The sequence below is a fragment of the Anaerolineaceae bacterium oral taxon 439 genome, from assembly GCA_001717545.1.
In the GTDB taxonomy this organism is placed as follows: Bacteria; Chloroflexota; Anaerolineae; order Anaerolineales; family Anaerolineaceae; genus Flexilinea.
Genome location: CP017039.1, coordinates 286,400 through 344,070 on the forward strand (window position 1 = coordinate 286,400; position 57,671 = coordinate 344,070).

The 57,671-nt window shown below is 55.8% G+C and carries 55 protein-coding genes (2 of these 55 running past the window's edge); 31 read left to right on the forward strand and 24 right to left on the reverse strand.

Annotation, left to right across the window (positions count from 1 at the left end; translation table 11 throughout):
* The 5 genes from BEQ56_01395 to BEQ56_01415 form a co-directional block, all read right to left on the reverse strand.
* A protein-coding gene (locus BEQ56_01395) for a hypothetical protein (protein AOH42251.1) crosses the window boundary here: on the reverse strand, positions 1-1,160 show its 5' portion. Its footprint begins 187 nt before the window's first position; only the first 1,160 of its 1,347 coding nucleotides appear in the window; it begins with the start codon at positions 1,158-1,160; the stop codon falls past the left edge of the window.
* Between the two features lie 81 nt (positions 1,161-1,241).
* Positions 1,242-1,757, reverse strand: a complete 516-nt coding sequence (locus BEQ56_01400; protein AOH42252.1) for a hypothetical protein — start codon at positions 1,755-1,757, stop codon at positions 1,242-1,244.
* Between the two features lie 460 nt (positions 1,758-2,217).
* Positions 2,218-3,531 carry a histidine kinase gene (locus tag BEQ56_01405; GenBank protein AOH42253.1) on the reverse strand — a complete coding sequence of 438 codons (1,314 nt, stop codon included), beginning with the start codon at positions 3,529-3,531 and terminating at the stop codon, positions 2,218-2,220.
* Positions 3,528-4,271 (reverse strand): hypothetical protein, encoded by a 744-nt coding sequence (locus tag BEQ56_01410; protein AOH42254.1) that lies wholly within the window; start codon positions 4,269-4,271, stop codon positions 3,528-3,530. Before BEQ56_01410 ends, BEQ56_01405 begins: the two co-directional genes overlap by 4 nt.
* Positions 4,272-4,367: 96 nt before the next feature.
* On the reverse strand, positions 4,368-4,568 hold the full coding sequence (locus tag BEQ56_01415; GenBank protein ID AOH42255.1) for a hypothetical protein: 201 nt from the start codon (positions 4,566-4,568) through the stop codon (positions 4,368-4,370).
* Between the two features lie 94 nt (positions 4,569-4,662).
* Between BEQ56_01415 and BEQ56_01420 the strand changes: the two genes are divergently transcribed.
* From BEQ56_01420 to BEQ56_01435, 4 genes are all read left to right on the forward strand, one after another.
* Complete coding sequence (locus BEQ56_01420; GenBank protein ID AOH42256.1) at positions 4,663-5,007, forward strand: hypothetical protein; 345 nt, start codon at positions 4,663-4,665, stop codon at positions 5,005-5,007.
* 129 nt (positions 5,008-5,136) lie between these two features.
* Positions 5,137-6,168, forward strand: coding sequence for a hypothetical protein (locus tag BEQ56_01425; GenBank protein AOH42257.1), 1,032 nt, complete (start codon positions 5,137-5,139; stop codon positions 6,166-6,168).
* A gap of 170 nt (positions 6,169-6,338) precedes the next feature.
* Entirely contained in the window at positions 6,339-7,358 is a 1,020-nt protein-coding gene (locus BEQ56_01430) for a hypothetical protein (protein ID AOH42258.1), read from the forward strand.
* Positions 7,359-7,425: 67 nt separating this feature from the next.
* Positions 7,426-8,451, forward strand: a complete 1,026-nt coding sequence (locus BEQ56_01435) for a hypothetical protein (protein ID AOH42259.1) — start codon at positions 7,426-7,428, stop codon at positions 8,449-8,451.
* A 584-nt stretch (positions 8,452-9,035) separates the two neighbouring features.
* Here the strand turns inward: BEQ56_01435 and BEQ56_01440 are convergent.
* On the reverse strand, positions 9,036-9,206 hold the full coding sequence (locus tag BEQ56_01440) for a ferredoxin (GenBank protein AOH42260.1): 171 nt from the start codon (positions 9,204-9,206) through the stop codon (positions 9,036-9,038).
* Positions 9,207-9,317: 111 nt separating this feature from the next.
* Positions 9,318-9,833: a peptidylprolyl isomerase gene (locus BEQ56_01445; protein ID AOH42261.1), complete on the reverse strand. Its 516-nt coding sequence runs from the start codon at positions 9,831-9,833 to the stop codon at positions 9,318-9,320.
* A 245-nt stretch (positions 9,834-10,078) separates the two neighbouring features.
* Between BEQ56_01445 and BEQ56_01450 the strand changes: the two genes are divergently transcribed.
* From BEQ56_01450 to BEQ56_01460, 3 genes are read left to right on the forward strand one after another with little or no spacing between them, the layout of a single operon-like run.
* Positions 10,079-11,983, forward strand: coding sequence for a hypothetical protein (locus BEQ56_01450; protein AOH44348.1), 1,905 nt, complete (start codon positions 10,079-10,081; stop codon positions 11,981-11,983).
* Positions 11,984-11,998: 15 nt separating this feature from the next.
* Positions 11,999-12,967, forward strand: a complete 969-nt coding sequence (locus BEQ56_01455) for a glycosyl transferase (protein AOH42262.1) — start codon at positions 11,999-12,001, stop codon at positions 12,965-12,967.
* Positions 12,964-14,121 (forward strand): hypothetical protein, encoded by a 1,158-nt coding sequence (locus tag BEQ56_01460; GenBank protein ID AOH42263.1) that lies wholly within the window; start codon positions 12,964-12,966, stop codon positions 14,119-14,121. The genes BEQ56_01455 and BEQ56_01460 overlap by 4 nt, the downstream gene beginning before the upstream one ends.
* Before the next feature lie 61 nt (positions 14,122-14,182).
* Here BEQ56_01460 and BEQ56_01465 read toward each other — a convergent pair whose 3' ends face one another.
* The 8 genes from BEQ56_01465 to BEQ56_01500 form a co-directional block, all read right to left on the reverse strand.
* The gene (locus tag BEQ56_01465; protein ID AOH42264.1) at positions 14,183-16,963 is read right to left on the reverse strand and encodes a hypothetical protein; all 2,781 of its coding nucleotides are present in this window, start codon (positions 16,961-16,963) and stop codon (positions 14,183-14,185) included.
* A complete protein-coding gene (locus tag BEQ56_01470) occupies positions 16,917-18,017 on the reverse strand; it encodes a hypothetical protein (GenBank protein AOH42265.1) in 1,101 nt (366 codons plus the stop codon). The genes BEQ56_01465 and BEQ56_01470 overlap by 47 nt, the downstream gene beginning before the upstream one ends.
* A 107-nt stretch (positions 18,018-18,124) precedes the next feature.
* Positions 18,125-19,246 carry a hypothetical protein gene (locus BEQ56_01475; protein ID AOH42266.1) on the reverse strand — a complete coding sequence of 374 codons (1,122 nt, stop codon included), beginning with the start codon at positions 19,244-19,246 and terminating at the stop codon, positions 18,125-18,127.
* A gap of 250 nt (positions 19,247-19,496) precedes the next feature.
* A complete protein-coding gene (locus BEQ56_01480; GenBank protein AOH42267.1) occupies positions 19,497-20,225 on the reverse strand; it encodes a hypothetical protein in 729 nt (242 codons plus the stop codon).
* Positions 20,222-20,710 carry a ribosomal-protein-alanine N-acetyltransferase gene (locus BEQ56_01485; protein ID AOH42268.1) on the reverse strand — a complete coding sequence of 163 codons (489 nt, stop codon included), beginning with the start codon at positions 20,708-20,710 and terminating at the stop codon, positions 20,222-20,224. Before BEQ56_01485 ends, BEQ56_01480 begins: the two co-directional genes overlap by 4 nt.
* A complete protein-coding gene (locus BEQ56_01490) occupies positions 20,707-21,387 on the reverse strand; it encodes a tRNA (adenosine(37)-N6)-threonylcarbamoyltransferase complex dimerization subunit type 1 TsaB (GenBank protein ID AOH42269.1) in 681 nt (226 codons plus the stop codon). The genes BEQ56_01485 and BEQ56_01490 overlap by 4 nt, the downstream gene beginning before the upstream one ends.
* 4 nt (positions 21,388-21,391) lie before the next feature.
* On the reverse strand, positions 21,392-21,886 hold the full coding sequence (locus BEQ56_01495) for a tRNA (adenosine(37)-N6)-threonylcarbamoyltransferase complex ATPase subunit type 1 TsaE (GenBank protein ID AOH42270.1): 495 nt from the start codon (positions 21,884-21,886) through the stop codon (positions 21,392-21,394).
* Between the two features lie 4 nt (positions 21,887-21,890).
* Entirely contained in the window at positions 21,891-22,118 is a 228-nt protein-coding gene (locus BEQ56_01500) for a hypothetical protein (GenBank protein AOH42271.1), read from the reverse strand.
* A 144-nt stretch (positions 22,119-22,262) separates the two neighbouring features.
* Between BEQ56_01500 and BEQ56_01505 the strand changes: the two genes are divergently transcribed.
* Complete coding sequence (locus BEQ56_01505; protein ID AOH42272.1) at positions 22,263-22,859, forward strand: hypothetical protein; 597 nt, start codon at positions 22,263-22,265, stop codon at positions 22,857-22,859.
* 104 nt (positions 22,860-22,963) lie between these two features.
* A complete protein-coding gene (locus BEQ56_01510) occupies positions 22,964-24,310 on the forward strand; it encodes an alpha-amylase (protein AOH42273.1) in 1,347 nt (448 codons plus the stop codon).
* A 121-nt stretch (positions 24,311-24,431) separates the two neighbouring features.
* On the opposite strand, the gene BEQ56_01515 is transcribed toward BEQ56_01510, so the two are convergent.
* Both BEQ56_01515 and BEQ56_01520 read right to left on the reverse strand, forming a co-directional pair.
* Positions 24,432-24,710 carry a hypothetical protein gene (locus BEQ56_01515; GenBank protein AOH42274.1) on the reverse strand — a complete coding sequence of 93 codons (279 nt, stop codon included), beginning with the start codon at positions 24,708-24,710 and terminating at the stop codon, positions 24,432-24,434.
* Positions 24,711-24,791: 81 nt separating this feature from the next.
* Positions 24,792-25,688, reverse strand: coding sequence for a hypothetical protein (locus tag BEQ56_01520; GenBank protein ID AOH42275.1), 897 nt, complete (start codon positions 25,686-25,688; stop codon positions 24,792-24,794).
* Positions 25,689-25,995: 307 nt separating this feature from the next.
* Between BEQ56_01520 and BEQ56_01525 the strand changes: the two genes are divergently transcribed.
* The 13 genes from BEQ56_01525 to BEQ56_01585 all read left to right on the forward strand — a co-directional run bounded on the left by BEQ56_01525 (position 25,996) and on the right by BEQ56_01585 (position 42,562).
* Positions 25,996-27,447, forward strand: coding sequence for a hypothetical protein (locus tag BEQ56_01525; GenBank protein ID AOH42276.1), 1,452 nt, complete (start codon positions 25,996-25,998; stop codon positions 27,445-27,447).
* Positions 27,448-27,474: 27 nt separating this feature from the next.
* Positions 27,475-29,268, forward strand: coding sequence for a hypothetical protein (locus BEQ56_01530; protein AOH42277.1), 1,794 nt, complete (start codon positions 27,475-27,477; stop codon positions 29,266-29,268).
* Positions 29,269-29,358: 90 nt separating this feature from the next.
* Positions 29,359-30,279 (forward strand): hypothetical protein, encoded by a 921-nt coding sequence (locus BEQ56_01535; protein AOH42278.1) that lies wholly within the window; start codon positions 29,359-29,361, stop codon positions 30,277-30,279.
* A 32-nt stretch (positions 30,280-30,311) separates the two neighbouring features.
* Positions 30,312-31,553, forward strand: coding sequence for a hypothetical protein (locus BEQ56_01540; GenBank protein ID AOH42279.1), 1,242 nt, complete (start codon positions 30,312-30,314; stop codon positions 31,551-31,553).
* Positions 31,554-31,595: 42 nt separating this feature from the next.
* Positions 31,596-32,840: a hypothetical protein gene (locus BEQ56_01545; protein ID AOH42280.1), complete on the forward strand. Its 1,245-nt coding sequence runs from the start codon at positions 31,596-31,598 to the stop codon at positions 32,838-32,840.
* 75 nt (positions 32,841-32,915) lie between these two features.
* A complete protein-coding gene (locus BEQ56_01550; protein AOH42281.1) occupies positions 32,916-34,145 on the forward strand; it encodes a hypothetical protein in 1,230 nt (409 codons plus the stop codon).
* 15 nt (positions 34,146-34,160) lie between these two features.
* Positions 34,161-35,654 (forward strand): hypothetical protein, encoded by a 1,494-nt coding sequence (locus tag BEQ56_01555; GenBank protein ID AOH42282.1) that lies wholly within the window; start codon positions 34,161-34,163, stop codon positions 35,652-35,654.
* Positions 35,655-35,720: 66 nt separating this feature from the next.
* Positions 35,721-37,208, forward strand: a complete 1,488-nt coding sequence (locus BEQ56_01560; GenBank protein ID AOH42283.1) for a hypothetical protein — start codon at positions 35,721-35,723, stop codon at positions 37,206-37,208.
* A 309-nt stretch (positions 37,209-37,517) separates the two neighbouring features.
* Positions 37,518-38,189 (forward strand): hypothetical protein, encoded by a 672-nt coding sequence (locus BEQ56_01565; protein ID AOH42284.1) that lies wholly within the window; start codon positions 37,518-37,520, stop codon positions 38,187-38,189.
* Between the two features lie 221 nt (positions 38,190-38,410).
* On the forward strand, positions 38,411-39,229 hold the full coding sequence (locus BEQ56_01570; protein ID AOH42285.1) for a hypothetical protein: 819 nt from the start codon (positions 38,411-38,413) through the stop codon (positions 39,227-39,229).
* A gap of 29 nt (positions 39,230-39,258) precedes the next feature.
* Positions 39,259-40,158, forward strand: coding sequence for a hypothetical protein (locus tag BEQ56_01575; GenBank protein ID AOH42286.1), 900 nt, complete (start codon positions 39,259-39,261; stop codon positions 40,156-40,158).
* A 70-nt stretch (positions 40,159-40,228) separates the two neighbouring features.
* On the forward strand, positions 40,229-40,666 hold the full coding sequence (locus tag BEQ56_01580; GenBank protein AOH44349.1) for a D-tyrosyl-tRNA(Tyr) deacylase: 438 nt from the start codon (positions 40,229-40,231) through the stop codon (positions 40,664-40,666).
* 27 nt (positions 40,667-40,693) lie between these two features.
* A complete protein-coding gene (locus BEQ56_01585) occupies positions 40,694-42,562 on the forward strand; it encodes an excinuclease ABC subunit C (GenBank protein ID AOH42287.1) in 1,869 nt (622 codons plus the stop codon).
* A 77-nt stretch (positions 42,563-42,639) separates the two neighbouring features.
* On the opposite strand, the gene BEQ56_01590 is transcribed toward BEQ56_01585, so the two are convergent.
* Genes BEQ56_01590 through BEQ56_01605 form a run of 4 tightly spaced genes read right to left on the reverse strand, consistent with a single transcriptional unit; the run spans position 42,640 to position 45,548 of the window.
* A complete protein-coding gene (locus BEQ56_01590; protein ID AOH42288.1) occupies positions 42,640-43,599 on the reverse strand; it encodes a GTPase Era in 960 nt (319 codons plus the stop codon).
* Entirely contained in the window at positions 43,568-43,864 is a 297-nt protein-coding gene (locus BEQ56_01595) for a hypothetical protein (protein AOH44350.1), read from the reverse strand. The genes BEQ56_01590 and BEQ56_01595 overlap by 32 nt, the downstream gene beginning before the upstream one ends.
* Before the next feature lie 53 nt (positions 43,865-43,917).
* Positions 43,918-44,910: a hypothetical protein gene (locus BEQ56_01600; protein ID AOH42289.1), complete on the reverse strand. Its 993-nt coding sequence runs from the start codon at positions 44,908-44,910 to the stop codon at positions 43,918-43,920.
* Positions 44,911-44,918: 8 nt separating this feature from the next.
* A complete protein-coding gene (locus BEQ56_01605) occupies positions 44,919-45,548 on the reverse strand; it encodes a hypothetical protein (GenBank protein ID AOH42290.1) in 630 nt (209 codons plus the stop codon).
* A 122-nt stretch (positions 45,549-45,670) separates the two neighbouring features.
* Here BEQ56_01605 and BEQ56_01610 point away from each other — a divergent pair, with 122 nt between their 5' ends.
* Positions 45,671-46,309, forward strand: coding sequence for a hypothetical protein (locus tag BEQ56_01610; GenBank protein ID AOH44351.1), 639 nt, complete (start codon positions 45,671-45,673; stop codon positions 46,307-46,309).
* 57 nt (positions 46,310-46,366) lie between these two features.
* On the opposite strand, the gene BEQ56_01615 is transcribed toward BEQ56_01610, so the two are convergent.
* Positions 46,367-46,732, reverse strand: a complete 366-nt coding sequence (locus BEQ56_01615; protein ID AOH42291.1) for a hypothetical protein — start codon at positions 46,730-46,732, stop codon at positions 46,367-46,369.
* A gap of 322 nt (positions 46,733-47,054) precedes the next feature.
* Positions 47,055-47,819 carry a hypothetical protein gene (locus tag BEQ56_01620; GenBank protein AOH42292.1) on the reverse strand — a complete coding sequence of 255 codons (765 nt, stop codon included), beginning with the start codon at positions 47,817-47,819 and terminating at the stop codon, positions 47,055-47,057.
* Between the two features lie 96 nt (positions 47,820-47,915).
* Between BEQ56_01620 and BEQ56_01625 the strand changes: the two genes are divergently transcribed.
* From BEQ56_01625 to BEQ56_01660, 8 genes are all read left to right on the forward strand, one after another.
* Complete coding sequence (locus BEQ56_01625) at positions 47,916-49,538, forward strand: hypothetical protein (protein ID AOH42293.1); 1,623 nt, start codon at positions 47,916-47,918, stop codon at positions 49,536-49,538.
* 137 nt (positions 49,539-49,675) lie between these two features.
* Entirely contained in the window at positions 49,676-51,445 is a 1,770-nt protein-coding gene (locus BEQ56_01630) for an oligoendopeptidase F (protein AOH42294.1), read from the forward strand.
* 231 nt (positions 51,446-51,676) lie between these two features.
* A complete protein-coding gene (locus BEQ56_01635; GenBank protein AOH42295.1) occupies positions 51,677-52,537 on the forward strand; it encodes a 30S ribosomal protein S2 in 861 nt (286 codons plus the stop codon).
* Between the two features lies 1 nt (position 52,538).
* The gene (locus tag BEQ56_01640) at positions 52,539-53,159 is read left to right on the forward strand and encodes a translation elongation factor Ts (protein AOH42296.1); all 621 of its coding nucleotides are present in this window, start codon (positions 52,539-52,541) and stop codon (positions 53,157-53,159) included.
* 175 nt (positions 53,160-53,334) lie between these two features.
* On the forward strand, positions 53,335-54,051 hold the full coding sequence (locus tag BEQ56_01645; GenBank protein AOH44352.1) for a UMP kinase: 717 nt from the start codon (positions 53,335-53,337) through the stop codon (positions 54,049-54,051).
* 10 nt (positions 54,052-54,061) lie between these two features.
* On the forward strand, positions 54,062-55,918 hold the full coding sequence (locus tag BEQ56_01650) for a hypothetical protein (protein ID AOH42297.1): 1,857 nt from the start codon (positions 54,062-54,064) through the stop codon (positions 55,916-55,918).
* Between the two features lie 26 nt (positions 55,919-55,944).
* A complete protein-coding gene (locus BEQ56_01655; protein AOH42298.1) occupies positions 55,945-56,628 on the forward strand; it encodes a methyltransferase type 11 in 684 nt (227 codons plus the stop codon).
* Between the two features lie 323 nt (positions 56,629-56,951).
* Positions 56,952-57,404, forward strand: coding sequence for a hypothetical protein (locus tag BEQ56_01660; GenBank protein AOH42299.1), 453 nt, complete (start codon positions 56,952-56,954; stop codon positions 57,402-57,404).
* Positions 57,405-57,470: 66 nt separating this feature from the next.
* Here BEQ56_01660 and BEQ56_01665 read toward each other — a convergent pair whose 3' ends face one another.
* On the reverse strand, positions 57,471-57,671 hold the 3' portion of the coding sequence (locus BEQ56_01665; GenBank protein AOH42300.1) for a hypothetical protein. The gene runs 1,533 nt beyond the window's last position; the window shows 201 of its 1,734 coding nt (coding positions 1,534-1,734); its start codon lies beyond the right edge, outside the window — the gene reads right to left on this strand; the stop codon is at positions 57,471-57,473.

Below are 57,671 nucleotides of genomic sequence, written 5' to 3' on the forward strand. Positions count from 1 at the left end.
ATGCGGAGTCTGATTCCGCCTGCTTTTCCAATGAGGAGCCCGTTTACCGCATCCTCGCGGCTAAAGAGGACGCGCGGCGTCAGGCGCAGCCTTGTATCCGCATGGATCCGGTCAATCGCCCACTTTTCGATTAGAAACGATGCCTTTTCACGGAAGTCCTCCGCCGAGCGGAAGCTAAGCGTTTCAAACGTCTGAACGCCCGTCGGGTACTCCGGGGAGGGATTGACCGGCTCCATGAAGGAGACCTCCCTGTCGGGAAGCCGAACCATGAGCCCGGCAATACAGGAAATCGGATACCGGATTCCCTCTTTCCCAACCATCCTTCCCGATGCGGAATATCGGTTGACAGATTCGGGATTGTTTGCGATAAGTTCGATATCCTCCAGCTCCTCAGCGGTATACATCCGCATCAACCGGTAAAACTCCTTCAGGGAACAGACCGATATTCGCATGCCCGCTTCACGCAGCCCATCTTCGCCAAGAAACGACAAAAGTGCCCTGAATCTTTCCGGCTCCCTTAGCGCAGCGGCGGTCGTTGTCTGGGGAACGGTCCCCAGGATCTCGCGGTAACCCGCCATGAAGCGCTCATAATCCGGGTTGTCGAACGGCTCCGTAGCAAAATAACAAGGTCCCATGCCGGCCGCAGGGCCTATAATTTCCAAAACCGCGGCAAGTATGCCGTGCCAAAGGAGGCGGTTTTCTTCATAACGGGCGACGCCAGCCAGCCGGGACGCGGCAAGGCCGCAAAAAGGACACTGAACACTGCAGCCTTTTGAAAGTTCGAAGGCCACGGGATAATACAGGACATTGTCGTGGCCGCAAAATTCCCGGTTCGTGAGGAAGATGCGGTTTCGCACAATGTTTATATAGCGGTACATCTTTTCCGAGGCAAATTGCTCACGGGAAGCCCTCTGCCGGATCAGTTTTTCCACCGCCAGTACCCGGTCCCGGTATAACGCAAGATACGGGTTCTTCTCCCAGCTCTGCGTACAAAGACCGTCCAGCATAACGAGAGCCTCATCGGTTCTCACCACATCCTCGCCGACTCCGATCTCCCGGAGGGTTTCAGAAGGATCATCCCGCAGCCTTGTCGGAAATTGCAACGGATCCGCACTGCAGCATTCATAAAGTCTTTTCAGGGCGCTGTACCTTCTATCCATGCCCTCCTCTACCCTTTTACATCTCAAGGTTTCCGGCTACCATACTTATCTCCTTACAATGACCGAATCTGTTCATTCTATTTATTCGTTTTTTATAGAATCTATCGCTGTTGCAAGCACGATCATATTCAGTCCGGTTTCAATCAAATAGATACCGATCAGCATGCCAATTGCAAATACAGATACCATAGGATGAGCAAACGAGTAGATACCAAGGATAAGACCCAGGATACCCAGTATCAGGCCCCAATACCATCCTTTCTTATATGGCTTTGCTTTAATAGAGACATAAATAGAGACGGCGCCCTGAGCCATAAACCATGCCGCAACAAGATAAAGGATCACAGCGTCAAAAGCCAGAGTTGTTCCCGGTCTGAAAAACGCAATGATTCCGATGATGATTGCAGGTATATGCACGACCAGTTCTATTGCCTGAGCCCTTTTACGTATCACATTAGCAATTCCAATAATTCCATATACAAATAGCAGGATCGCGATAAAATAACCGGTCTCCAGAAAAGCTGCGGCAGGATGAAACAGACACCGAAAGCCGCCAAACATCAACAAAATTCCCAAAATCACAGACAGAATCAACATTATTTTTATCTCCTTAGATTTAACTTTCTTAAATTTACACGTTCACGCCATCATAAAGAACAGGGTATCCCAATCCTCATGGAGGAACCCGATACATCAATGTCTGCTGCATTGACCCCTGTTTCTTCAATAGCCTGCTCTGCGGCTACTTCCGCTTTTTTCCTGTGCACCCTCATCAAATCCGCAGGCTGCCACAGGAAAAGAAATCGCCGTCATCGTCAGCAATCCCAGAGCTGTTCCGACGATATATTTTCTCCCTTTTTGTTCTCCTTTCCTGTAATTTCTTCACAGCAAAAAAGACAGCCGTAAAGAAAAGATATTATGTACGAAACAGTGATTTTTTGATTACCGCCAATCGTCATCCCAATACCAGTCATCTGCAACCCAGTTAATTAAACATAAAATCTCAGGCCGTTTCAATAAAACAGGCACGAGATGCAGTCAAAGCGGCACGAGATGCCTAGTATAACGGAATGGCTATATTCGCAAGAAACTCTTTCCCCTCATTGGAAAATTCGGCTGTTCCGCCATATGATGATACGATCGTCGCTATGGATGAAAGGCCGAGTCCGGTATGGTTTCTTCCGACGGAAAAATATGCCCCGTTTCTCATATCCACATGCCCGTCAAAACTGTTGGTCGAGACAATGTAAAGCCACCCGCCTCTCCCGGTTACGGTCAGCTGGATAAAGTGTTCCTTTGCATCGGATTTTTTGCATGCGTTTACCGCGTTTTCCATAAGGTTTCCTATGATACTGCACAGATCCACATCGGAAATATTCAGGTTTTCTGAAAGCGTAACAGCGAAATCAAAAACCGTTTCCGAAGCCCTCGCGCTTTCGGCGTAATAGTTAAGGATCGCATTTACCGCCCTGTTTTCACAGAAATCCCTTATTTCATTTTCGGGAAAAGACTCCATATAGGCCTTAAGGTAACCGCGTATTTCATCCGCATCGCCGCTCTTCGCCATATTATAAAGAGTACGGACAGTCTGTCTGAAATCATGGCGGGCCCTGGCAGTTTCATCCATATATTTTTGAACGGTCTGGTATTGTATTTCCTGCATTTCAAGAATTTTCAGCCGCTGCTCCGCTTTTGCCGCGTCCAGTATGCCTTTCGCGATCAGATAAAACGTAATGTTCGACAGCACCCATGCAAAAAACATCGCTGTAAGGGAAAACGCGGCCACCCAGCCTATCCGGTTCACGTGGAGCGTCTCATATTTCAATGGCCGGATGAACACATTTATAAGAAGGATGCACATGGAAAACGGAACCGTCATGCACCATACTTTAGGCAGATCCAGTTCATCCATGAGAGTGCTGCCATACTTGTAAAAAAATATCGCAAGCACCGCGGTCAAGATCACTCCCGCCGCCAGCTGAAAAAGGATATAGTCTGAAGTAGAGGAGTTGATTCCAAGCCGGGGATGACGCGCGGCGTCAAAGCACGCGGCAGAATTTGAAATTATGGCATACAGGGCGCACATATTCATGAACGCCGCAAGAGCCTTGCTGATATGGGCATTTATGCACATAACATAGATGACAAAGCATATCATAATGACAGCGAAAAACATGATGTTTCCATCTATGGCGAAACGGACGGTGATCCAGGAACCGATCATGCTCAACAGGGCATATGCCGGGAAAAACCTTAGAAAGACGGAGCCTTTAGGATATTTCATCTGATTTCTCATCGGGAGAATACAGAGCAATGCCGCGGGTATTATTATGATGTAGGAAAGCAGTTCATTTAAAAATAAATCCATCATCCGTGTTTTCTTCTTTCCCTCGCCTCGTTTCTCAGCGTGGTAAAAATATGGTTTTTCCATGTCTCAATCAGCTGCTCCTGTTTCATCAGGCTGCAGGGAAAGATCTTCCCATAGATCTTTACGGCTCCTCCCTCTATGCCCTGAATGTAATCCATGTTCACACATACTCCCCGAATGATGAGAAGAAACCGGCTGTCCTTAAAAAGTTCCCCGGATACAGAAGCAAAGGAACGGCGCTGTCTATATACATAATTATCCTTATCAAGGATTTCGATATTATGAGCCGAAGCTGTAACGGAAACAATATCAGCATAAGGCAGGAGCAATTCCTTCCTGCCGCAGGAAAGCTTAAGGCAGGGCGAAGGGACTGATATTTTCCGACATATGTCGTCCATCACCCTGTATATTTTATCCGGAGCAGCGGGCTTTTCAATATAATCAAAAGCATGGGTGTGAAAAGCCTTTAAATAATGTTCTCTGCTCGTGGTGAGAAAAACCATGAACGTATCCTTGTCCTTCCCCCTGATATTTTCTGCCGCCGTCACTCCATCCGTCCCATCCATATAGATGTCGAGAAAGATCACAGTGTAGCGCAGCGGCCAATAGCCTTTTAGCAGTTCCTGCGCACTTTCAAACGGATGGATGCGTATGTCCATCCCGTTTACCGCGGCGTATTCCTTTAATATAGATGACAATGCGTCCCTGTCGCCCACACTATCATCAGCTATGGCGATGTTCATTCTTATCACAAGTTCCTTTCAGATTTTAGCCGCCTTTTCGATTGGACTTGTATCATTAAAAACAGAGTCGATAAACGCACCCATCAGGCGCTGCAATTAAATGTATATGCTCTCATCTGATTGCAGAAGTATCGGAAGGACGGCTCCCACCGTTCCAAGCGCCGGACAAATACAGCCATTTACAACAAGTACGATCTTCTTAACTCTCATTTTCCTTTTCAAGTCTGCGTTTTCTTTTTCTACTTTATTATAAGATATCTCAAGAAATCCGACCGCCTTCCATAGACAGGAATTCATCTGCGATCCGCATTGTGGATTCTCTGTGAGATACCAACAGGACCGGCATTTGAAAGCCTTATATTTCAAGCCCTGATTTACTTCTACTTCGTAAATGGAGAATATTATTTTTAACGAGCTCCGATACCGTGGGTTTTCGGTCGACGTCGGCGTCGTCGAAGTCAGCGAGAAAAGCGAAAGCAGCGGCTATCGCAGGCAGCAGACGGAAATCGACTTCGTCGCGAACCGCGGGAACCAACGGTATTACCTGCAATCGGCGTTCACGCTCCGGACGGAAGAAAAAAAGAATCAGGAAAAACGACCGCTCCTGAACGTCAGGGACTCGTTCCGGAAAATCCTGATCGTACGGGACCCGATCCTGCTCCGGAGAGACGAAAACGGGCTGGTCACGATGGGGATTAAGGAATTCCTGAGCGACGAAGCCAGCCTCGATCGATAACCGCGCGATTTCCCTCCGCAGCCAGAAAAAGCCGGCCATTTCCCGGATTCAACGAAGTTTAACGCCCGACTCAGAAATCAAGCGCCTCATTTTATTTAAATCTAAGTAAAATAGGAATAGAGGAAACGCATGAGACTGACGCGGGAACGGCTGTTGAACCTGACGAATTCGTACCTGACGAAGATCGTTCGAAAAGATCCGAATATTATCTGTATTTATCTGACCGGGTCGATGCTGAACGAGGATCCGTTTATCGGCGGAACGACGGACGTCGATCTCGTCATCGTGCATAATCACCCGCGCGATATCCCGCGCCAGATCGTCCCGATTACCGAAGAGGCGACGCTGGATATTCATTTCTTCCAGCAGGCCTATTACACGCCGCAGCGGAAAATTCGCCTCGATCCATGGGTCGGACCGGCGCTCTGTTTCAATCCGGTCCTTCTTTACGGGAAAGGTCACTGGTTCGAATTCACGCAGGCCGCGATCTCAGCCGGCTTTTTTCAACCAGGCTGCGTCCTCCAGCGTTCGCGGATCTTTTTCGCCAAAGCGTTCGAGAGCTACCGCGAGCTGCGCCAGAACCGGTCGATGACGCAGTCCCGCTACATCCTGACAACGCTGCAGACGATCGAGAACGTCTGCAACTCGGTCGCATCGCTGAACGGTCATCCGTTAACCGACCGGCGCATCCTGAAATCGTTTAAGGATGTCTGCGATGCGGTGAAATTAGAGGAAGCGGTCCCGCTCCTGAACCAGCTTTTCCTGAGCGAAAACGACCTCAAGCCGCATCGCGACTACTTCCTTCAATCCTGGACGTACTACCTGGAGCAGTTCGGCAAAAGCGACCTTGCCAGGAGCATTCCAAAATATCATGCGTTCCGGCTTAAATACTATACCGCCGCCGTCGAAACGTACTGGGACGAGCACCTGATTTCAGCGCTGTGGCTGATGCTGAAAACCTGGAGCGTCGTGGTGGAGTGGTGCTCGCTGCAGGGCAATCCGCATTACGATGGGTTCCTGAACGCGCTTCAGGCCGGGCTTCCGTTCCATGAAACGCGAGAGAGCCAGCTCAGCGATTTTATCGACTGCGTCGACGAGGGGATCGAGCGCTGGGGGAACGAAAACGGCTTCAGCGCGCAGGAATCGGACTTTATCCAGTAAGCTTTCGGATAACGTTTTTTAAGATGAAGATCATAAAAAAGACGTTATAAAAACAACTTGACTTTTCCAATATACGCATATTAGACTCGTTTTTAAAAGATATAGGTTCGAGGGGCAGATTTGAATCATTTCTGTGTCCGTTTCGGTTTTCTTTTACAGGGAGGCAAGACATGAAAAGCATCTTTTATTCCAAAAAAACGGGATTTTTAATCCTGATCCTTTTATCCGCGGCGCTCTGCCGGTTTAACGGCGCGGCGGCGTACCCCGGCGAGACGGAAAGCCGGATCGACGCGCTCGACCGCTTCGAGATGAAGCTGAGCGAGCTGGCCGTCGACCCGGAGGAGATTCGGTTCACGCTGACGCTGAGCGGGAACGGGGTTGAATCGGAAGAGGACTGCGAAGAGAGGTACGTCGAAGGCATCCGCGAAGAGAATGAAGACGGTGAAGCGCGGCTCTGCCGGACCGTCCGGCAGGCGTTCACGTATTCTAACGGCGGCGTCATTCCCGCCGATGCGGAAATCGTCAAAACGACGCTGTCGTTCGACGACGAAAATTTCTTCCAGATCCACCCACCGGATTTTTTCCAGGGGGAGCCGGAAGCTTTCTGGAAAAAAGGCGGATTTAAATATAACGTCTGCTTCTATAATCCGGAGGCCGTCAAAGTTACGGATCAGAACGAGGAATCTACGGAGTTCATGATTCGGGGCTACCGAACGAAAGAAAGGTTCGGAATCTATCTATCCGCCGTACAGTGGGGCGTCAATCAATTTGCTTTTGCAATGACGTATCGTTCAGATTTCTTTAATCCAAAGCTCGCGTTTCTGCCGATCCTTTCCGCTGGCGACGATTTTCGGCATGATTTATCCGGATTCCCAATCGTTGACGGGAAGGCCGGATTCCAGGGTCAACCGACCGTCGCGGAATTAATCGAGCAGGGGCATACAGATATTTCAGAGGCGATGCCTGACGATCCTGTCTCTGACCAACATGTTGTCTACGCTTATAACGATCCGGGCTTTGGAAATGGCGCCGAATACGATCGCTCGATGGTAGAACCGCTGCGGATCGACCTCGTTCTCCTTCCATCAAAAGTGACGGTCACCTACCGAACGAGGCAGGGCGGCGTCGGCCACTGGATCGGAAGAGTCATGAATCGCTACAGAATCCAATACACAAGTACAATCCAATAATGGAACGCCATTTACCACAGAAGAATCGATCTGTTTTCACACCTTTATCAGAGCAGGGAGGCAAGACATGAAAAGCATCTTTTATTCCACAAAAAAAGGAATTCTGATCCTGATCCTTTTATCCGCGGCGCTCTGCCGGTTTAACGGCGCGGCGGCGTATCCCGGCGAGACGGAAAGCCGGATCGACGCGCTCGACCGCTTCGAGATGAAGCTGAGCGAGCTGACCGTCGACCCGGAGAAGATCCGTTTCACGCTGACGCTGAGCGGGAACGGGGTCGAATCGGAAGAGGACTGCGAAGAGAGGTACGTCGAAGGCGTCCGCGAAGATAATGGAGACGGAGAAGCGCGGCTCTGCCGGACCGTCCGGCAGGAGTTCGCGTATTTCAACGGCGGCGTCATTCCCGCCGACGCGGAAATCGTCAAAACGACGCTGTCGTTCGACGGTTACAACTATTTTCAAATTGATCCAGAAGGCCAGGAATCCGGGAAGCCGGATCCGATCTGGACCCAGTACGGATACAAAGTGAAGATCAATTTTTATCGTCCAGACGCGGTCCAGTTCGACGAATACGGTCATGAAAAAACCGATTCCGACCTGCTGCGCGGGTACCCGACGAACGAATCGTTCGGAATTTATCTCGCGGATTTTGAATGGGGGATTTATCAAATCGCAATCGCGCTGAATTACCGGGCCGACTACTTTAATCCTCATTTCGCTACGATCCCGGTAAAATCCACCGATGACGATTACTTTCATGGGTTTGGCGGCGCAGAGGCCATCGATGGAAAGCCAGTATCCGTCAGCGGCGGTCCGACGGTCGCCGATCTAATCGAGAACGGAGAATTCGACCCTCAAACAGACCTGCCGGAGAATCCCGTTGTGGACGCGCTCGTTATTTACGCCTACAGGGATCCCCGATTCAAAAACGGTCATCGCTCGACGTCATGGCGGGTGCATCCGGTTCGCATCCATGCAGGCTTCTCCGGCCCCAACGTAATTCTTACCTACCGAACGAAGCAGGGCGGCATCGGGCACTGGATCGGCAGCACCCAGAATCAGCTGCGCATCCAGTACGTTTACAAAGCAGAATGACGCCCCAACATCGCGGAATCCAACTATCCGGAAATTCCGGATAGTTCAAACCAAAGGTTTCTTTCAGGTAAAACGACGCTTCAACCTTCAAATCGAAAATCTGTCCACGCTGTCCACAGCTTATAACCAGGAGAATCGCGTGGATAGATTTTTTAATGTGGAAAGAAACGGCGGTGGGGCGGGATAAGCGGGTTATCCCATGGACGGAGTTGGATAACCCGGGATAACTTTTCTTTAAGCTTCAAGCGAGCTCCTGAGGAAAAAGCGGAAATTTCGAAACTGTATCCGACTTATCCACACTGTCCACAGCCTATATTAAAGAATATTACCTCCTCCCTTAAAAACTCATAGGAAAGAAGAGAATAGAGAAATCATCCATAAAATAAAGCGCTAACTATTGTCCGAGGGAATTCCTCACCCGCCGGATCAGCTTTTTCATACGGTTGAATTATTGCAAGAATCGGGCTAAAAAGAGATACCTTTCACAGCTGATAGGTTTTCCCAAAAAAAGCGGAATACCGGAGAAAAAGAAAAGCCCATCAGAGATTTCTGACGGGCCTTCCGTTGACCTTCGTTTGATACGCTTATTCGGTCGGAGCCGGAGCGCCAACCGGGCAAACATTTGCGCAGTTTCCACAATCGATGCAGGTTGATTCGTCGATGACGTAAATATCGCCTTCGGAAATCGCTTCAACCGGGCATTCCGCGGCGCAGGCGCCGCACGCAATACAAGCATCTGAAATTCTGTAAGCCATTTTCAATCTCCCATTCCTGAAAATCTGTATTTTGCATATAGAGCTTCCCTGTTTCTCTATATAGCTTTATTGTATCACGCTGTTTGGAAGATGAAAAGTCGAAAGAAAACTTTAACTTTTTTCTTCGATAATTTCGATAGAAATCAATTTTCCCGCTTTCGTCTGATAGCGCGGATCCCGTTCCGGAATGGATAACACAACATCCATTCCTTCTGTGACCTCGCCGAAAACTGTGTGCTTATTGTCAAGCCAGGGCGTGGGGACGAATGTGATGAAGAACTGGGATCCGTTGGTATTGGGACCGGCGTTTGCCATGGAAAGGACTCCAGGTTTATCGTGACGCAGCTTCGCGTTGAATTCGTCGCGAAACTGATACCCCGGTCCGCCTCTGCCGGTTCCGGTTGGATCGCCGCCCTGCGCCATGAAGTCTTTGATGACTCGGTGGAAGATGGTTCCGTTGTAAAAACCTTCCCTCGAAAGGAAGACAAAGTTATTAACCGTTGTTGGAACAAGATCGGCGAAAAGTCTGACCTTGATATCGCCGAGGTCGGTGTGGAGGATTGCGGTATAGGTTGATTTCAGGTCGAGACTGAAATCTGGCTGTTTTGAATATTTCTTTTCTGTCATACGGTTCTCCTGATGTGGAATGATCAATTAATACCACAGTTTGACGCTGAATGGTTCCGCTCATAGGATTATATGTTTCACGTGAAACATATAAAAATCAGGTCGATGGATCGATCGCGATGTTTCACGTGAAACATTTTGCCAGTGCGAGAATGAAAGCCTTCGGTATCGGCGGAAGAACGGAACGCGCACGGCGTGCCTGGGAAGGGATAGGACTGATGGTATACTATGCAGCGGTAAAAACTATGTCGCTGATCGTCGCAAAAAACATTTCAAAATCGTTCGGCGCCGAAGATATTTTTTCTGGCGTGTCGCTGGCGGTTCCACCGCGGGCCCGGATCGGCATCGTTGGTCAGAATGGCTCGGGAAAAACGACGCTGATCCAAATCCTGATCGGCGAGCTGTCTCCGGACGAAGGAACGATTCGGCGTGGAAAGAGCTTGAAAATCGGCTACCTTCCGCAGCAGATTACGTCCATCTTTGACGGCACGGCGCTCGAAGCCTGCCGCGGCGTGTTTGCTGATCTGTTGGATATGAAGGCGCAGCTGGAGAAGCTCGAAGGCGAGCTTCAGCGAGATCCGGACCCGGAGCGGGTCGAGGCCTATGGAAGGCTGCTGACGCGGTTCGAAACGGTGGGCGGTTTTACGATCGAATCGCGGATCCGGCAGGTCCTTCAAGGCCTCGGACTGACCGGTGGAGAGGAGAACCGTCCCTGGCGTCAGCTCTCCGGCGGTCAGAAAACGCGCGCGTATCTGGCGAGACTGCTGCTGATGGATCCGGATTTGCTCGTGCTCGACGAGCCGACGAATCACCTGGATATCGAATCGGTCGAATTCCTCGAAAGCTACCTTCAGTCTTTCCCAGGCGCGGTCCTGATCGTATCGCATGACCGCTATTTCCTCGATCAGGTCGTGAATATGATCTTTGAGCTGTCGGCGGACCTGGAGGAATACGCAGGAAATTACAGCGCCTACCTGACGCAGCGCGGCGAGCGGTATGAGCGGCGGATTAAAGAATACGAAGCGCAGCAAGAGTTTATCGCGAAGGAAGAAGCGTATATCCGACGGAATATCGAAGGCGTCAACACGCGTCAAGCGCAGGGGCGGCGCAAACGATTGGAACGGCTGCTGCGGGATCGCGAGCTGGTCCGGCCGCAGTCTCTCGAACCGATCCGGCTGCGCTTACGGACGGACCTTCGGTCCGGGGACCTGACGCTGCGGACCCAAGGCGTTGAAATCGGCTACCCGGACGATCGGGTGACGCTGATCCGGATGCCGGACGTGACGCTGATGCGCGGGGAATGCGCCGCGATCATCGGGCCGAACGGAACCGGAAAGAGCACGCTCGTTAAAACGATCCTGGGGCAATTAGCTCCGCTTCATGGCGAAGTCGTGATGGGCGCGAATACCCGGCTTGGCTATTTCGCGCAGGTGCATGAGTCGCTCCATCCTGAATGGACCGTTTACGACGAAATCGCCGAAGCCGCGCCGGCGTTGACTCCCGGCGAAGTCAGAGGCTTCGCGGCTCGCTTCCTTTTTCGCGGCGACGACGCGTATAAGCGAGTTTCGGCGCTGTCGGGCGGGGAGCGGGGACGGTTGGCGATTGCGCTCCTGTCGCTTCAGGATGCGAATCTGCTGTTGCTCGACGAGCCTATGAACCATCTCGACGTCTCCGCGCAGGAGACGCTTCAGTCGGTCCTGAAGGCCTTTAATGGAACGATCCTGCTGATTTCGCATGACCGCTACCTGATTAACGCGATCGCGACGCAGCTTTGGATTGTGCGCCCTGAGCAGCGGACGATCGAGGTTTTCGCTGGAACGTACAGCGCGTATATGGGCGCGAAGCGGAGTGAGAAAAGTCGTCCCCAGCCGGTAAAAAATGGGGCGGACGGCGAAAAGCGCCTGACTCCTGCGGTCTCTGGGGATGGGAAACCGGTTCGTTCGAACAATGAGCAGCTGCGGCTGGAAAAACGGGCGCGGGCGCTCGAAGAGCGGATTACGGCGCTGGAAACCGACCTGGCTCAGCTTGGCGAGGCGCTGAACCGCGCGGGTGGATCGTTCACTGAGTTTACGCGCCTGAGCGAGCGGTATAATATGATTGAATCTGAACTGAACGCGGCGATGGACGAATGGTCGTCGCTGGATTTATGATGGAAAGGCTGCCGCATGTACTTATCCGTTATCTCTCCGATTTATAACGAATACGAAAATATTCCGCTCCTGTATAACGCCGTCGTGAAGGCGCTCGCCGGGATAGAGGATTGGGAACTGGTTCTTGTTGACGATGGATCCGGCGATCGATCTTTTGAAACGCTGGCGGAGCTGGCGGATCGGGATCCGGATCATGTCCGCGTCATCCAGCTGCGCCGCAACTTCGGACAGACCGCGGCGATCGCCGCTGGCGTTGATTTCGCGAAGGGCGACCTGATTGCGTTGATCGACGCTGACATGCAGAACGATCCTGCCGATATTCCGATGATGATCGAGAAGCTGAACGAGGGTTACGACGTCGTCAGCGGGTGGCGGAAGTCGCGGAAGGATAACGCTTCCCGGAGGCTGCCGTCGAAAATCGCGAACTGGCTGATCGGGAAGGTTACCGGCGTCCCGCTGCATGACTATGGCTGCACGCTGAAGATTTATCGCCGCGAGGTGCTGACCGGCTTCCGGCTTTATGGCGAAATGCACCGGTTCATTCCCGCGTTCGCCAATTCGGTCGGCGCGAAGATTGTCGAAGTCGTCGTCCTTCATCATCCGCGACGATTCGGAAAACCGAAATACGGGCTGGAACGGACGCTGAAAGTCGTTCTCGATTTATTCACGGTGAAGTTCCTGACGTCGTTTTCCGCGAAACCGATTTACCTGTTCGGCGGTCTGGGAATTTCGCTGATGCTGATCGGGCTGGCTGCGTTCCTGATCTTAGCGATCCGTCGGCTGGGCTGGGGCGTTTCGGTCGTCGCTTCTCCGCTTTTCTCGATCAGTATCATGATTTTTATTTTGGGCGTGATTTCGGTTTTTATGGGACTGATCGCCGAGCTCCTGACGCGCGCGTACTATGAGTCGCAGGATAAGAAGACGTACACGATTCGCGAGACGCGGAATATCGGGAATGGTTCGTCTGGATCGTGCCGCGGATGAAGCTCCTGGTCCTGATCCATGAGTTTCCGCCGATCGGCGGCGGCGGCGGAATGATCGCGCGCGACCTCGTCGGTTCGCTCGCGCGCCGGGGCCATCAGCTTCGCGTTCTGACCTCCGGTTTTGGAGAGCTTCCAAAACGGGAAACGCTGCCTGAATCCGTGACAACTCCCGGAACCGTTGAAATCGTCCGCCTGAACGTCGGGAGGAAGGAAATGTTCCGCGCGGACTTCAGGTCGATGCTGGCGTTCGTGTCAGCATCGACTCGCTTCGGTCTTTTTTCAGGTAAGGATTTTCGCCCGGACCTGATCCACGCGCATTTCGCCGTTCCGGCGGGAGCGGCGGCCTTTGCGATATCGCGGCTGAAACGGATCCCTTACGTGATAACGGTTCATCTTGGGGACATCCCCGGCGCGTCGCCCGAGAAGACCGGCGCATGGTTCAAGCGCATCTATCCTTTTACGCTGCCGATTTGGAACAAGGCGTCGAAAATGATTGCGGTCAGCCAGTTTTCCCGGTCGCTCGCGCTTCAAAGCTACCGCGTTCCGATCGACGTCATTCCGAACGGGATCGACCGAACGAAGGTCAGGGCGAAGCTTCCGATCGCGGCGAACGATCCGGTCCGAATCGTTTTCGCCGGTCGTTTCGTTCCGCAGAAAAACCTGCCCCAGCTGTTGCGGACCCTGGATGCGCTGCGGGATGAATCCTGGAATTGTGTCCTGATCGGGGACGGGGAGGAGCGGGCCGGGCTCAACGAGAAGATTCGCGATATCGGTCTTTCCGACCGGATTCGGATGACCGGGTGGATCGAGCCGGAGCGGGTGATTGAGATTTTCCGGACGAGCGATATTCTGTTTTTGCCTTCGAAAGCGGAGGGACTTCCGATCGTCGGGATTCAGGCGTTAGCGACCGGACTGGCGCTCGTGCTGTCCAACGCCGGGGGAAATACGGATGTCGTCCTCCCCGGGCGGAACGGATACGTTTTCGATCCGGAGGATACCCCGGGGTTCGCAGGCGCGATCCGCGAATTGATTGCGGAACCCGCGAAGCTCCGCGCGTTTAAGGCCGCGAGCTACGAGCTGAGCGAAAGCTTTGATATCGAGACCGTAACCGACGCGTACGAAAACGCGTTCCGGGAGGTCCTTCGCGGCAGCTGAGATCAGGCTGCCGCGGATAATTTATCTTTGGGTTTATAAAGCGAATTCAGCGAATTCAAATTTAATAGCACTGATTCGTTTCCGGACAGATCGGTTCCCGAACCGGACATCCGATTTCCGGCATTGGATCGCGCCGATAGACCGTGACCGCTTTTTCTCCGCCGGTTTTTACCAGCAGCAGCGCGTCAAGATAGGCGTTTCCCGGTTCCATGCAGCCGAAGACAGTGACGGCGTCCCCGGCGGTCAGCCCTTCCGGAACCTCGCGCATCGGGATCATCACATCAGCGGCAGAGCCGGTCCCCATGACGCGGAGCGTCAGGCGCGAATAGGGCTTGTTACGGAAGAGCGGGTCGGCCCCATGCTCGCCGGTTTGATAAAAATAAAAGCGCGGATAAACGGCGGTTCCCTGAAAACGGCGGATTTCGCCGGATTCAACGCGCGACAGAAGTTCGTTCCAATCGATCAGCGGATCGGCTTCGAAAAACGAGTTCGTCGAAATCTCGGGAAGCGGGGCGGGAGCGGAATTCTTTTCATAAATCGTCATTGCCCAAAACGATAAACCGAAGAAAACCGCGATACCAAAAAAAGCGACGTTCTGGGCCGGTCGGACAGAAGAATCATGACATTTCCCGCGATCAAAAAAGCGCTTCAAATCGATTCTGACGTTTCGATTTTCGCTTTTTCCCCGGGCTTTTTCGCTTTCAAAAATTGCCTTAAACGCCGTCGAAAGTCCAATCGCGAAGGTCAGCGCTCCAATCCAATTCATCGGCACGACATACCGGCCGCCGCTGGTCCGCGAAATCCCCAGCGCGGCGCTGTATACCGCGGCCCAGTAGAGCGGCGCGATTCCAGCCAGACCGTCGGTCCGGATCATCGTGCCCAGGCCGACGGAGATCAGCAGGAGGTTGATCAGCAGGCAGAATCCGGCTTCGAACGAAAGTTCGCCGTTCCAGTCTTTCAGCCATGGCGACTGGTCCTTAGTGAATAAATTTTCTAAGTCATTAAATTCGATCGAGGTTGGAGGAATAAAAATCAATGCGTATAGATTATGGAACGTGTGGTTCAGGACGATTTCCGCGACGGAGGGCAGGACGCCGGACGAAGAAGGATGGTTTTTTTTATCTGTAATTCCTTTGACTGCCTGCGGGGTTGGGCCTGCCAGCGATGGGAGATCGGAAAGCAGAGCATTTTCAATCTCGGGTCTCTTTTCAGCGGCATGGGCTGGGACAGCGCTCCATGTCTTCAGGACGCGCATGGCGCCCGGCATGATCTCGTTTGGATGTGGTGAACCGTTCCCGGCGTCCGGGGCCGTCCCGGTTTCGTCCGGAACGCCCGGTTCTTCCTCGATATCAGGCGGATCGACCGGAGCGAAGTCGCTGAAGCGCTGCTGAACGACGACCGCCTGGAAGGTTCCGAATACCTCCGGGAGAATCTCATGCGTATTTTTCCATGAGCGGACGATCCAGGGCGAGATCGTCAGCGCCGCCGCCACGATCAGCGTCAGCGCGTTCATCAGCGCACGGCGTTTTTCTCGGAAAAGCGTCGCCGCGAGCCAGAGGAGCGCGGCGGGAAGGAGCGCGAAGAAGTTGGCGCGCGTGTAGATCGCGGCGCCTGAAACGGCGCCGGCCGCGACCGCCGCGGGGAGGCCAGTCCTTTCGCCCGGCTTCGTGATCCGGTACATCAGGTACGCAAACAGGATGAAGACGATTTCCCCGACCCATTCGCTCATCTCCAGCCGGGAATGGACCGTCAGGATGGCCTGAGCCCGCTGAGCGTTCAGCTCCTGAAAAACGCGGAGCGCGGCGGCGATCGTACCGGCGCCGGGTCCGGCGGCGTCGCCGGCGAACAGGAAGAGGAGCGCGGGAACGACCCCGAACAGCGCGCTTTGCAGCAGCTGAAGAAGATTGACGTTGTAGCCGCTGAGGAGCTGGAGAAGGAAGGTTATCCAGGTTGGGAACGGCTTCATGACCGCGCCGCCATAGGAAAATCCGCAGCCCGAGAGGGCAGCGCGGGCGGAAAAATCGTTGAAGACGGCGTCCGAATAGGGATAAAAGCGGAAATCCGGCGGATACGGGCCCGGCGCGAAGAAGTGCGGCTGGGTTGGGAGCGCGCAAAACGCCGCCGCTGAAACCGCCCAGATGATCAGGAACTGCTGCGTCCGCGAGATCCGGACGGTTGGGAGCGAACGCGCGAACGCGGCGAGGATCAGCCCGGCGGCGCAGAGCAGGTAAAGCTGCTCCGGGAGGACCGGGACCGCGGCCTCGTACCAGGATTCGCTTCCGGGCCGGATCCCCAATCCGGTCAGCCGGACAAAGACGGCGATCAGCGCGAAACCCATGGCGAAGACGGGAAAAGCTGATTTTGCCAGCGTCCGGCTCCAGCGGTGGGCTGCGTTTTCGATCCGTCCCCCGGAGAAGGCGATCGTTCCGGTCACTCCCCATCCGGTCAGGAGGAGCAGGATCGCTTTCAGTCGTTCGTAAATCGCGCCGTACGCGCCCAGCCGTCCGGACGGAAGGAGCAGCCCAGCCAAAAAGATGAGCGCGGCAGAGAGATGCGCGACGAAAAGCGGCTCTGAAGCGCGCCGCTTCGGAACCTCAGCGGAACGGGAGGAATAGGATGAACGGGAGGCGAAAAAAAAGATCAGCGCCGCGATCGCGGCGGCGCAGGGAATCATGAACAGCGCAAAGCGCGCTTTCGTCAACCCGATCAGGAAGACGTCGCTTCCGGCGGAGCCTTCAAGAAGGATCGACAGCGCGGAAAGAAGCGCCGACGCGAAAACGCCGGCGCAATAAAACTCATTCGTTGCTCGGCGGCTGACCCGGTCGTTTGAAAATCGGTTCAAGGATACCTTTCCCTTCGGTAAGGAGGAGGATCAGGGCGACGCCGGCGGCCGCAATCAGGAAAAACAGGATATTGGCGAAGAGCGGATCTTTTGACGTCAGGAACAGCGCGAAGACCTGCAGCCCGGTCGCCGCCAGCTGAATCAGCGCGACGGCCTGCGCCGGGGAAAAACGCAGCGCTACGAGACGGTGATACGTGTGGTCCGTTCCGCTGGAGTAGAACATCAGCTTCCGCCGCCAGCGTGAATAGGTCACGAGGACGGTATCGAAAATCGGGATCCCCAGCATCAGGATCGGGACAAACCAGGTGCTCGCCTGCGTTTTAACCGGCGGGTTATACAGGATCGCGATCACGCCGAGGAAAAAACCGATCAGCTGCGCCCCTGAGTCGCCCAGAAAGAGTTTCGCCGGCGACGCGTTGAAAAACGAAATCACGATTCCGCCCCCGAGCAGGATTCCGCAGAGGTAAACGATCTCCCATTGTCCGGTATCCATCGTCAGCAGGATGCAGAAAATCATGGTTACGTTGCTGATCCCGATCGCGAGGCTGTCTGCGCTGTCGATCAGGTTGACGGCGTTAATAATGAATACCATCCAGAATACCGTCACCAGGATATCGAGCGTCTTCGGGAGCCAGGAAAGCGTCCCGCTCAGCGGAAAAAACGATTCGAAAACATGTACCTGCGTTCCGAGGAGGATCAGGACGATGGTTGCGCAGGCCTGCGCGACGGCTTTATGCTTCGGGCGGATCGGACGGTAATCGTCGAAAAGACCGAAGGCGAAAACGATCGACGCGGGGATCAGCAGCTTTCTCGTCTCGTCGCTGAATTGATCGTTGAGCATGCCGAACGTCAGCAGGACCGTCGCGAACAGCGCAATCCCGCCCGCGATGGGAACCGGGCGCGTGTGCTTTTTATGCGGTTCGGCGTTGGGAATATCGATGAGCCCGGTTCTTTTCGCGGCCCAAAGCGCGAGCGGCGTTATCAGGAACGCTATGACGAACGCGTAGAGAACAGCGAGAAGAAGCGGATCGGTTTGACGGAGCGTAAAGATCATGGCTTTTTTCCAACCTTACGATCATTTCAATTTTGCGGACGGGCTTAAACTGTCGCGGCGACTTTCGCTGACGCTCGGGTCAGCCGCCTCTGTTCGCGCTTCCCGGATCAGCGTCCGCCCTGTTCGAGAAGCGCGTATACCGCGTACGTTTTAACGTTGACGATCGCTGAGGCGAATTTCTCCTCGACCATCTTCCTTCCGGCGATCCCCATCCGGCGGCAGAGCTCCCGGTCAAGGATCAACTTTTCGAGCGCGTCGGCTAACGCTTCGGCGCTGCGCGCGGGAACGAGAAAACCGTTGACCCCGTCCCGGACGATTTCACGGCAGCCGGCGACGTCGGTCGCGACGATCGGCCGTCCGCAGGACGCCGCTTCCAGCAGGATTTTAGGCAGTCCTTCGCGGTAGGAAGGGAGACAGACGACGTTGGAAATGGTAAAAACGGTGAAGATGTCCTCCTGCCAGCCCCAGATTTCGACGATCCCTTCCTTTTGCCATTGTGTCAGCCGTTCGAAGGGGACGGACGCCGGGTTCCCGTCGTCGACTTTGCCGACCAGCGCGAAGCGCGCCTTTATCCCTTTCCCATGCAAGATTTTTGCCGCGGCGACGAATTCATGGACGCCCTTGTCCCAGAGCATTCGCGCAGGGAGGATAACGACCGGCGTATTTTCCGGAAGCGAAATGAGTCGGAACCGGTTGAGGTTGACGCCGGTTCCAAGGATGACATGCGATTGGTCTGTCGTGACGAGGCCGCGGTCGATAAAGATTTTCTGGTCGTCTGGATTTTCGAAGAGGACCTGCGTTCCTTTCAGCGCTTTCCGGTACAGCCGGAGCACGATTTCCCGGATCAGGAACGCGAGCGGCGTCCGTCCCAGGAAGGAATATCCCAGCCCGGTAATCGAATTGACGATTTTGCTGATTCCAAGGTTTTTCGCGGCGATCGATCCGTAAATGACGCATTTGACCGTGTAATTCTGAACCAGATCCGGCTTCTCGCGCGCGAGGACGGACTGGATCCGCGCAATCGTATCGGATTCAATGAACGGATTGATCCCCTTTCGGGAAAGGCTGAACGGGATGACGCGGAACCCCTCGTCGATCAGCAGGCTTTCATAGCCGCCCGTCGGAGAGACGAAAACGACTTCCCAGCCCTTCGACCGCAGGAATTTTGCATAATCCAGTCGAAAATTATATAAGTACCAGTCTGTATTCGCGAAAAAAACGGCTTTCAATGCGCCTCGCCTGTAAGGATAAAGTCTGTCGCCGGAAGGAAAACGGCAGCGGCCGCTCAATTCCGATCCGATTATAAATAATTATACATGCTTCGCGTAGCGTTGGGTCAGATCGAGGCGGTCCGATCGGAAAAAATCCGGAAAACGAGCCTCGGCCCGTCCGAACCCGGCCAGCGGCGCAGGCAGGACCGGAAACCGCGCGATGGGGGAACTGACTCCGCCCTTTGGAAGGTCCGGACGCAAGCCCCGCTCAGAAGAGCGACAGCTGGCTCGGTTCAGGCGGCTCGCCTTCGCTCTGGTTCCCGGCTGAATCCGACGCATTCGCGGCGAATGGGGGCGGATCCGGAAAGGCGGCTTCTTCGGCGAACCACGGCGGTTCCGGAATGTCTTCTTCCTCTTCTTCCCCGAATTTCCTTCTTCGCGCCTCTTCGAGGATACCCGGAAGCTTTCGGAAGTCTTCGAGAATAAAATCCTTCAGCGCGGGCTGATGCAGCGCGGCGGCAGGGTGGAACATCGGGATGACCATGCGCCCGTCGATCCAATGCGCCTTGCCGTGGATCGCGGAAATTTTTTTGAATGGGAAATAATTCGCCATAGAGACCCGCCCCAGCGTGATCACGACGAGCGGATCGATAATCTCCAGCTGCCGCTTGAGATACCCGCCGCATTGGAACAATTCTTCCGGGAGCGGGTCGCGGTTCCCCGGCGGGCGGCATTTGACGACGTTGGTAATATAAACGTCCTTTCGTTCGAGTCCGGCCGCGTGGATCAGTTCGTCGAGGAATTTCCCTGCCGCGCCGACGAACGGGCGCCCGGTCCGGTTTTCGTTCGCGCCCGGGCCTTCTCCGATAAAAAGGATCTCGCTGTGGAGATTGCCTTCTCCCGGAACGGAGAGCTCGCGCGTCCTGGATAAAACGCAGCGCTGACAAGCGCGGATTTCTTCGACGATAGCGGCGATTTGCTGTTCCCGATGACTCATGTCTGCTGGGTCTCCCTTTCGATAAAAGCCTGATACTGCGCTGGAAATAAATTCATGTTCAGCGCGTCTTCGTTATTATCGCGGTAATAGCCTTTCCGGATCGAGACCGTTTCATAGCCGATTTTCTCGTACAGTTCGATCGCTGGTCGGTTGCTGATCCGGACTTCTAAAAACGATTGCCTGGCGTTGTCGCGGTTCGCGGCGATCAGCCCCTGCCGCATCAGCGCGTACCCAATCCCCAGCCGGCGGAACGGCGTGTCGACGGCGATATTGGCGACATGAAACTCGTCGACGATCAGCCAGGCCATCAGGAACCCGAGGATCAGTCCGTCCCGCGATCTGGCGACGGTAGCGCGTCCGGCGAGGTTGTGCCTGACCTCATATTCGTACGATGAGAGCGGCCATGGCAGCGCCGCCGAACGTGAATCGATTTCCCTGACCGCGCGGACGTCGTCCCCGGTCATTTTTTCGATCGTATAGTTCATGCCCCGGCGCGGATGGCAGGCCCGTTCGTATGCAGGTAAATCGGCGTCAGTCCGTCGCCGCTTTCATACGCGCCCTTCCTGAACAGTTTCCATGCCTGGACCGCTAAGAATCCGGCGCGTCGGAGCTCGAAGCCCGGCGAAGAGAAACGGATATTGCGGTTCTGGCTCCGCCGCAGCGCGGTCCGCATTTCGCCCGTGACTTCGCCGGTAATTACCGTCGGCGCGACGATGACCGCCGATAAAGACTCGATCGTATGCACGTCGATTTCCGAAATCGCGGCGCATCCGTTCGCCTTGTTTTCAAAAAACTGCGTCGCGTATTTTTCCCGTCCGGCGGTCAACACGGCGCAGATCGTCGCGCGCGACGTTTGCTGCGACGCGGCGAAATAGGAGAGCGTCGGGACGCCGACGATCGGGATATTCAGCGCTGCGTTGATTCCTTTCGCGAACGCCAGCCCGATCCGCAGGCTCGTAAACGAGCCGGGCCCCAGCGCGACCGCCAACGCAGATAAATCGCTGAAGTGGACGCCGGTTTTCCGGAAGAGGCTCCCGACAGCGGGGGCGAGGACGGTTGAATGACGGTTCGGGCTTTTCCAGGTGAACTCGCCGAGGATTGTCGATCCGTCGTAAAGCGCAACGCTGATCATCGCCGTCGAGGTATCTATCGCTAATATCATTTCGCTAAACTCCGAACGATCGTTTTCGGAAAAGGTCGACCGTTTTTCGATATTTTTCGCCGGAAGGAACGAACGTTATCCGCCTCGTTTCTTCGGAAATGGTTTTCATGTCGATCAGGAGCCGGTCAGCGGGGAGAACGGCCTCGATCCGCTCGGACCATTCCACCAGCAGCGCGCCTCCCGTCCAGAGGCGTTCGAGATCTAAATCCTCCGCTTCGTAAACGCTCCCGATCCGATAAGCGTCCATATGAAAGAGAAGGTTCCCGTCCGCGCGGCGGTATTCGTTGATCAGGACGAAAGTCGGACTGCTGACCGGGTCGAGACTTCCCCATCCCTGCGCGATTCCCTGAATAAACGTCGTTTTTCCCGCGCCGAGACCGCCATGAAAGCAGACGACGTCCCCCGGCTCGATCAGCGCGCCAAAACGCATTCCGAACCGGCGCGTCTGGTCGGGGTTGCGGCTGAAAAGTTCAAGACTGAACGGGTCAAGAATCGGCATTCGGCTAACGATCTCCCGCTGCGTCGGCGGATTGCGGCTGGTCGGATTTCCGGACGAGCTTTTTCGTCCGCCGTCCGAGCTCGCGGCGCGTCAGCAGGACGCGCCTCCCGCATCCGCGGCATTCCAGCCCGATATCCGCGCCTAAGCGGACGACGACCCAGTCCGCCGATCCGCAAGGGTGCGCTTTCTTTAAGGTTACGCTGTCGCCGATTTCGTAGATTTCCGGTTCCATGACTATTATCATACCGCAGTTTTTCGTCCCCGAAGCGCGGAGCGGCGGGGAAATCAGCGCGATTTTGAGGGAAAATCCAGATTCTTATCATGGTTTTGGCTGGGTTCGCCAGCTTTTACGTACCGTTCGGTATATAATCGCGATATGAAAAATACGAACAGTCGCGAAACGATTCTGAATTGCGCGCTGGAGCTCTTTTCTGCGAAGGGGTATGCGTCGGTCGGGATCAGCGAGATCGTCGATCTCGCCGGGATTACCAGGCCGACGCTCTACTATTTTTTCGGCAGCAAAGAAGGCCTGTTTAACGAGCTGCTGAAGACGAATTATGAACTCCTGAACCAAAGGCTTACCGAAGCGCGCGTATATCGACCGAACCAGGCGAATTATTTTGAGGACGTGTTTCCCGTTTTACGGGCGATCGCGCGCGCGTACTTCGATTTCGCAAAGCAGCGTTCGACGTTTTATCAGATGTCGCTGGCGTTGACCTTCGCCCCGCCGACGTCCGACGCGGCGCGTCTTTCCGAACCGTATCGTCAGTTCCAATACGACGAGATCGAAAAAACCTTCCTTGATATTTCTGAGGCGCATGGCAATTTGCGCGGGAGGGAGCGCGCCTGCGGCCGGTACTTTCTGGCGCTGGTCAACGCGCAGATCGGCTTATGGATCCGGGGAAAAGGCGCGTTGGAAAATACCGATGCGGAAGCGCTGGTTAAATTGTTCATGCACGGAATTTTTTCGTAAAGAGAGGCTTTTTTCAGAGGAAACCTGAACCGAAGCGTTTGAGAGCGAACGCTTTACCTGAAAGTCTTTTATTTTTTAAGCAGGATCGAAAGGAGACACGAAAGATGGCATGGTACGACGAGGCGATTTTTTACCATATTTATCCGTTGGGGCTGACCGGCGCGCCGGCCCGGAACGACGGTTCGGCGGCAGGGCGCCGGCTGAATACGCTGGTCCCATGGATCGCGCATCTGCGTACGCTTGGCTGCAGCGCGCTGTATATCGGACCGCTTTTTGAATCGGTCGGGCATGGATACGAGACGACGGATTACCGGAAGCTGGATTCGCGGCTGGGGACGAACGAGGACCTGAAAGCGTTTGTGGCGGAATGTCATTCGCAGCGGGTGCGCGTCGTCTTCGACGGCGTCTTCAATCATACCGGGCGCGAATTCTTCGCCTTCCGCGATATCCTGGCGAACCGGGAGAACTCGCCGTACCGGGACTGGTACGGCGGCGTCGATTTCAACGGGAATAACGGATTTGGCGACGGGTTTTCCTGTGAGAATTGGGGCGGGGACGACGCGTTACCCAAACTGAATCACCGCAATCCGCAGGTTCGGTCTTACCTGCTGGACGCGGTCCGGTTCTGGGTTGAGGCGTTCGATGTCGACGGGATTCGGCTGGACGCTGCCGACGTGCTCGATTTTGGCTTCATGCGCGAGCTTCGGCGGCTGTCCGACGCGGTGAAACCGGATTTCTGGCTTATGGGCGAGGTCATCCATGGGAACTACGGCGAATGGGTAAACGGAACCACGCTGCATTCCGTAACCAACTATCAGCTGTATAAAGCGTTGTATTCCGGTCATAACGACCGCAACTATTTTGAGATCGCGCATACGGTCCGATCGCTGATCCAGCGGCTTGGCGAAACGGCGTATCGTCTATATAACTTTGTCGATAATCATGACGTCGAGCGGATTTATACGAGGCTCGCCGATAAGAAAAATTTTAAACCGGTCCATCTTCTCTTATATTCTCTTCCCGGAATTCCTTCAATTTATTACGGATCGGAGTTCGGGATCGAAGGGCGGAAGGAACGGTTTTCCGACGAAAGCCTGCGTCCCGCGCTGGACCTTTCGGAAGCGTCGGCCGCGGCGAAGGCGAGCGGCTCCATGGCGCTGATCCAGGCGCTGGGAAGTATCAGGCGCAGTACGCCGGCCCTGCGGGACGGGGCGTATACGGAACTGCTGCTGACGAACCGGCAGTACGCTTTTTCGCGCGCCAACGGGGACGAGACGGCGCTGATCGCGGTCAACAACGACGATCAGCCGGCGCGCGTCGAAGTCGCGGCGTCCGGCCGTTTTATCGAAGCGCTGACTGGCGAAATCCGGGAAGCTTCGGACGGGCGGCTGCCGCTGGACCTTGGAGGGAACGATGGTCAGATCTGGATCAGGAGCAGAGCCGGATCGTAAGAAAAAGCGCAAGAAAAACGGTCTCCGGACGACGCAGCGCGTTATTAAGACCACGCCGGTCATTCGGGGACCATTTTCACTTGTAAAAGGGGCGACGCTTCCTGATAATACGGCGCTGAGGCTATGCGATTACGTCCCCGACCTTTTCCCTGTTCTTCTCGAACCAGGCGGCCGCGAAGGAGCAGGTCGGTTTGATTTTTGCGCCTTCTTCCCGCGCCGCGTCGACGACAGCCTCCATCAACCTGTCCCCGACGCCTTTCCCGCGCAGCGACGGGTCGACAAATGTATGATCCAGGACCCAGACGCCATTCTCGTCCTTTGGAAACGTCGCTTCGGCTAATTTTCCGCCTAAATCATAATCAAAGTAAACCAGTGATTGACCATCTCGATTGAACTTCATGGAAACCCCTCCTGATAAGTTATGAAAACGAACCTTTCCGACCGCGCGGCGCGCGCATTCATGTATAAAAAAACGCGCCGGTTACTCCGGCAGCGTTTTATAAGGCTGGAACCCTTCCCCCAGGACTTCGGCCGCGTGACCGACGACCATAAACGCGTTTGGATCGGCTTTATGAATGATCCGCTTGAGCAGGTTGACTTCGGATCGGCCGATTACGACGTAAACGATCTTCTTTTTCTGACCCGAGTAAGCCCCGGTTCCGTCTAAAAAAGTTACGCCATGACTCATCCGCGTCATCACTGTTTCCGCGATTGCGTCCGCTTCTTCGCTGATGACGATGACTGAGCGGAAGACAGCCGATCCGACCGTGATCATTTCGGCCGCCTCGCCGGAGACGTAAATCGCGATGATCCCGTACAGCGCTAAATCCCAGCCAAACGCGATCCCGCCGAGGATCACGGAAATCGAGTCGACGACGAGGTAGGACTGCGTAAGCGGAACGCCCAGGCGCTGGTTCAGGATCCGTCCGACAATATCGGTTCCGCCGCTGGTTCCCGATCCGCGATAAACGAGCCCGAAGCCGACCCCGAGAATCGACGCGCCGAAGAGCGAATTCAGGAGCAGGTCATGCGTCAGGGCGACCGGGCCGATCGTCTCCGTCAGGAGATCGGTAAACAGCGAAAACAAGGCGACCGCGAAAACGGTTCGCAGCGCAAATTTCCGTCCGCCTAAATAACGCCAGCCCAGAATAAACAGCGGGATATTCCCGATCAGCGTCATCGTCCCAATCGGGAGCGCCGTGTAATGATTAATAACCTGCGCCAGGCCGGAAATCCCGCCGCTGATCAGCCGTGCCGGGATCAGAAAGTAAACCATGCCCAGCGCCTGGATAAACGAACCGATCAGGATCAGCGTGTAGTCCCCGACCGATTCTTTCAGTTCCGGCCGATCGATTTTTTTAAATGAAAAAAGCTTCATTTTCCTGGCTCCATCTGAAGTCGCTCGACGAAAGGTTAAGCTAATCTTACCATCTTAATCCCCGGTTTCGCCAAACCGGTTTTCTCGATTTTAACAGATTCTTTAGAATAATTTTCTAAACGGGCCCTGAGTCGGAAACGCGAAATAACGTATAATAGTGGCAAATATATACGGGTGCGATAAAAAAAGCCGAATTTATAGGCTGATTGACTGTCGGCTGCAACGATTCTGGCAGAGCTGCGTAGATAAAGAGGAATTCGGACGGAACGTACGGGCGGATCCGTCCAAGAGGAAACAAAAAGCGATTATGAAACGTATGAAGCAATGGATGAACGGGAAACGAATGAAAAAAAAGAGCTTACGGACGATTTTCCTGTTGGGATTTTTTGGCGTGCTGGCGATGAGCGGCTGCAGCAGCGCGGATCAGTCGTTTGCGCTGCCGGCGGGGCACGGTCCGTATCGGACGGTTGAAGCGGAGATAACCGACTTTCCGCAGTCGCTCAGTCTCGTCGGGTACGTCGAGTCGGCGAAATCGGAAACGGTGAAATGGAAGGTCAACGGCGTAATTGAAAGCTGCGGCGCGGCGTCCGGGGACGCGGTTGAACGGGGCGATATCCTGGCGCGGCTGGAAAACGACTCGCTTTCTCCGACGGTTTTTGAGGCGGAGGCGACGAAGATCACCGCCGATACCGCGATTGACAGGATGCTGATCAGCGCCGCCGCCAAGGTCAAGGCCTATCAGGAGATGATCGACAAGGAAAAAGCGCTGGCGGACGCGAAAAAGTTCCTGGAAGGGCTGAATTATCCGGTCGCGAGCGCTTCGGACCTGAAGAGCGCTGAAAAGGCGATGATCGCCGCGCGCGACGCGTACGAAATCGCGCAGGCTGATTTTGAGGGTGTTAAGCTCCGCGCTGAAACGGACCCGGAACGTTATCAAAAGAAAGACGCGCTTCAAAAAGCGATGAACGCTTTTTTCCAGGCGAATAACGTTTACGTCTATTACCGCGACGGCGTCGGCGAAGCCGCAAAGGCGCAGGCGCGCGCCGCCGTCTTAACGGCGCAGGCGGCTTACGACGCGGCGGTTCGTGCGTATGAAGATTTTGGCGACCTGTCGTATAACTCAAACGAGCTGACCGCGAAGTTGAAAGAAGCGGATAAAGCGACGACGGTCGCGGACCGCCGGTCGCCGACGGCGGCGATCAGCGGGACGATCTCCGAAATGAACTGTGAAGCGGGAACCTACGTTCAGGCGAACGATATTCTGGCGAAGATTGACGATTTGAATACGCTTTACTTTCGGATTAACGCTTCTGAATTTGATCTGGATAAGCTGAAGGTTGGGATGGAAACTGATATTGTTCTGGACGCGAATCCGGGCGTCAGCCTGACTGGGTCGATCGCCGCGATCGACGCGACGGCGAAAGCGGCGGCGGACAGCGTCCCGACGTATTCCGTCCTGATTCGGATCGCGAAGCCGGCCGGCGGCGAGTCGGTTGGGAACGTTTACCCGTCGATGACCGGGGCGGCGCTGATCCACCTGAATAACCGGGAAGGCGTGCTGTCGATTCCGATCGAAGCGCTTCGGACCGACGAAAAAGGAACGTACGTAGAAAAGTTAGTTAACGATGAGCCGCGCCGGATCGACGTCGAGACAGGCGAATTCATGGCCGGGCGGGTTGAGTTATTGGGGACCTCGATTCAAAGCGGAGATCGGCTGGTTGTTCCGGACGTTCTTCCCGCTGGATTGAGCGAACCGTAAAATCTGGATAAAGGAAACGCATTAAACATGATGGCAAATTCAATTCAAGGAAATCCGAAAAAGAAATCGAAGCGGTCGATGATCGTTATCCTTATTTTGCTGCTGATCCTGGCGGCGTTGGTTGTTCTGATCTGGACGACGTACAGCGCGATGCTTCGCGAATATCAGGCCGCGCGGGAAGCGATCGCGAACGCGCCGGTTCAGACGGCGGTCGTTGAGCGCGGTGATTTATCGGAGGCGATCGATGATCTGACCGGGACGCTGCGCTCGAAACAGAGCGTTTCGCTGTACTGGAAAGCGGCGGGAACGGTCGGGTCGGTTGACGTCGCTCTCGGCGACAAAGTCGAGAAGGGCCAGGTTTTAGCCGAACTCGACGAAGGCACGATCAGTTCGACGATCAACGAAGCGGCGGTTACGAAAGAAAAGAAAGAGAAAGAACTTGATAACCTGATCACGACCGACCTGGCGTTGGCGACTGCGTATAACAAGATGATCACGGCTAAAAAAGCAATCGACACTGCGCAGGACGCAATTCATGCGCTCAGGCTGGCCCGGAAGAATACGACTGAGCTCAATACTTATTATCAGGATTACCTCAACGCTCAGACTCAGTATCAGGAAGCGCTCGCTTCCTTCGAGGAGCTGAAAGACCGGCCGGTTGACGATTTCGATCGGCAGATGGCGGCGTCGATGGTCGATGGGGCGAAGTCGGGGGTCGCGAGCGCCGAAGCGAAGTACAACTGGTACAACGGCGAAGCCGACCCGCTCGAACTGAAAAAAGCCGAGGCGACGCTTAAGCTCCGCGAGGCTGAATACGAAGACGCGGTCCGTGATTATGAGAAAATCATGAACGGTCCGACCGCGGACCAGATCCGATCGCTCGAAGCGGAGATCAACGCAGCCGCGGCGACGATGAAAACCGCGCAGATTATCGCCCCGATTACAGGGGTTATTACCGAGGTCAAGGCGGCCCCGCTTGACGTTATTCAGGCGAACGCCGCCGGGATCGTCAACGAAACGCTGGCGATCCGGATGGACGATCTTTCGAGTTATTACGTCGACGTCGATGTGCATGAGAACAAAATCAACGCGATTCAGCTCGGGCAAAAAGTCGAACTGACGTTTGACGCGGTACCTTTTGAAACGTTTACCGGAACGATTTCGAATTTTTCGACCGTTGGAACGGTTACGAATAATGTGGTTAAGTATTCCGTAACGGTCAAGCTTGACGGCGTCAGTCCGGAGCTGAAGCCCGGGATGGTCGCCGACTTGAAAATTATTACGGAAGAATATAACGACGTGCTGACCGTCCCGGCTACTGCGGTTGGAATGAACATGAATGGCGAGTCGGTTGTCGCGGTTCAGGACGCCGACGGCTTGTTCACCGACGTTGTCGTTACCGTCGGATATTCGAACGGAAAAGAAACCGAGATCTCTTCGCAGAGCGGCGGTATTTCCGAAGGGACGATCGTTCGCCGCGATTATATCAGCGGGCTGATCCCCGGATTCGGCGGGCCGGCTGTCCCGAGCCTGTTCGGATGGCCGCTCCCCGGTTTTGCCTCGGATCAAGGCGCGCCGGAGATACCGATGAGCGCTGGATTTGTCGCGAGCGGGGATATGATCCCCGGAGGCGGAGCTCCGGCGGAGATGAACGGCGCGGTCATGCCGCAGGACGCCGTTCCGGAAAATATGGCTCCGGAGGATATGGCTGCGGGGGCGGAAGGCCCGATGTCGGCCGGCCCGGGCGCGGAAGCGGAAGCCCCGATGACGGCCGAGCCAGGCGCGGAGGCGGAAGCTCCGGCGGATTCGCCGGCGAACTGAATCAGGCGCGCCGCGCGGTTTCCGGCGCGATCAGCGATTATGGATACGGGTCCCGGTGGTTGGGGCCCGACAGGAAGAAAAGAGATTTGAATGACAGAACGAAAAGACCAAAACGTAATTCATACCGAACACCTCTGCAAATATTATGCGTTGGGGGACGTTGAGGTACGGGCGCTTCACGATATTTCGATTGATATCAACTACGGCGAATTCGCCGCAATCATGGGTCCTTCCGGATCGGGAAAGTCGACGTTGATGAATATTCTGGGCTGTTTGGATCGACCGACGTCGGGGAGCTATCTTCTCGACGGAACGGAAGTTTCCGAAATCAGCGATAACCGCCTCGCGGAAATCCGCAACCGTAAAATCGGTTTCGTTTTCCAGAGCTTCAACCTGCTGCCGCGGATTTCGGCGTTGGAAAACGTCATGCTGCCGCTGCTGTACTCGAAAAATAAATCGAGAGCGCGCGACCGCGCCCTCGAAGCGCTTGAACAGGTTGGCCTCGCGAAGCGCTCGAAGCATAAGCCGAAGGAGCTTTCCGGCGGTCAGCAGCAGCGCGTCGCGATCGCGCGCGCGCTCGTCAACGATCCGGAGATTATCATGGCGGACGAACCGACCGGAAACCTTGATTCGAAATCCGGAAAAGAAATCATGCAGCTGCTGATCCGGCTGAATAAGGAAAACGGGAAGACGGTCCTGATGGTGACGCATGATCCCAAGATCGGCGCGGTTGTCCCGCGCGTGATTTCCGTGTTTGACGGGATGCTCGGGTCGCAGGAGGAGCAGGAAATCCTTCAGTCCTGGCGCCAGATCGATTATAGTCAGGCGACCGAGGAAGAACGGGCGGCTGTTCGCGAAATGATCGCGGAAAAAGCCCGCGCAAAGGCCGAATTTAACACGGCGAACGGGATCGCTGAGTCTGAAGAAGACGTTCACGCGGGAAACGCGTCCGCCGCGGAGGCGATCGCCGAGGCGTTCGGAAACGGCGCGGCGGAAAAGGAAGCGAAGTAGGGAGGCCGGGAAACGATCCGGGACAAGGCGAGATGGGATTGCGGCGCCTGATATCCGAGGCTTTTCAGACCCTTCGGTCGAATAAGGGCCGTTCATTTTTGACGTTGATCGGAATCGTTATCGGGATCAGCTCGGTTATTACGATTATTTCCGTTGGGCTCGGCGTCCAGGCGTATATCGACATGGAAACGTCGTCTCTCGGCGCGAACGTGGTCATGATCCGGGCGGGGAATTTCGTCGGCAGCGAAGACGGATATTCCCTGATTTCCCGCGGCGATCTGAACGAAATCTGCGGCTTGCCTTATGTTATCGACTGTACGCCGGTCGTTGAAGCGATTAAGGTCGCGGGCGGCGCCGGGGACCGCTCGGTCAGCCTCATTCTCTACGGGTACAGCGAGTCCGGTATCGATCTGGCCGGGAACGAGCTCGTTCATGGACGCGGCTATACAAAGGAAGAGATCCTTGACGCGTCGCCGGTTATCGTCACCTGGCAGCCGGTCGCGGAACGGCTCTTCCCCGGCGTTTCGAACGGGGCGATCGGCGAAAAAATCCTGATCGATAACGTTTCGTACGAAATTATCGGCGAGTATGCCGAACGCGGCTTCGGTCAGGCGGTTACGGCGCAGTTCAGTTTCGCGTCCGTTCCGTATACCGCGATGCAGCTCCGGCACCTCGACGCAGACCGGAACCATTATGCCAGGATGATGGCGTTTGTCGATTTATCCGCTAAGCCGATCGGCGAGGCGATGGACGAAATTGAGACCCTGCTCCGCCGGCGTCATCAGATTACCGGGAGCGAGCGATCCGATTTCATGATCACGACGTCAACTGAGATGCTTGGCATGATTGAAACGGTGACGAAGACGTTCGTGATCTTCCTCTCCGGGGCCGCGGGAATTTCGCTTCTTGTCGCCGGGATCGGGATCATGAATATCATGCTGGTTACGGTTACCGAGCGGACCCGGGAAATCGGGCTGCGAAAAGCCGTCGGCGGGACGAACTTCGATATCCTGACGCAGTTCCTTTTTGAGGCCGCCGTGCTGTCGATGGTGGGCGGGCTGATTGGAATCGCGCTGGGGCTGGGAGCGTCGTTCTGCCTCGAAGCGGTATTCCGTTCGCTGGGGAACGGGTTTGAAATGATCCGTGCTCAGGTGGATGTCGGGGTGGTCGGGCTGACCGTCCTGTTTGCCGGGACCTTTGGAGTGGTATTCGGTTTCGCGCCGGCGCGGAGAGCGGCAAAGATGGAACCGGTTCTGGCGCTGCGTTCGGAATAACCCGGTGGAACGCAGGATGGAACAGAAAAGGGAAAGTATTGGATGAATATAAAGTTTTTACTCTTGGAAGCGTTAAGAAACTTACGGGCGAATAAGGGCCGTTCGTTGTTAACGATTTTGGGGATTCTGATTGGCGTCAGTTCAGTTATTATGATGACTGGAATTGGGTTAGGCGTTCGCCGTGCATTAAACAGCCAGCTTTCAGATCTGGGAACCGACGAGATTTATATCTACGAAGGATATTATTCGAGCGAAGGAATGAGCGCGTTCGCCCGGTTGACGAAGGGCGATTACGACGCGATCTGCTCGCTGCCGATTATAAAAGACTGCAGCCCTGAAATCGGCAACAGCTATCCGGTCGTCGGCGAAGGGGGCACCAGCGCGACGGCGAACCTGTCCGGGTATAGCGAGGCATATTATCGAAACGAAACGCTGAAGCTCGCTTCCGGGCGGAATTTTACGAAATCTGAAGTCGAAGGCGCCGCCATGGTTGTTCTGCCCGACGAAAACGCGGTCATGCGTCTTTTTCCGAACGATACACCTGAAACGGTTATCGGGAAGAAAATCAAGATTCGGGATCTGAATTTTGAAATTATCGGTGTTCTAAAGAATTCGAGTACGACGATTTCTTATGGGAATATGATCATGGCGTCGGTCCCGTATACGGCGATGACGCTTCGGTTAAGCCCGGACCGACGGATCAATATCGCCTCGATGATCGCGTTTATCGATCCGGAGAAAACGACCGCGGCTGAGGCGACGACCGTGATTACCGCGCTCCTTCGCGAACGGCATTCGCTTTCCGAGACCGATTCAGACGATTTTACGATCCAGCAGGCGCAGGAATATATCGAATCGACCGATCGGATTTCAAAGTCGTTCGTGATCTTTCTCGGCGGCGTTGCGGCGATTTCGCTCCTTGTCGGCGGGATCGGGATCATGAATATCATGCTCGTCGTTGTCTCGGAACGGACCCGCGAAATCGGGCTTCGGAAAGCGATCGGGGCGAAGAAAGCCGATATCCTGACGCAGTTTCTTTTTGAATCTGCGATCTTATCTCTTTTCGGCGGATTTGTCGGGATTTTCTTCGGTGTCCTGACGTCGGAAATTCTTGCGGTCCTGCTGCGCTCGTCGGGACAGGGTTTTGATGATTTTTCGGTGGTGATCAGCGCGCCGATCCTGTTCGGAGCGCTGCTGTTTTCGGCGATGTTCGGGCTGTTTTTCGGATTTTATCCGGCGAACCGTGCCGCGGAGCTTCAGCCGGTCACCGCGCTTCGATCGGAATAAAAAAATACCGGCGTTCCGCTTCTTCGCCGTTAGCCTGGAGAAGGATCATCTGGAACGCTTGAAAGGAAAGAACTTATGAATTTACTCGCGTCTATACGGGAATCCCTGCGGAGCCTGCGCGCGAATCGGATGCGTTCCGGGCTGACGATGCTGGGGATCTTTATTGGAATCGGCGCGGTAATCGCGATGTCTTCGGTGGGTTTCGGCGTTCAGAAAAGTATGACGTCGGAATTCGAAGCGCTGGGCTCGGATAAGCTTGAAATCTTTTCGGGAAGCGTGACGCAAAATGTCCGCAACCAGAAACAATTATCAGCGAGCGACGTTGAAGCGATCAGGAAGGTCCCCTTCGTCGCCGCGGTTTCGTCGACGCTTCAGCTCGGAAACGCGACGGTCTCCCGCGAAGATATTTCGAGCGCATCGCCCGTGACCGGCGTCGACGCCGGTTACTTCGAGACTCAGGGCGCTTCGTTCGCCGCCGGCCGCGGCTTTTCCGAAAAAGAGTCCGCAAGCGGCGCGTTCGTCGCGGTCATTGGGAGCGATATTCGAAAGCGCTTCTTCAGCGACGAAACGGAGGCGGCGATTGGGCGATCTATCCGGATTAATAATCAGGTGTATACGGTCGTGGGCGTCTTGAATCCAAAGAACAGCGGTATGGGCGGGTCGCTGAACCGCGCCGTTCTCGTTCCGATGGGGACGATGGAAAACCGGCTCCTTCCCGCGCAGCGGGGAAAGCGGCAGACGATCGGCGTCAAGGTCAGGACGAACCTGATTTCGATTACAGCGGCTGAAAAGGAAATCAAGGATGTCCTGCGCGAGCAGCACGGGATCGAAGCGAATGGCGCCGACGATTTTTCGATCATGAATATCGGAACGTATCTTGAAACGTTCAATCAGGTTTTCACGGTTTTCGTCCTCTTCATGAGCGCGGTTTCCGGGATTTCGCTCGTCGTTGGCGGAATCGGAATTATGAATATTATGCTCGTGACCGTTACGGAACGGACGAAAGAAATCGGGCTTCGAAAAGCGATCGGCGCGAACAGCGGCAACATTCGCATGCAGTTCCTGATCGAATCGGCGGTGCTCTCGCTCGTCGGCGGTATTTTGGGTATTTTATTCGGTATCGCGTTGGCGTATCTGATTGGGTTTATCGCGAGCTCGATGGGCTATCCGATCGACCCGGTGATCAATCCGATGATGATCCTGAGCGCATGCGGTTTTTCGATTATGATTGGTATATTTTTCGGGGTTTATCCGGCGGGCCGGGCCGCGGCGCTCCAGCCGGTCATCGCGCTCAGGACGGAGTGAAGCGGAAGGGCGCGTATGGAAAGGATTGGGATGAAAAAAAAGATTGAGAACGATTGGGAGCGAATCGGAACGAAGCTTCTGGGAGGCGTTGTTGCCGTCTTGCTGACGCTGATGCTTGGATTGGCCGCGGGCTGCGCCCCGTCGGGGGCGTCAGCGCCGGACGCCGGCATGATGGATGAATCAGCCTCAGAGGTGTACACCGTTCAAACCGGGACGCTTAAGAAGTCGATTGAATTCCTTGGAAATATCGAGTACGAGCAGGCGGCGAAATTAAAATGGGAAACGGGCGGCGTGATCGGCGCCGTGAACGTCAGCGTCGGGGACCGGGTCAAAAAGGGCGATATCCTGGCGGAGCTGACGACGGATTCGCTGTCGACGGCGGTCCTGAACGCGGAAAAGGAACTGGTGTCCGCGATGGACGCCGCCGCGGACGTCATGGTTTCCGAGGTCAAAAAATATCAGGCGCTGGCGACGCTGGCTTTCGACGAGGTCTCGCTGAAGGCGACGAAGGCGGCGCAGGAAAAGCTCTATTATCCGCGGGGAACGTCGCAGGATCTGGAGATGGCTTACGATTCGCTTCAGTTGGCCGAAAAGAATTTCGGCTACGCTAAGCAGGATTTCATGAACGTTTTGGATAACTATAAAAGCTGGGGCGAGGACGAAACGCGCGCGACGTATTTCGAATCGTATCAGCAGAATTATCAATCGCTTCAGAGCGCTTATGCGAAGTGGAAATACCTGCGTCAGGCTCCGGAAGCGGTCGAGTTAGCGTTTGCTCAGGGAGCGGTTGCCAACGCGCAGCGGATTTATGACGAAGTCCTGAAGGAATTCAATTCATACAGCTCGATTCCGCGGGCAAAGGACCTGAAGAGCGCGAATTCCGCCGTCGATCTCGCTGAAAATACGTATGGACAGCGGTATATTACCGCTCCGTTCGACGGGTTGGTCGCGAGCGTCAGCGCTGAAGTCGATCAGGTCGTCGCCAAGGATACCGACGCGATACAGCTTGTCGACGATTCTGCGTATTACCTCGAGGTTCAGGTCAACGAGGTCGATCGCGATAAGGTTGCCGTAGGTCAGCCAGTCGCGATCCGGATCGACGTTCTTCCCGGACGTACTTACGCGGGAAAGATTATTAAGATGGATAACGCCGCCGTCGTTTCGAATTCTGGAATTAAATTCGCCGCGCTGATGAAGCTTGACACGCTGGATCCGGAGATCAAGGCGGGAATGTCGGCGTCGGTCGAGTTCCCGACGGCGACGATTGAGGACGTCCTGCTGGTCCCGGTCAGCGCGATTACGACGAAGAATGGCGTTCGGACGGTTCAGCGGATTACGGCGAATGGGACGGAACCGGTCGAGATTACGATTGGACGTGTCAATACGTTTGCCGCTGAGGTTACCGGCGGCGGGCTGCGGCCTGGGGACCGGCTGTCGGTTCCGTCGATCGATCCGCGCTTTTACGAAGTCAGCGGGATCGCCGCTCCCGAAGCGTCGGTTCAAAAATAGAACTGCAAGTTTTCGCGCGGAGCCATTCAGGCGGTGCCGCGCGGATAAAATACGAGGAAGATAAAGATGGATCGTAATATTCAGGTTGAGAAGAAGAACCGGGTTCCCGGCTGCGTGATTGCTTTGCTTATTTTGTTGATTCTGATCGCCGGCGGGATTTTATATGTATTGAAGAGTGGGATGGTTTCTCAGGGGCCCTCTCCTGACATGCTGGGATCGTTGATGGGATCGTCGACGACGACGGTGGCGCATGGAAATCTGACCGCCGCGATTGACGAGGCGTCGGGAACTGTCCGTTCTAATCGCAGTATTACACTGAAATGGAAAACGACCGGAACGGTTTCGGCGATTCACGCCGCGATCGGCGACCGGGTCAAAAAGGACGAGGTTTTAGCGGAACTGAGCCCGGATACGCTTCCGGTTTCGGTTCTGTCGGCGTCCGTTGAGCTGGCTCAGGCTCAGGAAGATTATGCGAAGCTTGAAAATACGGCGGAACGGATCGCGAAAGCGCTGAGCGAGCTCGTCACAGCCCAGAAAGCGGTTGACGACGCGAAGCAGGCAGTCGCGGACCTGGACCCGAATCTGGCGTCGTCGGATGCGGTCCGAATTGCGTATGAGAACTACCAGAAGGCGCAGGCGCAATTCGACGCGTCGAAGGACAAATTTGAAGAGGTTCGCTCCGCCGATCCCGATAACGACGCGCGGAAAAAGCGAATCGGCGACGTCGTCGGCTATCGGAACGCGCGCGATAACGCGCTCGCGGAATACCGGCGTTACCTGAACGGCGGAGACGCGCTTGAACGCGAGATCCGCGAAGCTGCGCTGCAGCTGGCGGAGGCGACGCTCATCGAAAAACAGCAGGCATACGAAGACGCTAAAGCCGGCCCGACCCAAGCCGAGTTAGCGGCGGCGCAGGCGAAAATTTCCGCAGCTCAAACGACGATCGATTATGCGAAGCTGATCGCGCCGTTCGACGGCGTAATTACGAAGCTTGACGCGAAGGTTAATGAGACGATCACCTCTGATCAGGTTGACGTAACGACCGCGGCTCAGATCGACGATTTGTCGCAGCTCTTTGTCGATATTGCGGTATCGGAATTGGAAATATCGCAGGTGAAAGTGGGTCAGGAAGCGACCGTCCAGTTCATTTCGATTCCGGGCCGCGTTTATCATGGCGTCGTGTCTTCGGTCGCGGATACCGGGAAAACGGATACGAATAATAACTCGGTAAGCTTTACCGTCACGATCCGGCTGACGGACGCGGACGCCGCGGTCGTTCCGGGATTAACGGCGGATATTCAAATTCCGATTGCAAGCGCGACGGACGTGAATTACCTGCCGATTCAGGCGGTGTACATGGAAGATGGGCAGGCGTATGTGAATCGGATCGAAGCCGACGGCTCGACGACGAAGATTCCTGTCGAATTGGGCGTTATGAGCGGCTTGCATGTCGAAGTGAAGTCTGACGAGCTCTCCGAGGGACAGGAGGTCGAGACGTTTGATAAAAGCGGCTCGGACGATATGAATAGCATGCCGCAGATCATGTTTTTCTGACGCGGGTCGGAATTCTGGCTTTATGGCTGCCTCATGCGGTCCACGTGAATCGCTGGGGCGGCTTTTTTTATGAACATCCTGATTTCAGATTGTAGGGATGAATTTGGAATGTGTGCTGGCTGCGCACTGAAAGCAGGACGGGCTTTGGTAAAATGATAGCAGGGGCGCTACGGAGGCCGATCCGTAAGGGCCTGAGTTAAAAAAGCAGAAGGTAAAGTCTCATGAAATTTTGGCGGGAAAGTTTCCCTGCTTTTCGATCCCGCGGTTTTCAGGGAAAGCGGTTCTTATTGTGAGAAAGGTGGTAAAAATTTGTATCAGAGTTCACGCTTATTACTCGAAAGACGAATCGCGCTCCTTTATGGGGCGGAGTCGCTCCCAATGGCGGCGCTCGATTTGGTCATGAAAGAGATGTGCGCGATTCGTGGATTTCGGCGGTTCGATGGAAGCGATTTTTATATGCATTGCGTCGACGTCGCTAACTTTTTAATCTCATACGGGATTACGGATCGGGACGCGATCGTTGGCGCGCTGCTTCATGACATGATCGAGGACGTCCCCGGCTATACTGAGGAAGGTCTGGCGGTTCTCTTCGGTGAGAAACCGGCGCGCTATGTGTCGCTGGTCAGTAAGAAACCGGACTGCGATTATCACGACCCTGCCGTTCTTACCGGGTATTTGGACGAAATATCCGCGGACGTTTACGCTGCCGCGATTAAGACTGCCGATCGGATGCATAACATGTCGACGCTTTTTGAAGCCGGGATCGAGAAACGCTATCGGAAGGCGATCGAGACAGAAACGTACTTCATTCCGTTCTTTAAACAGTGCAGAAAGCGATACCCGCGATACGAAAGTCTTTTTCAGGCGGCGAAAACGCATATCCAGCCGCTGATTTTCGAGATCAAGTCGCATTACGCGGATTATTGTGAATTGAGCCGGCTGCGAGAGAGGAATGAGGCGGATCAGTGTGCTGATTTATAGAAGGCGTACTGATTGGTTGAAATCCTGTTCACTGCGGAAATGATTTTAGCTGCCGCTAAAATAGCGCAGCGTCAGATTTTATCCACATCTGACGCTGCGCTCTGTTTTTATTGGATCGGGGCGTTTACGCTTTCGGATCCATAGACATGGGTTCTATCCCGGCGCGCTTTGATATAATCATCCGCAGTTGAGACATCCTGCATGAAACGAGGAAATATGCCATGCGAATCTTAATCAGCGCGGACATGGAAGGGATCAGCGGCGTCTGCCGCTGGGAGCAGGTCGCGCCCGGCAGTCCCGAGTATCCAATGTATCAGAAGCTTATGACCGCGGAGGTTAACGCCGCGATCCGCGGCGCGTTCTCCGGCGGGGCGTCGGAGGTCATCGTTCATGACGGGCATCACCGCGGTCAGAATCTCCTCCCCGACGCGCTCGACGCCCGCGCCGAACTCAGCCGTGGGACGAGCTCGCCGTTTTGCATGATGACCGGGATCGAGACGGGCGTCGACGCCGTTTTCACCGTCGGTTACCACGCGAAATCCGGGAGCGCGCCGGCGATCCTGGCGCATTCGATGGACGATCATATCCTGTCGTATAAGGTTAATGGACTCGAGGTCGGCGAATTCGGGCTGAGCGCGATTCTCGCGGGCTGGTTCGAGGCGCCGGTTCTTTTCGGGAGCGGCGACCAGGCGTTCGCCGCCGAGGCAGGCGAGTTGGTTCCGGGAATCGAGATCGCGATGGTCAAGCTCGCGACCGGTTATTATTCCGGGATCTGCTTCGCGCCGGAGAAGAATCAGGCCGCGATCGAAGCCGGCGCGAAGGCGGCGGTCGAGCGCTTTTCCGCCGGAAACGGGCCGAAGCCGTTTCAGGTCAGCGTTCCGGCGACGCTCGAGGTCAGCTACGCCGAACCGTTTTCTGCCGAAAAGGCGGCGGAGCTCCCGTTCGTAAAACGCGAAAGCGGACGGACCGTCTCGGTTTTCTGCCGGACGGTCATGGAAATATATCGTTACGCGGACATGATGGCGTCGTTTAAGGGATAAGCCCGGCCGTCTCCGGAAAATCAGTAATCATGAGAACGATTTCAAAACCGCGCGGAAACGCGAAGGATCGCGTATTTATCTATCGGGCGATTTGGATCACCTTTTCAGGGAACCTGATTCTCGCCGGGCTTAAATTCTATCTTTCGCGGCTGTCGCCTTCTTCGGCGCTGTACTCGGACGCGCTGAACTCGATTTCGGACGTTATTTATTCGCTGATGATCATTTTGGGTTTGATCCTGGCGATCCGTCCGCCCGACATCGATCATCCGCAGGGCCATACCCGTTTTGAACCGCTGCTCGCGATTGTAATCAGCCTGTCGATGGGCTGGGCGGGGATCGGGGCGTTTCTTAACGCGATCGAGAAGATCCGTGACGGGGTCGAGCCGTTCGCGATTGCGCTGCCGATCGCGGCGCTGGCGTTTTCCGCGGCGATCAAGGGTGTGATGTACCTGCTCATTAAGCGGATTGCCGATCAGGTTCAAAGCGCGACGCTGAAGGCGAGCGCGGCGGATAATCTCGCGGATACGGTGACGTCGTTTACCGCGGCGGTCGGGATCGTTTTAAGCCGGGTTGGATTTCCGATGGCGGATCCGATCGCGGCGATTCTGGTCGCGCTCTGGATTTTCCGGGCGGTGATCGGCCTGTTGAACGAGAATCTGGGTTTTCTGACCGGGGCCGGGATCGAGGAGGAGGAACGAGCGGCGATTTATGATGCCGCTAGAAGCGTTCCCGGCGTCCTCGACGTGCATCAGATTATCGGCGAGCATGTCGGTTCCCGGCATGTTATCGATATCCATATCAACGCTGACGGGGAGATGAAGCTTTGCGATGTGCATGAGATGATCAGCGAGGTTGAACGGCGGGTGTATGCGCTGAGTAAGGATATCGAACGGGTTTATATCCATGTCGAGCCGCCGGGGTATGATTAATGGTTTCCTATTCGCTGAAATCCGCGCGTATCCGAGCCGACGCGCGATCATTTCTTTTATAATTACCCCCATGAAAGCAGTTATCCAACGTGTATCGCATGCGTCCGTCAGCGTCGGCGGAGCGCTTCTATCCAGGATCGACGCAGGCCTGCTGATCCTGTTGGGGATCCGCAAGGGAGACAGCGCCGAGCAGGTTTCAGCGATGGCGCGGAAGATTGCCGCATTGCGGATTTTTACCGACGCGGAAGGGAAAATGAACTTATCGGTTCTCGATATCGCTGGCGCGGCGCTCGTCGTGTCGCAGTTTACCCTCTGCGCCAATACCCGGAAGGGGAACCGTCCCTCGTTCGTCGAGGCTGAAAAACCGGAGCGGGCGGAAGGCCTGGTGAACGATTTCGCGGACGAGCTTCGCCGGCTCGGCGTCCCGACGCAGACCGGGAAATTCGGCGCGTCGATGCAGGTTGAGCTGCTGAACGACGGTCCGGTAACGATTGTTTTGGAAAGCTAAGGCTCTCCGCCCGTAAGACAGGTTCCTATGGCGGTTTCAGAAAAAATCGCGAATATTCTGGCGACGCTCCCCGATCGTCCGGGCTGCTACCTGATGAAGGACCGGGAGGACCAGCTCCTCTACGTCGGAAAAGCGGTCAATCTTAAAAACCGCGTCCGCTCTTATTTTCATTCTCCAGGGCAGCAGACGCAGAAAACGCGGCGCATGGTCAGCCTCATCGATCATATCGAATGGATCGTCGTCGATTCGGAGCTCGAGGCGCTGATCCTCGAAATGAACCTGATTAAGAAGAACCGCCCGCCGTTCAACGTTCAGCTTAAAGACGATAAACGCTACCCGTATATTAAGATTTCGTTTCAGGACCCGTATCCGAAAATCAGCGTGACACGCCAGCTCGAATCCGACGGCGCGCGCTACTTCGGCCCGTATACTTCGGTTTGGGCGGTCAATCAGACGCTCGACCTGCTGCGGCGGATTTTCCCGTATCATACCTGCGATCGCGATCTGACCGGCGCGGATCAGCGCGCCTGCCTGTACTACGATATCAAGCTCTGTCCCGCCCCCTGTACCGGGAAGATCAGCCGTGACGATTACCGCGCGTCGATGGAGAATATCGCGTCGTTCCTGTCCGGCGATACCGACGAAATCATCGATTCGTTGACGGCGAAGATGAACGATGACGCGGAGGCGCTTCGTTACGAAGCGGCGGCGATTCGCAGGGATCAGATTCGCGCGATCGAGCGCGTCGTCGAGCGCCAGCGGATCGTGACGACCGATGAGCTGAATTCGGACGTGCTCGCCATGGCGCGGATCGAGAACGAAGCCTGCGTTCAGGTTTTCTTTATCCGAAAGGGGAAGCTCATCGGTCAGGACTATTTCATCATGAACGAAACCGAGGACGAGAACGACGAAGAAATCCTTTCCGGCTTTATTAAGCAGTTCTACTCGAAATCGGTAAACGTTCCCGACAGGATGTACCTGCCGATCGAGATTGAAGAACGGCGGATTATTCAGCAATGGCTTCGGCAGGATCGGCGCAATCCGAAGGTTCAGCTCCAGGTCCCGAAAAGCGGGAACCCGAAAGAGCTCGTCAGCATGGCGACCGAGAACGCGATCGAGACGCTGCGCGCGCTGAAGACGCAGTGGGCCAACGATACCCATAAGCAGAGTCAGTCTCTTGCGGAGTTGGAAACCGCGCTGGAGCTTCCGCGGACCCCGAATCGGATCGAATGCTACGATATTTCGAATACGCAGGGGACGCTCTCGGTCGGATCGATGGTCGTTTTTGAGCAGGGTATTCCGCGCAAGGCCCATTACCGGCGTTTTAATATCAAAACGGTCGAAGGACCGAATGACTTCGAATCGATGACAGAGGTGCTGACGAGGCGGCTGAAACGCTGGCAGTCGGCTCAGGAAAAGGATAACAGGACCGGCGGGAGGATCGACGAATCGTTCGCGCTCCTTCCCGACCTGATTATCATGGACGGCGGTAAGGGACAGCTCGGACGCGCGGTCGAGGTCCTCCGTGAGTTCGACCTCTTCGGGCGGATTTCCGTCGTCGGACTGGCGAAGCGGGAGGAAGAACTTTTCCGTCCGTTCGAATCGGATCCGATCCTGCTTCCGCGCCGATCGGAGGGGCTTTACCTCGTTCAGCGGGTTCGAGACGAGGCCCATCGCTTCGCAATCACAGCGCATCGCAACCGCCGGACCAGATCCGGACTGACGTCCGAATTGGAGAAAATTCCCGGAATCGGCCCGGTCAAGCGCAAGGCGCTGATGAAAAAGTTCGGATCGACCGAGGGAATCGCCAAAGCGACTGCCTTTGAGCTGACGCGTGTCTCCGGAATTACGCAGTCGAACGCTGACGCGATCCGCGCCTATTTCGGTGGGGAGTAGGGCGAAACAAACAGGGAAGGTTCCGCGCGGGATTTCCTTACGGGCTCAGGAAAGCTCTGGGAGCCCGGCGCCGTTGATTATCGCCTCCCGCCTCGGTCCGGCTGGAACCCCATCGTTTTCAGCACGGCCGGGTTATTCATCCAGTTCTTCGCCGTCTTCACCCGCAGCTCCAGGTACGCCTTCCGATCGAGAAGCTTCTCGATCTCGACGCGCGCGTCGGTCCCGATTTTTTTCAACATCGATCCGTTCCGACCGATGACGATGCTTTTATGCGCTTCGCGGTCGAGGAGGAGCGTCGCCTGAATGTACGACTGCGTATCGCTTCGGTCGACAAATTCGTCGATCCGGACGCCGATCGAATGTGGGATTTCTTCGTCAAGGTTCATCAGCAGCGCTTCGCGGATCAGGTCGCGGACGATCTCGCGCTCGTACAGGTCGGTGATCTGGTCCGGGTCGAAGAAGCGCGGACCTTCCGGGAGCCGTTCGATCAGCGTTTTCAGCAGTTCGGCGCAGCCCATGCCGGTTTGCGCTGAAATCTCAATAAACGACGCGCCGGGAAGCGCGCTTCGGAAGTCCGCGCCGGGATTCTCGCGGCTCTTCCCGCGGAGGAGGTCGATTTTATTCAGCGCGACGATAACGCTCCCGGACAGGTTCAATTTTCGAAACGTTTCCGCGATCGCCGTGTCGTCGGCGCTGATCCGTTCGGACGCGTCGACGATCCAGAGGATCCAGTCCGCGTCGGTAAACGTCCCTTTGGCCGCGTCGTTCATGATCTCGCCCAGCTTATTCTTCGCGCGGTGGATTCCCGGCGTGTCGATCAGGATCAGCTGCGCGCTGTCGGTCGTGATAATACTGAGCTGGTTCCGCTGCGTCGTCTGAGGACGGGGGGAGACGGCGGCGATTTTCTGGCCTAAAAGGCGGTTCGTCAGCGTCGATTTCCCGACGTTCGGTCGGCCGACGACGGCGACGTAGCCCGATTTAAACGGCTCCGCCGCGTGGGGGATCTCATCGTTCGAATTCAGCAGCGTTTCGGTCATCTGGATTCTCCTTCGGTTCGGACGGGCGCGCCTCGATGGGCGCTGTCCATGCCATTTTCTCTTTTTTTGCGTGCGGATAGCGTTTAATTTCGATTTCGCGCCGGAGCGCGTCGGTCTTCGAGGCGACTTCTTCTAAATAAACGAGCTCCACCGGCCGGTGCGTCCGCGTGTAGGCTCCGCCGGCGCCGCTGTTATGCTGCCTGACGCGGCGAACAGGATCCCCCGTCCAGCCGGTATAAAAGCTTCCGTCAGCGCAGCGGACCATATAGCAGTAATAGCGCTTCGCCGGCCGCGGGGCCTCGGACGCGCCGCCCTCGCTCAATTCTTTTTTTTTCCGGACAGGAGGCCGCCTAAAAAGAACTGGCTCAGCGTTTCGCTCATCGAAGTCCGTTCCGGTTTGACCTCCGCTTCGGAGCGCCAGGCGGCTTTTTCATACTGCTCGATCCAGGTCCGGCGGTTGGCGCTCGTCTCGTCAAAAAACCGGCTCAGCCTTTCCGCGTCTTCGTCTCGGAGCGCGTCGCGGAGCTCCTTCATCGCCGCGGTCGCCTCATGAATCGCCAGCAGCGCGTTTTCCCGGTTCGCCAGTAGTTCCAGCGCGCGGTTCAGTCCCGTCTCGTCCTGGTTCCCGATCCCGCTCAGCGCATGGAACGGTTTCCCGCCGAGCTTGCGTTGGTCGCTCCAGCCCTGACCGCGGAAAGCGGCGGCTGAAAACGCGGCCGCGGCGATTTTCGGCGCAAGCTCTGACCGCGCCGTCAGCGCGTCGATTTCCGCCGGCGCGAAAAACGCGCTATGCGCCCCTAACAGGATCGCGAAGTCTTGTGCTAAATGCAAAAGCTCCGGATCGGTCGTTTCCGTCGCCGCGATCGTCAGCGTCCCGTCCTTGAACAGGTCTTCGCGCGCGCTGCGCCAGCCTTCCTGCGCCTCGGCAAGCCGCGCCGGGCTCAAGGCCGCGTGCAGACCGACGAACTGATCCGGGTTGGGGAGATATTTCCGCGCGAGCCGATTCGCCCGAACCTTATTCAGACTGAAATCGAGGATGCCGATATCTTCCGGCAGGTTCGGCGCGATCGCGTCCAATACCGGTTCCAGTTCGCCATCCGGAACGGCAATCACGATCAGATGAGCTTTTTTTACCGCGTCCGCGTAGGAATGCTCGATTTTGTCCACCGCGTCTACGCGTTTCGCGGCCTCCTCCGCGCTTTTACGGCTGTCGAGGCCAACACGAAAAATATCTTTTTTCTGATAGCGAAGCGCTAAACCGACGGAGGCGCCGATTTCGCCGAGTCCGATAAGTGTCAATTGAAGCTGCATATGCGCGGTTAAACTCCTGTCATGAAGCGAAAGAGGGAGGATACGATCGGGTTCAGGACCCGCGAAAACAAGTCGATTCGCAGGTACGGCAGCACGAGAATCAGGACGAGGAGCAGCTGCGGCCCGATCGCCTGAACCCGGGTCCAGCCGCCTCTGAATTTTTCAGGGACGAACGGATCGAGAACCTTTGACCCGTCGAGCGGGGCGAGCGGGATCAGGTTGAAAATCGCCAGACTGATATTGATGAACGTGAAATTCGCTAAGAAATAAGCGGGCCATCCGGAACTCGCCGCCGGAAGGCGCAGCCGGATGATCATCCCGGAGATCAGCGCCAGCAGGAGGTTTGAAAGCGGTCCCGCGATCGAAACGAGCGCCAGCCCGACGCGGCTGCGGCGGTTGACGATATCGGCGCGAACCGGAACCGGTTTCGCCCAACCGAACCCCACGAGCATCAGCATCAGCGTTCCGGCGATGTCCAGATGCGCCAGGGGGTTCAGCGTCAGCCGTCCGGCGTTTTTCGCCGTGTCGTCCCCGAGCGCGGTGGCGACGCGGGCGTGCGAATACTCGTGAACCGAGAACGCGACAACGAGCGTCAGCGCACGGACGATGTATAATGATAGTTGATCGAGACGTCCCATATCCTTCTGAATTATACCTGATCGCGATGGTCTTCTTTATCGGGAGATTCGACGTGCCGCGGCTCGGGATCGGCGGAACGGGACGGGCTTTTTGGAAAAATCGAATCGGGAGAGGGAGAAAAATGAACGAGTTTGTCAGGCTTCGGAAAGAAAAGCTGGCGGATGTCGTCGTTGGCAACTTGAAGAAGCATTTTTTCGATGCGTATAGCTGCGCGACAGCGGCGGAAGCCAGGGATCTGGCCATATCGCTGATTCCGGTGGGATCGACGATCGGCTGGGGCGGTTCGGCGACGATCGACGCAATCGGGATAAAAGACGCGCTCCGGGGCGGGAATTACCGTCTTTTTGACCGTGATCTGGCGAAGACGCCGGAGGAGCGCGTCAGGATCGTGCGTTCCGCGCTGACGGCGGACGTATTTTTGATGAGTTCGAACGCGGTTTCTGCGGACGGGCAGCTCGTCAATATTGACGCGAACGGCAACCGGGTTGCGGCGTTGGTCTACGGTCCGAAATCGGTGATTGTCGTCGTTGGAATGAACAAGGTGGAAGCGACGCTGGATTTAGCGATGGCGCGGGCGGAGACGGTCGCCGCGCCGATTAACGCCGGCCGCTTTCCCGGAAAGACCCCCTGCCGGGTCAGCGGCGCCTGCGGTCATTGCTTTTCAGCGGATTCGATCTGCGCTACGGTCGCGATTACTCGGCTTTCGAAGCCTGCGAACCGGATCAAGGTCATTCTCGTCAACGAGGATCTGGGCTTCTGAGTTGGGGCGGTCACGAATCCGTAGATCGAACGTTAATCCGAAAGGAAAGATATATTTTTAACTCTCGCGCTTATAAATCGGGCCCACGACGTCCCGGTTCCCCCAGATCAGGATCCAGCCGAGCGCGATCGTGATCAGCGAACAGCCCGTCACGCACCAGCGGTAATCGATCCGTTCGCCTATCCAGCCGGCGGAAACGGTCAGCGCAAGCGCGAATGCGTTGCTCAGGATGTTTTGCGCCGCGCTGATCCTCGCGCGCAGGTTATCGGGAAAAGCGGTTTGGACCGCCCTGCGGCGCATGGCGGCGCTGTTCATGCCTGAAAACCCGGCGATCGCCCGGTTGATCAGCATCGCGGGGTACGGGATCCATAGCAGAATTGTGTCCAGAAAATCGTAAATCTGATAAATCGTGAAGGCCGTCAAGAACCGGCGTTTTGCGGGGATTTAGCATCGTATTTGAACGAAGCTGCCGGCCGTCCGGCCGACGAATTCGGATACGTTGAAAAATGAATACATCGCGATCGAAAACCCGGACGCGGTTCAGGAAAAGGCGACGATGATTGGGGGCGGTTCCGTCGTTGATTCCGCTTGCGAACGAGACGTAACTGAGTGAAATTCCGCGTCCAGAGTTTCGAGTTCATCTGCTTCCTCCTTTGTTTCCGGTAAAGCGGATATCCTTGAATATTTGGGCCGCCGCGTATGAAGGATGATTCCGGGAAGGATAAAAATACGAACGGGGATCATTTCAATTTTCCAGCAGGTTTTTTCCGAGGATCCCGAAAATCCGGCGCGTTTCCGATTTTGACCTGACCTCGTTCGTGATCAGGAAGAAGCGTTTCCCGTCCGAAAAGCCCCAATCGTTGACGACGCCGGGGAGCCCGCCGGTTTTATGATAAAAGCCGTCCGGATCGGTTTCAAAATCGCGGAAGAACAGGTTATCGTCCTGACAATAACACATCAGCCGCCGGAGCTCGTTCCGGTCGTCTTCCGGGAGCGCGTCGATCGCGTCGTACCACTTTTCCAGATCCGCGCTGATCGTCCAATTGTCCCGCCCGGATCCACGGTCCGCCGGCTGCATCATTTTTCGTCCGAGGCGCGTATCGGTCAGTCCGAACGCCTCGCGCCAGACCTGATTCAGCCGCTCCATCCCGATTTTTTCGATCACGACGTTGGTACAGAGATTATCGGACGTCGCCAGCATGTGCAGCAGCGCGTCGGCGTACGGGAACGATCGGACCGTCAGGGCGCAGGCGAACCCCGCGCCCTCGACGCGCGCCTCCCGGTCGAGCTCCGCGATTTTGCGGCGGTCGAGCGCGCCGCCGCGTTCGAGGACGAACCAGCTCAGCGCGATCGGAACTTTAATGATCGACGCGGTCCGGAAGCGGAAATCGGGACCGCGGTTGGAAAACCGGATAGGTTCGCCGTCCCGTTCTCGATAATAAAATGTGTACGCGCCGTCGAGCTGGTCGAGCTGCGTCCGGATCGCGGCGCTGAGCGTCTCGTTTTGCATGTGTTCCCCTTTCGAAAATCATGGTTTGTTCCTAAAATTGTACTCAGGTTTTGTCGATTGACCCTGCGCCGCCCGCTTTATTTTCAGGGTACATCCTTGCGGATCGTTTACGGGAAAATCTTTGCGTTATATAAGGAGGTATGCCTCGTCATGATTTATCATATCTGCCGCAGGGGAGAAGCGGAAAAGGCGTTCGCCGCCGGCGTCTACGCGCCGGACTCGCTTCAAACCGAAGGATTTATTCATTTCTCGACCGCCGCGCAGGTCGTCAGCGTCGCCAATCGTTTCTACGCGGCGGACCCGGATCTGGTCCTGCTGACCGTTGACGATACGAACGCGGAGAATTCCGGGAAAGTTAAATTTGAAGCCGTTCCGGACAGCGATCAGGCCTTCCCGCATTATTACGGCCCGCTTCCGATGGATCGGGTCCTGAGCGTTCTCGATCTTCCTCTGGACGCGGAGGCCGGGTTCCTGCTTCCGGAGGGGCTGACTGTCGGGAGCGGCGCCGGGGACCCGGGGCGCGGCTGGCGCGTCGTTATCGACTCGATCCTGGATCAGGTCCGTCTCGCGATCGCTCCGGACCAGCTCCTCTATCGAATCGCGCAGGAGACGGAAACCGGGTACCGCTTCGGCGATATCGATGTCGATTTTTCTCTTTACCGGACGGTTAACGTTTTGGCGATCGGAAAAGCGGCGCGGCGGATGGCGTCGGCGCTGGGGAACCTGATCGAAGAGCGGATCGACGCCGGACTGATCGTATCGAAAACGCCGTTCGAAATGGGCGAATTCCCGCCGAAATACCGCTGTTTCGTCGGGAGCCATCCCGATCCGACGGAAGCGTCGGTCCTTGCGGGAGAGGCTGTTCTCGAATTTGCGGGGGCGCTGAACGAGAAGGACCTCCTGATCGTCCTGATTTCCGGCGGCGGGTCGTCGCTGGCGGTCGCGCCGGCGAAAGGGGTATCGCTCGCGGAAATTCGTGAGCTGAACCGTAGGCTGCTTGCGTCGGGAGCGTCGATTCATGAAATTAACGAAACGCGGAAACGGGTCGACCGGCTTAAGGGCGGCGGCGTTGCCCGTGCCGCAGGCGGGGCGCGGATCCTCAACCTGATTCTTTCGGACGTGATCGGGAACGATCTTGCGACGATCGCTTCCGGCCCGACAGTTTTAGCGAAGGAAGACGGCGGGGCGAGGATCGAATCGCTGATGATCGGGGACGTCGGAACGGCGATCGACGCGGCGGCGAAAACCGCTCTCGGATTCGGTTTCGAAATCGTTCGCGTCGACGAGCCGATATCAGGCGAAGCGCGCGAGGTCGGGAAAGCGTTCGCCGAGCGGATCCGCTCCGTTCGGTCGGAACGCGAACCGGGTTCGAGACCGGTCCTGATCCTGCGCGGCGGCGAATCGACGGTGACGCTGCGCGGGGATGGGTTCGGAGGGCGGAATTTGGAAACGGCGCTGGGCGCTGTCGAAACGCTTTCGGGGCTTTCAGGCGTCGCGCTCGTCACGTTCGCGACCGATGGGGAAGACGGCCCGACCGACGCCGCCGGCGCGATCGTGACCGGCGATACGGCCCGGCCTGGCGTCGCGGCGGGCCTGAAGCTTTCGGAGGCGCTGGAAAGGAATGATTCGTATCGGTATTTTGAAGCGGCCGGCGGCCTGATCCGGATCGGATCGACTGGGTCGAACGTGAACGATCTGCTGATGGGGTTTATTTTCTGAAACCTGGCGGTCATTCTTCTGAATCGCGACGCGCGTCGGATTTTCGCCGGCAGGACGATCGCGAAAACCGCATGTTTCCGGTTCGGAATGCTATAATTCCGGGAGGCTACGAACGATTTAAGAAAGGATCGAAAACAATGTCGGTTTATGAGACTGGAAAATGGGACTTAGGGGATTTATTCAGCGGGATTGAAGCGGACGACTTTAAGAATGCGCTGAAGGAGGTCGACGATCGCGTCAAGGAAATCGAGGGATGGCGCGGTAAGCTGGACGATTCGACGACGAACGCAGCGTTTCGCGAGCTGCTGGGGAAGATCGAGGCGATGGAAACGCTGGTGATGCGGATTTATTCGTTTGTGAACCTGATGTTCACTGCCGATTCGCAGGATCAGAAGATTATCGCGATGGTCGGGCGGATCGACGCGCTTCTCGCGGAGATTCAGAATAAAACGGTTTTCATGTCGCTCTGGTGGAAGAATCTTTCCGACGGCGTCGCCGCGGATCATCTGGCCGCGCTCCCGGAGTATCGTTACTATCTGACCAAAATGCGTCAGACAAAGCCGTACACGCTCAGCGAAAGCGAAGAAAAAATTATCGCGACGAAGAATGTCTCCGGCGCGGGCGCGATGCAGAACCTGTACAGCATGATTACCAATCGCTATACGTTTGAGCTGGAGGTCGACGGTGAGAAGAAAACGATGACCCGCGGCGAAATTTCGCAATATTTCCGCGATCCGGATCCGGACGTTCGCCGGCGCGCGTATGAGGAGCTGTATCGGGTTTACGCGAAGGACAGCGCGATTCTGACGCAGATTTATCAGGCGCTCGTCCGCGACTGGGACAGCGAAGGGCTGACGATCCGCGGGTATGAAACGGCGATGAGCGTCCGCAACGTTGAAAACGACATCCCGGGCGAGGTGGTTGATCTGCTGCTCGCGAAGGCGCAGGAGAATAAAGGGGTTTTCCAGCGTTATTTCCGGCTGAAGGCGAAGCTGCTCGGGCTGGAAGGGATGCGCCGGTCGGATCTCTACGCTCCGTCCGAAGAAACGAAGAAGCGGTACAGCTTTGACGAAGCGGTTCGCATGGTCCAGGCGGCGTTCGACGGCTTCGATCCGGAATTCAAGCAGAAAGCGATGCGCGTGTTTAACGATCGTCATATCGACAGCGAAATCCGCGCCGGGAAACGGGACGGAGCGTTCTGCTGGACGGTTTGTCCGGATCTGACGCCGTACGTTCAGGTCAATTATCAGGGAAAGCTGGAAGACGTTTCGACGCTGGCGCATGAGCTCGGACATGCGATTCATTCGATGATGGCCGAGAAGCAGAATATTTTCCAGCAGCATGCCTGCCTGCCGCTGGCGGAAACGGCGTCTACGTTTTGCGAGATGGTGCTTTCGGATTATCTCATGGCGCATGAGACGGATAAGCTGGTCCGGCGGACGCTGCTGATGACGTCGATGGACGGGAATTATGCGACGATCCAGCGTCAGGCTTATTTCGCCCTTTTCGAACGCGACGCGCATGCGCTGATCCGCGAGGGCGCGGACACGGACGCGCTGAACGAGCTGTACATGAAGAATTTACAGGATCAGTTTGGCGATTCGCTCGATGTGAACGCTGAATTTAAGGGCGAATGGACCGTCATTCCGCATATTTTCTACACGCCGTTCTACGTTTACGCTTACTCATTCGGACAATTGCTGGTGCTGAGCCTGTTCAAGGCGTATAAGGAAGAGGGAAAATCGTTTATCCCGCGCATGAAGCAGCTGCTGGCGACGGGCGGATCGCTTGCGCCGGAAGGTGTATTGAAAAAAGCGGGCTTCGATTTCCGCGATCCTGCGTTCTGGCAGGGTGGGTTCGATATCCTTTCCGATATCGTTGATCAGATCGAAGCGTTAAGTAAATAGACCGGGCAATGGATTCGGCCTCGAAGGCGGAACGCTCCGGAGTTCCGCCTTTTTGTGGGACGACTCCCATTAATCTGGCGTTTCCCTGTCGGAAAACGGCGAGGCATGATAGAATAAACCGGTTATAAAAACGCATGCCCCTGAATCGAACGGCAGCGTGCGGCGGGGTCTCCCGCCGTCGCCGGACGAAGCGAAGGGGGCAGAGGAAAAAACGCTAAGGAGTCAGTTTTTATGTCGAACGTCATTTCAATGAAGGCTTTACTGGAAAGCGGCGTCCATTTCGGGCACCGCACGAATAAATGGAATCCGGCGATGAAACCGTATATTTTTACGGAACGCAACGGTATCCATATTCTCGATTTACAGCAGACGGCGAAGAGTATCAACACGGCGTACGCGCTCGTTCGCGATACTGTCAAAAGCGGTCAGAACGTTCTTTTCGTCGGAACGAAGCGCCAGGCGCAGGAAACGATTAAGGATGAAGCGATGCGCTGCGGGATGCCTTACGTTACCGAACGCTGGCTGGGCGGTACGCTGACGAACTGGGACACGATTTCATCCCGGATCGGCGAGCTCGACCGGCTTGAGAAGCTGGTTTCGAGCGGCGAGGTCAATAAGCTGACGAAGAAGGAAGGACTGCTGATCGAGCGTGAAATCCAGCGGCTGAACCTGCGGCTGGGCGGCCTGCGGACGATTCACAGCATTCCCGGAATGCTGATCGTGGTTGACGTGATGCGCGAGGATACCGCGATTCATGAAGCGAACCTGACGGGAATCCCGGTCGTCGCGCTCGTTGATACGAACTGCGATCCGGGGAACGTCGATTACGTGATCCCGTCGAACGACGACGCGATCCGCGCGATCAAGCTGATTATCGGACGTCTCGCCGACGCGGTTATCGAAGGCAAAGCGCTGCGCGACGAAGGCGACATGGGCGATTTCGGATTTGCGCCGAGCGCCGCGTATGAAAAAGAGTCTTTCATGTCGGGCGAAGAGCTGGCGGAAGAGGACCTTTTGAGCGATAACCTGCTTGCAAAGATCAGCGAGAAGAAAACCAGCGAAGAATCTGACGAAAGCGAAGGGGAAGAGTAAAATGGCGATTTCGATTGATATGATCAAGGAATTACGTGAAAGCACGGGGGCGGGGATTTTAGAGTGCCGCAAGGCGTTGGAGAACGCGAACGGCGACATGAAAGCGGCGCTGGACTTTTTACGCGAAAAAGGGTTGGCGACGGCGAAAAAACGCTCCGCTCGCGTTGCGTCGGAAGGCGTTGTTGAAGTCTATTCGCATGGCGGAGGTCGGGTCGGCGTTCTGGTTGAGCTGAATTGCGAAACCGACTTCGTCGGCCGGTCGGAAGCGTTCCGAACGCTGGCGCATGAAATCGCGCTTCAGGTCGCTGCGACGTCGCCGCTGTATATTTCGGAAGAGGATATTCCCGCCGACGTCCTGGAGCACGAGGAAAAGATTGCCACGGCGAAGGCCCGGGAAGAGGGAAAGAAGGAAGCGATTATTCCGAAGATCGTCGAGGGCTCGATCAAAAAATATAAGGATGAGTTCGTGCTGCTGAACCAGACGTACGTCCGCGACGAGAGCGTCACGATTCAGGACCTGATCAATCAGAATATTGCGTCGATGGGAGAGAACGTCATCGTCCGCCGCTTCGCCCGCTTCGGGTTGGGGGAGACGACGGAGACGGCTGAGGAAGAAGCGTAAGGCTGTCTTTTACGATGCGAATCCGCTCTGAATAAGGGCGGATTTTTTTATGGCCGGGAACTGCTGCTGGGATATTCGGCGCGGAGGAGGTTCTTGTGTGAATGAAACGGATCTTCTCCGCTTTCCCGCGTTCGCTTATAATCAACGTATCAAATTAAGTCGGAAGGGGATTCGGATGACAGGGTTACAGTATCAACGCGTCCTGATCAAGCTCAGTGGAGAAGCGCTCTCTACCAACGGTAAGCTGGGGATCGACCCGCCGTCGGCGTTGGAAATCGCGACGAAGATTAAACAGCTGTATGAGACAGGGGCGCAGATCGCGATCGTGATTGGCGGCGGCAATCTCTGGCGCGGACGGATCGGGATCGAAGTCGGGATGGACCAGCCGACAGCCGATTATATGGGAATGCTGGCGACGGTGATGAATTCGCTGGTCCTGATGGATTCGCTGGAGAAGATCGGCGTTGTGACCCGCGTTCAGACGGCTATTTCAATGCCGACGATCGCGGAGCCCTATATTCGCCGCCGCGCGATCCGGCATATCGAAAAGGGGCGGGTCGTTATTTTCGGCGGCGGGACCGGGAACCCTCTCTGCACGACGGATACGGCCGCGGCGCAACGGGCGATCGAGATTAACGCCGCCCTGCTCATCAAGGCGACCAAGGTCGACGGGGTTTACGATTCCGATCCGAAGCGAAATCCGAACGCGAAAAGGTACGAACGGATCAGCTATATGGACGTGCTGTCGAAAAGGCTGGGCGTGATGGATTCGACCGCAATTTCGATGTGCATGGATTATAAGATGCCGATGATGATTCTCAATTTCTGGGACGATGACGCGCTGATCCGCGCGGTTCATGGCGAGACGGTCGGGACGATCGTCGTTCCTTAAAGAGCCTGGTATGACGAGCGACGGGGCGACCTTTCCGACTATCGACACTCTCCGTGCGATGAACGCGACGGAGCTTCTAAGCTTAGGGCGGAAACTTTCAACGCATAAGGCGCCGGTTTCCGGTGGACGACCGATCCGGATCGCGCTGACCGGCGGAGGGAATCTTTCCTATCTTGGGCTGGCGCTGGCGCCGTTTTTTATCAGCGCCGGCTTCGATCCCCGTCTTTACGTCAGTCCCTACGGCGGATTTCATCGCGAAGTTTACGACGACGCGTCTCCGCTCGTTCAGTCTGCGCCCGACGTCGTTCTCGTCGTTGAATATTGGCGCGATACCGCTGTATTCCAGCCCGACCTGAGCGCTTCTGCGGGGGAAACCGCTGAAATTATCGAGCGGATCGTCGCCGAGCGGATCGCGATTTTATCAAAGCTGCAGGAACGAACCGGCGCGCCGGTTTTCCTGAGCGAGATCGTAACGCCGGACCGACGCGCCGACGGATTTTTCGCGATGAACCGGCCGGCTGGCTTGACGCGGTTTTTACGCGAGGTGAGCCGGCTGACGGCGGAACGAAAACCGGACGCGATTCGGATGATCGATTTGGACGAGGCCGCCGCCGCGTTCGGGAAGAAAGACTGGTTCGACGACGCGGCGTGGTTCTTATCGAAACAGCCGTTGGCTCTGTCAGCGCTCCCAGCCGCCGCGTGGGCGCTCAGCGCTCCGATTCTGAACGCGTTCGGCGTCGTTCGGAAATGCCTGGTTCTCGATTTGGACCAGACGCTCTGGGGCGGGGTCGTCGGCGACGACGGGCTTTTCGGAATCCGGCTTGAACCGAACGACGCGGTCGGCGAAGCTTACCTCGATTTTCAGCGAACGATCCTGAAATATTATCAGCGCGGGGTCCTGTTGGCGGTCTGCTCTAAGAATAACGACGCAACCGCGCGGGAGGTTTTCGAAAAACATCCTTACTGCCTCCTCAAGCTGGATCATTTTGCCGCTTTTTACGCGAATTGGAATTCCAAAGCGGAGAACCTGAAGCGGATCGCCGCCGATTTGAATATCGGAACGGACGCGATCGTCTTTTTTGACGATAATCCGGTTGAACGCGATCTCGTTCGGCGCGCGCTTCCGGAGGCGGCGGTCGTCGACGTTCCGGACGACCCGGCGGAATACAGCGTTGCGCTCGATCAGGCGCGGCTGTTTGACTGGGTGACGCTGACGAAGGAGGATCTCGTTCGAAACGAAACGTTCGCCGCGGATCGGAAGCGCGAGACGCTTAAATTGTCCGTGAACGACTATCAGGCGTACCTCCGCGATTTGGAAATGCGCGCCGCGTTCGGTCCGGCCGCGGATCCGGAGCGGGAGCGGTTTATTCAGCTTTTCAATAAAACGAATCAGTTCAACCTGAGAACGGAGCGGATTCAGCCGGAAGATTATGATCGGTTCAGCGACGAGCCGGGAACGTCGCTGCTTGCCGTGAGATTGAAGGACCGGTTCAGCGATTATGGGATGATTTCCGCGCTGATCGTTCGAATGGGAGATGAAACGGACGGCGCTCCTGGTTTCGACGAAAAAACGTTAAGAATCGACGGCTGGGTGATGAGCTGCCGCGTGTTTAATCGCGGGCTGGAGGCGTTTATCCTCGCGCGGCTGCGGAAAATCGCGTTAGCGGCCGGTATCCGCTATATCATCGCGCTGTTCCGCCCGACGGCGAAGAACGATTACCTGAAGCGTGTCCTTCCAGCGCTGGGGTTTGAGACGATCGGCGAGACCGGCGGGATGACGCGGTATGCGTACGACTGCCGGCGGGAAGATGAACCGGAGACGACGATCGAAGATGAAGATGAAAAAGAGCGTCATCCCGGACTTTAATGGATTGGAAGAATGGATAGAAAACGATGAGCAAACGGATTTGGGATTGGTACGCGCCGGTATATGAATTCTTCATGCCTATGGACGAGAAGGTTTTCCCGGGGATGTACGCGCGAGTTCCGGAAGTCATTCGCGGAAAAGACGTGCTGGAAATTGCGACGGGGCCAGGAACGTTGGCGAAGCGCATTGCGCCGGCGGCCGGGAAATTTATCGCGACGGACTATTCCGAAGGCATGATCAAAACGGCGAGGAAAGGGAAATATGCCACGAACCTGACGTTCGAGATCGCCGACGCGACCGATTTACCGTATGGTGAAGGAGAGTTTGACGTGGTCGTGATCGCGAACGCGCTGCATATAATGCCCGATCCTGTCAAAGCGTTGAGAGAGATCGACCGCGTTTTGAGGCCGGCTGGAATTCTGATCGCGCCGAATTTTATTCAAACCGGGCAGGCCGGAAAAACTCGAATCTGGACGAGGTTGCTGAAACTGTTTGGAATCAGGTTTGAACGTCAATGGACGCCGGATACGTATCCGGCGTTCCTGGCTGAGAACGGCTGGAAGGTTGTTTACAGCGAAGTGATGCCGGCGCGGGTGACGATGATGTATACCGAATGTATCAGGGCGAAAGAGGCGGGCGCGGCGGCGGAGGAAAATCCGAACGAGTCAGGAAAGGCGGGATATGCGCGAAGCGAACCTGAAAAGGATTGAAGCGATTTTTCGAACGGTCCTGGATGATCCGGGGCTGCGGATTGACGAGGATTCTTCGCCGGAAACGGTCGCGGACTGGGATTCGTTTGCGAATATTCAGCTTTTAGCGGCGGTCGAAGAAGCGTTCCAGGTCAAGTTTACGGTTTCGGAAGCGCTCGAGCTTCGGACGGTTCTGGATATTCTCTGCGCGGTTGAGAGAAAAACGACCTGACCGCATACGAAAATAACCCGACAAACGGGAAAAGTTTCACTGGTCATCGAGCCTGAAATTCGGTACGCTTATCTTGTTCAGTATGTTTTCGATTCGGGAAAAAGGAGGCGTGATGAAACTCAGGGAACGCGAAGCCGGAATCCGGGAGGATATTCTCCTGATTTCGGAATTCTTCGAGACGTTTGGAACCCGCGGCACGTCCGGTATCACGACGAAACAGCTTCGATTGCTGGAGATGATTGCTGCGTTTTCGCCGGATCGGCTGACGCTCTCGGCTTTGGCGGAGGCGGCGGGGAGCACCCGGCAGAATATCAAAAAGATGACGCTTCTTTTAGAAAGGGGCGGATGGGTCCGAATTCAGAAGGATGAAAAGGATCAGCGGATCCTGCGGATCGGCATAACGGAGAGCGGAAAGAATGCACTGGGGTGGGCCGCTGCCGGGCGGCTGGAGAACCTGGAGGAAGCTTTCGCCGGTCTGGACGAAAAAACGTTAAAGGCGGTCGCGAAAGCGCTGGCGCGCGTGAAAAAAAACTGTCAGCGTGCGGGACGGGTGAAAAGCGTTTAGTATGGAATTGAGACAAATCAACCTGATTGTCCCCATATCGTTTCTTATGAATATCGCCACCCCCGATCAGATATTCCACGCATTAGTACGTGCCTGAAGATCCCAGAGCCGGCGATAAGCCCCACCCTCCCTGATCAGCGCCTCATGCGTTCCGGTTTCCTGAACACGCCCGTCCTGATTCAAGACGATAATTTGCTGCGCATTCTTGATAGGCGAAAGCTTATGCGCCACCACAAACACCGTTTTCTCTCGAATCAGCGCATTGAT

What these genes read in the sequence shown, in the direction of transcription:
- BEQ56_01400 (AOH42252.1), bottom strand. Translation starts at nt 1,757, where the DNA reads ATGTTGATTCTGTCTGTGATTTTGGGAATTTTGTTGATGTTTGGCGGC.
- BEQ56_01405 (AOH42253.1), bottom strand. Translation starts at nt 3,531, where the DNA reads ATGATGGATTTATTTTTAAATGAACTGCTTTCCTACATCATAATAATA.
- BEQ56_01410 (AOH42254.1), bottom strand. Translation starts at nt 4,271, where the DNA reads ATGAACATCGCCATAGCTGATGATAGTGTGGGCGACAGGGACGCATTG.
- BEQ56_01415 (AOH42255.1), bottom strand. Translation starts at nt 4,568, where the DNA reads ATGAATTCCTGTCTATGGAAGGCGGTCGGATTTCTTGAGATATCTTAT.
- BEQ56_01420 (AOH42256.1), top strand. Translation starts at nt 4,663, where the DNA reads ATGGAGAATATTATTTTTAACGAGCTCCGATACCGTGGGTTTTCGGTC.
- BEQ56_01425 (AOH42257.1), top strand. Translation starts at nt 5,137, where the DNA reads ATGAGACTGACGCGGGAACGGCTGTTGAACCTGACGAATTCGTACCTG.
- BEQ56_01430 (AOH42258.1), top strand. Translation starts at nt 6,339, where the DNA reads ATGAAAAGCATCTTTTATTCCAAAAAAACGGGATTTTTAATCCTGATC.
- BEQ56_01435 (AOH42259.1), top strand. Translation starts at nt 7,426, where the DNA reads ATGAAAAGCATCTTTTATTCCACAAAAAAAGGAATTCTGATCCTGATC.
- BEQ56_01440 (AOH42260.1), bottom strand. Translation starts at nt 9,206, where the DNA reads ATGGCTTACAGAATTTCAGATGCTTGTATTGCGTGCGGCGCCTGCGCC.
- BEQ56_01445 (AOH42261.1), bottom strand. Translation starts at nt 9,833, where the DNA reads ATGACAGAAAAGAAATATTCAAAACAGCCAGATTTCAGTCTCGACCTG.
- BEQ56_01450 (AOH44348.1), top strand. Translation starts at nt 10,079, where the DNA reads ATGTCGCTGATCGTCGCAAAAAACATTTCAAAATCGTTCGGCGCCGAA.
- BEQ56_01455 (AOH42262.1), top strand. Translation starts at nt 11,999, where the DNA reads ATGTACTTATCCGTTATCTCTCCGATTTATAACGAATACGAAAATATT.
- BEQ56_01460 (AOH42263.1), top strand. Translation starts at nt 12,964, where the DNA reads ATGAAGCTCCTGGTCCTGATCCATGAGTTTCCGCCGATCGGCGGCGGC.
- BEQ56_01470 (AOH42265.1), bottom strand. Translation starts at nt 18,017, where the DNA reads ATGATCTTTACGCTCCGTCAAACCGATCCGCTTCTTCTCGCTGTTCTC.
- BEQ56_01480 (AOH42267.1), bottom strand. Translation starts at nt 20,225, where the DNA reads ATGAGTCATCGGGAACAGCAAATCGCCGCTATCGTCGAAGAAATCCGC.
- BEQ56_01485 (AOH42268.1), bottom strand. Translation starts at nt 20,710, where the DNA reads ATGAACTATACGATCGAAAAAATGACCGGGGACGACGTCCGCGCGGTC.
- BEQ56_01490 (AOH42269.1), bottom strand. Translation starts at nt 21,387, where the DNA reads ATGATATTAGCGATAGATACCTCGACGGCGATGATCAGCGTTGCGCTT.
- BEQ56_01495 (AOH42270.1), bottom strand. Translation starts at nt 21,886, where the DNA reads ATGCCGATTCTTGACCCGTTCAGTCTTGAACTTTTCAGCCGCAACCCC.
- BEQ56_01500 (AOH42271.1), bottom strand. Translation starts at nt 22,118, where the DNA reads ATGGAACCGGAAATCTACGAAATCGGCGACAGCGTAACCTTAAAGAAA.
- BEQ56_01505 (AOH42272.1), top strand. Translation starts at nt 22,263, where the DNA reads ATGAAAAATACGAACAGTCGCGAAACGATTCTGAATTGCGCGCTGGAG.
- BEQ56_01510 (AOH42273.1), top strand. Translation starts at nt 22,964, where the DNA reads ATGGCATGGTACGACGAGGCGATTTTTTACCATATTTATCCGTTGGGG.
- BEQ56_01515 (AOH42274.1), bottom strand. Translation starts at nt 24,710, where the DNA reads ATGAAGTTCAATCGAGATGGTCAATCACTGGTTTACTTTGATTATGAT.
- BEQ56_01520 (AOH42275.1), bottom strand. Translation starts at nt 25,688, where the DNA reads ATGAAGCTTTTTTCATTTAAAAAAATCGATCGGCCGGAACTGAAAGAA.
- BEQ56_01525 (AOH42276.1), top strand. Translation starts at nt 25,996, where the DNA reads ATGAAACGTATGAAGCAATGGATGAACGGGAAACGAATGAAAAAAAAG.
- BEQ56_01530 (AOH42277.1), top strand. Translation starts at nt 27,475, where the DNA reads ATGATGGCAAATTCAATTCAAGGAAATCCGAAAAAGAAATCGAAGCGG.
- BEQ56_01535 (AOH42278.1), top strand. Translation starts at nt 29,359, where the DNA reads ATGACAGAACGAAAAGACCAAAACGTAATTCATACCGAACACCTCTGC.
- BEQ56_01540 (AOH42279.1), top strand. Translation starts at nt 30,312, where the DNA reads ATGGGATTGCGGCGCCTGATATCCGAGGCTTTTCAGACCCTTCGGTCG.
- BEQ56_01545 (AOH42280.1), top strand. Translation starts at nt 31,596, where the DNA reads ATGAATATAAAGTTTTTACTCTTGGAAGCGTTAAGAAACTTACGGGCG.
- BEQ56_01550 (AOH42281.1), top strand. Translation starts at nt 32,916, where the DNA reads ATGAATTTACTCGCGTCTATACGGGAATCCCTGCGGAGCCTGCGCGCG.
- BEQ56_01555 (AOH42282.1), top strand. Translation starts at nt 34,161, where the DNA reads ATGGAAAGGATTGGGATGAAAAAAAAGATTGAGAACGATTGGGAGCGA.
- BEQ56_01560 (AOH42283.1), top strand. Translation starts at nt 35,721, where the DNA reads ATGGATCGTAATATTCAGGTTGAGAAGAAGAACCGGGTTCCCGGCTGC.
- BEQ56_01570 (AOH42285.1), top strand. Translation starts at nt 38,411, where the DNA reads ATGCGAATCTTAATCAGCGCGGACATGGAAGGGATCAGCGGCGTCTGC.
- BEQ56_01575 (AOH42286.1), top strand. Translation starts at nt 39,259, where the DNA reads ATGAGAACGATTTCAAAACCGCGCGGAAACGCGAAGGATCGCGTATTT.
- BEQ56_01580 (AOH44349.1), top strand. Translation starts at nt 40,229, where the DNA reads ATGAAAGCAGTTATCCAACGTGTATCGCATGCGTCCGTCAGCGTCGGC.
- BEQ56_01585 (AOH42287.1), top strand. Translation starts at nt 40,694, where the DNA reads ATGGCGGTTTCAGAAAAAATCGCGAATATTCTGGCGACGCTCCCCGAT.
- BEQ56_01590 (AOH42288.1), bottom strand. Translation starts at nt 43,599, where the DNA reads ATGACCGAAACGCTGCTGAATTCGAACGATGAGATCCCCCACGCGGCG.
- BEQ56_01595 (AOH44350.1), bottom strand. Translation starts at nt 43,864, where the DNA reads ATGGTCCGCTGCGCTGACGGAAGCTTTTATACCGGCTGGACGGGGGAT.
- BEQ56_01600 (AOH42289.1), bottom strand. Translation starts at nt 44,910, where the DNA reads ATGCAGCTTCAATTGACACTTATCGGACTCGGCGAAATCGGCGCCTCC.
- BEQ56_01605 (AOH42290.1), bottom strand. Translation starts at nt 45,548, where the DNA reads ATGGGACGTCTCGATCAACTATCATTATACATCGTCCGTGCGCTGACG.
- BEQ56_01610 (AOH44351.1), top strand. Translation starts at nt 45,671, where the DNA reads ATGAACGAGTTTGTCAGGCTTCGGAAAGAAAAGCTGGCGGATGTCGTC.
- BEQ56_01620 (AOH42292.1), bottom strand. Translation starts at nt 47,819, where the DNA reads ATGCAAAACGAGACGCTCAGCGCCGCGATCCGGACGCAGCTCGACCAG.
- BEQ56_01630 (AOH42294.1), top strand. Translation starts at nt 49,676, where the DNA reads ATGTCGGTTTATGAGACTGGAAAATGGGACTTAGGGGATTTATTCAGC.
- BEQ56_01635 (AOH42295.1), top strand. Translation starts at nt 51,677, where the DNA reads ATGTCGAACGTCATTTCAATGAAGGCTTTACTGGAAAGCGGCGTCCAT.
- BEQ56_01640 (AOH42296.1), top strand. Translation starts at nt 52,539, where the DNA reads ATGGCGATTTCGATTGATATGATCAAGGAATTACGTGAAAGCACGGGG.
- BEQ56_01645 (AOH44352.1), top strand. Translation starts at nt 53,335, where the DNA reads ATGACAGGGTTACAGTATCAACGCGTCCTGATCAAGCTCAGTGGAGAA.
- BEQ56_01650 (AOH42297.1), top strand. Translation starts at nt 54,062, where the DNA reads ATGACGAGCGACGGGGCGACCTTTCCGACTATCGACACTCTCCGTGCG.
- BEQ56_01655 (AOH42298.1), top strand. Translation starts at nt 55,945, where the DNA reads ATGAGCAAACGGATTTGGGATTGGTACGCGCCGGTATATGAATTCTTC.
- BEQ56_01660 (AOH42299.1), top strand. Translation starts at nt 56,952, where the DNA reads ATGAAACTCAGGGAACGCGAAGCCGGAATCCGGGAGGATATTCTCCTG.